Origin of the sequence: Chromatocurvus halotolerans (assembly GCF_004340525.1) — a bacterium.
Taxonomy (GTDB): domain Bacteria; phylum Pseudomonadota; class Gammaproteobacteria; order Pseudomonadales; family Halieaceae; genus Chromatocurvus; species Chromatocurvus halotolerans.
This window is the reverse complement of record NZ_SLWX01000012.1, coordinates 1-56,899: the sequence shown is the minus strand read 5'-3', so window position 1 is coordinate 56,899 and position 56,899 is coordinate 1. Positions and strand designations below refer to the sequence as shown.

Here is a 56,899-nt window from a genome sequence, read left to right as displayed (position 1 = left end):
CCCTGGACGCAGAACTGCTGGAATTCGACGACAGTGCCCAGATCCAGGTAGCGCCAAAGGTCGCCTTCTGAAGCGGCGTTCCCCGTGAGCCAGACAGCGCAGGCAATTCCGTAGGGCATGGATTTCTTCGCACGACAGGACCTGGCGCGACGCAACACGCGCCTCCTGGTCATTCTCTTCAGCCTGGCAGTCGTGGCGCTCATTGTCCTTGCCAACCTGCTTCTGGGCGGGTTTTTCTGGCTGTCGGACGATGGCCGCGGCTATTCAGGGAGTGGCGGCGGACTGGGTGGACTCGCAGACCAGCTCAGCTGGGAGCGTTTCGGGTGGGTCAGCCTCCTGGTCCTGGGCAGCGTGGGCCTGGTATCCCTGGTGACCTGGATCCGTCTCGCCTCCGGCGGCAAGCACATTGCCGAGAGCCTGGGCGGGGCCCGAGTCCTGCCACAGACCGACGATCCCGACGAGCGGCGCTGCCTGAACATTGTCGAGGAGATCGCCCTCGCCGCCGGCATGCCCGTGCCCGACCTCTACGTGCTGCATGAGGAGCGGGGCATCAACGCCTTCGCCGCCGGCGTCGGTCCGGCAGATGCGGTGGTAGCAGTCACCGCCGGCACGCTGCACCATCTCAACCGCGACGAGCTGCAGGGGGTTATCGCGCACGAGTTCAGCCACATTCTGAATGGCGACATGCGCCTGAACATACGCCTCGCGGCGCTGCTGAAAGGGATTACCTTTCTCGGCGATGTCGGGTACTTCTTTCTGCGCAGCGGCGCCCACCGGCAGTTTCGCAGCGGGCGCGGCCAGCAGCAGAACAACGGGCTGCCGCTGTTGGGAGTCGGCCTGGTGGCCATCGGCTGGATCGGTGGTCTCGCCGCCGGCATGATCAAATCGGCCATCAGCCGGCAGAAAGAGTTTCTCGCCGATGCCAGCGCCGTGCAGTTCACGCGTAACCCGGACGGTATCGCCGGCGCCCTGAAGGTGATCGGCGGCTATCTGCCGGGCACCCTGGTGCACGCCGGACGGGCACCCGAGATGTCGCACCTGTTCTTTGGCGCCGTCACCCATCGACTGTTCCAGCCCTTTTCCACGCATCCGCCACTCGCCACCCGCATCCGCCGCATCGATCCGGGCTGGAACGGCGAGTACATCAAGCGGCAGGTGCGGCACTACACCAATACCCCACTGCGACGCGACAGCGTTGCCCGCAGCGAGGATCCCACGCTGGTGCTGACCGCAGCCCTGGCAACGGGCGTGCTGAGGGAAACCACCGTCGACGGGCCCGCCGGGAATATGCAGGCGACCTTCGACGCTGACGCATCGACAAGCGTCCCCGAACCAGCAGCGCCCATACCCGTTGCGCTGCTGCGGCACGCACACGAACCCCTGGGCGCCAGCGCCATCACACTGGCATTCCTGCTGGCGGAGGATGAGGATACCCGTCGCCACCAGCTGGACCTGGTGGAAGAACACGGTGTGGCCGGGCTCGCCACGCTAACAAATACCCTGCAGAGCGCGGTTGCCGATCTGCCCGCCGGCGCCAGACTGACGCTGGTGAACACCTGTCTGCCGGCACTTCGGGCAATGTCGTCGCCACAGTACCGGGAATTCAAGCAGACGCTGCTACAGCTGATTCAGGCAGACGGTCGCACCAGCCTGTTCGAGTGGTGTATCTACCAGCTGGTGCGGCACTACCTGGATCCGGAGTTTCTGCAGGTACGCACGGCAACGCCGCGCTTTCGCCGCATGACGCAGGTGAAGAGCCAGCTGCAGCGCGTGCTCTCCATGCTAGCCCACGCCGGCAGCGGGGATGCCGGGGATGCCTTTGCCGCGGCCCGGGACAGCCTGCAAATGCCATCACTGCAGCTGCTGCCGATAGCCGATTGCTCGTTAGCCGGGTTCAGCCGCAGCGTCCACGAACTTGCCGACTGCTTTCCCCTGCTGAAACCGCGCCTCCTGAAAGCCATGGAGCAGGCAGCCGGGGCTGACGGTGAGGCCTGCGCCGTTGAGCGGGAGCTGATTGCCGCCATTGCCGCGGTGATCGACTGCCCGCTACCGCCCTCACTGCAATCACCGGTGACTTCATCGCTGGCGTACTGACGCCACCCGCTCCCCTTCGGTCTTTTCAGGGCAATGGCAGCTGACGGCTGGCCAAACCGCAGCCGTTTGCTATCTTTATTCAACGCACCGACGCAGGAGTTGCGCATCGCCAAGGATGGTGGATGCAGCGTCGGCGCGCACAATCCGTAAACCACATCCAGGACAAGGAGGTCAGGTTATGGAGCTATCACCGGCTGTATCACGCACGGCGGTCGAGTTCCCCCAGGCGGCGCTGGACAAGCCCCGGCACCATGCGCTCTCGCGCACCACAGACCAGGTTCTGCGCATTCTGCTGCGCGGAGATCTGTCCCGCCTGCGGGCAGACGCGGTAGCCGAGACCCTCGGCATCAGCGGGACGACGCTAAGGCGTCGACTGCGCGCAGATCACACCAGCTACCAGTTCCTGCTCGATCGGGCGCGGCAGTATCGCTGTGAGCGTCGGCTGCGGGAGCAATGGGTACCCGGCAAGTGCCTGGCGGATGAACTCGGCTACAACGAAGTGAACAGTTTCTATCGCGCTTTTCGCCGCTGGACCGGGCTCGGCTTCAACGACTACAAGCAACGTCACAGCGCGCAGATGTGCGCTGCAGCCGAGCAGAGACCGCCGTATTCCCCCCAGTAGCGGGGGAAAACTCAGTCGAAGGGATGTCTGAGTACGATGGTCTCGAGGCGATCGGGTCCGGTCGAGATGATGTCGATAGGGGCACCCACCAGTTCCTCAAGCCGCTTGATATAACTGCGTGCGGCGACCGGCAGCGCCTGCAGGTCGCGCACGCCCACGGTGCTTTCCTGCCAGCCGGGAACGCTCTTGTAGACCGGAACGATATCGGCGTAATCGTCCGCGTCCACCGGGTTGGGGACCGGGTTGCCGTTGCGGTCGGTGTAGGCGGTGCAGATACGGATTTCATCGAGGCCGTCGAGCACGTCCATTTTTGTCAGGCACAGCCCACTGACCGAGTTGATATTGACGGCACTGCGCAACGCCACGGCATCGAACCAGCCGCAGCGTCGCGGACGGCCGGTCGTGGCACCGAACTCGTTGCCGCGCTTGGCAAGCTGGGCGCCCACGGCGTCAAACAGCTCCGTGGGAAAGGGTCCGGAGCCAACCCGTGTGGTGTATGCCTTGGTGATCCCGAGGACATAGTCGAGATACAGCGGACCGAATCCGGTACCTGTCGCCGTGCCACCCGCGGTGGTGTTCGAGCTGGTGACGTAGGGGTAGGTGCCGTGATCGATATCCAGTAACGAGCCCTGTGCCCCCTCAAACATGATGCGGGCACCGCTGCGACGATAGTCGTGCAGGATGGTGGTCACATCCGCGAGCATGGGCAGCAGCTGCTCACCCATCGCAAGCGTGGCGTCCGCCGTCGCGTCGACATCCTCGGCCTCCACGCCATAGTAATGTACGAGCTGGGCATTGTGGTATTCCATCACCTCGGCGAGTCGGCTGCGAAAGCGCGCCGGGTAGCGCAGATCGCCGACGCGCAGTCCACGACGTGCCACCTTGTCTTCATAGGCGGGGCCAATGCCGCGCCCCGTGGTACCAATCTTGGCATCACCGCGTCGCGCCTCGCGCGCTGCGTCCAGCGCAACATGGTAGGGCAGAATCAGCGGACAGGCGGGGGAAATGCGCAGCCGCTGTCGCACAGGCACCCCCTTTGCCTCGAGGGTGGCGATTTCCGTCAACAGCGCCTCGGGCGACAGCACCACACCGTTTCCGATCAGGCACTGCACGTCTGCGCGCAGAATGCCCGAGGGAATCAGGTGAAGCACGGTTTTTTCGCCGTCACAGACCAGCGTGTGACCGGCGTTATGCCCCCCCTGGAAGCGCACAACGGCATCCGCCTGATCCGTCAGAAGGTCCACGATCTTGCCCTTGCCCTCGTCGCCCCACTGGGTGCCGAGAACAACTACGTTCTTGCTCATGCTAATCCGTCCGGTGATTCGACGCTGTCTCCAGCGCCTGTACTGTCCATTCTCCATCACGCTGCACCAGCTCGCGGCTGCAGCGAGGGTCCTTTTCTCCGGTCAGGGAGGTAATCACGATTTCTCCGGCGTCACGCAGCCCGCAAACCGCGGCAGCGAGCGCCGGATCTGTGGACACTGGCGCGTGAATGCAGGAAACCGGCGCCGGACCTGCCACCTGAAGCTGCACCAGCGTCTTCAGATCTGTGGCAAACCCCGTCGCCGGGCGAGCGCGGCCATAGGCCCGTCCGACATTGTCATAGCGCCCCCCGTTGGCCACTGCCTCACCATATCCCGGCACATAGGCGGCGAACACAATGCCTGTGTGGTAGTGGTAACCGCGCAGCTCGGCAAGGTCGAAATAAATATTCACCTCCGGGTGTGCCGCCGCAATCTGGGCGGAAACCTCACGGAGCGTGCGCAGTGCCTCATCGATGCCGGGCGCAACCGGCGACAACAGGGCTTCAGCGCGCTCCAGGGCGTCGTTTCCGCCGTGCATGCCGATCAGAGCCAGCAATGCCTCACGGGGCTCGCTGGCAACACCGGACAGTGCCTGCAGCAGGTCCGGTCGCGACTTGCGCTGCAATGCATCGAACACGGCAGCTTCCCGGGGGTCATCCAGGGCAAGACTCTGCAACAGCCTGCCACACACGTCGCCATGGCCAAGGTCGAGCGTCATGTCCCGATCGCTGATCCCCGCAGCACGCAGCGTGGCGAGCATGAGATGGATCACCTCGATATCCGCGGCCAGCGCCGCCTCACCGAAGATCTCCGCGCCCGCCTGCACCGGCGACCGGGAGGCGAGCAGCGACTTCTGCCGGGCATGCAGCGTGGAACCCGTGTAGCACAGCCGGCTGACACCCTCATCCGCAAGACTGTGTGCATCGATGCGGGCGACCTGCGGAGTAATGTCCGCGCGCACGCCCAACGTGCGTCCGCTGGGCTGGTCGGGCATCTTGAACGTCAGTGTGTCGAGGTCGGCACCGACACCCTCCAGCAGGGAATCCGTAAACTCCATCAGCGGGGGAATGACCAGTTGATAGCCCCAGCCACGGTAGAGATCGAGCAGGCGGCGTCGCAGCGCCTCCAGCGCCGCCGCCCTGTCGGGCAGCAGTTCATCGACGCCATCGGGCAGCTGCCAGCGATCAGTGCTAGTTTCGTGACCCATGCGTAACTCTCAATTGATCAGGTATAACAGCCCGAGCCCGAACAGCATGCTGCCGAGACCGAAACGTCGGATTGTCGCGTCGTCCAGGAGGGCTACCGTGGCCAGCATGCTCCGCCAGCGGGAGGGGCTCAGAAACGGCAGCACTCCCTCGATCACGAACACCAGAGCGACGGCAACGGGAAATACCTGCCAGAAATCCATGGGTAACCACCGCTAGAACGCCATAAAAAACCGCGAGGCCGGGTACCTGCAACGAGGCCCGATCTCACGGTTTGCGCATATTATCACAGAGGCGGGGGCTGACGCCCCCGCCGACCGGCCTAATTCACCGCGTCGGCAGGCTCCTTGAGCGCCCCGCTGGAATCCTTGAGATAGCGGAAGAACTCGCTGTCAGGCTTGACGAGTATCATGTCGCCGGAGCTCTGGAACGATTCCTGATAGGCGCGAAGGCTGCGCGTGAACGAATAGAACTCGGGGTCCTGTCCGAAGGCATCGGCGTAGATGCGTGTTGCCTCGGCATCCCCCTCACCGCGGATCTCCTGGGCATCACGGTAAGCGTTGGCCTCGATCACCGTCACCTCCCGGTCAGCGGCAGCGCGGATACCCTCGGCGAGCTCCTGACCCTGGGCCCGCAGCTCGCGCGCTTCCTTCTCACGCTCTGCGTTCATGCGTCGATACACTGACTCGGAAACCTCCTGCGGCAGATCAATCTGCTTGACCCGCACGTCGATCATCTCCACGCCCAGTTCTGTCCGAGCCACAACATCCAGCTCGCGGTTGATGGCCGCCATGAGCTGATCGCGCTCGCCCGATACCACTTCCTGAATGCTGCGTGCTGCTACCTGATTCCGCAAACCATCGTTGATGCGCTGAGACAGCAACGCCGACGCGCGAGTCTCGTCACCGTTGGTGGCGGTGTAGTATTTCGCGGTATCGATAACCCGGAATTTGGCATACGAATCGACGATCAGGGCCTTCTGCTCCTGGGTGAAGAACCGCTCCGGGGTAGAGTCGACCGTCAGCACGCGACCGTCGAACTTGCGCACGTTGTTGACGAACGGAACCTTCACGTGCAGACCGGGCTCCAGGTTGGGGGTGACCACCTGACCAAAGCGCAACAGAACACCACGCTCGGTTTCCTTGATGATGAACAATGCATTGCTCGCGATAAACAATACCAGAACCGCGAGCAGCGAAACTGTCATACTGCGTCCAGACATAATTAGCGTACTCCCCCGCGGCGGTTCTGTTCCATCGCGGCATCGCGACGCAACTGTTCTGTAACGGCATCCGTCAGTTCGCGCAGGCGCGCGGCATCCGACTGCATGCTACGCCCTCCCTGACTGCCACTGCTGGCAGAGCGCTCGGCAAGCTTGTCGAGCGGCAGATACATGATGTTGTTTCCACCCTCCACGTCGACCATCACCTTGTTGGTCTTGCTCATGACATTCTGGACCGCGTCGATGTAAAGACGCTCCCGCGTCACGTCCGGCGCCATGTTGTAAGCAGTCAAGAGCTGGTTAAAACGGCTGGCTTCACCCGTGGCGCTGGCCACAACCTGCTCGCGATAGGCGCTCGCCTCCTCGATCTGTCGCTGCGCGCGACCGCGGGCCTCGGGCACAACGGAATTCGCATAGCCCTGCGCCTCGCTCTTGACCCTTTCCTCGTCTTCTCGTGCCTTGATCACATCATCGAAGGCTCCCTGGACCTGCGTCGGCGGCCTGGACTCGTCCACGTTGACGGTGCTGATGCGAATACCGGTACCGTAAGCGGACGTATATGCCTGCAGGCGCTCCTGCATCTCCGATGCAACCCGTGCCCGGCCTTCGGTAAGCACCAGGTCCATTGTCATGCCACCGACGACGTGACGCAGGGCGCTTTGTGCGGCCTGTTCCAGCGACGACTCGGGTGAGCGAACGTCGAGAACAAAACTCTCGACATCATCAATCACGTACTGCACGGACGCCTGAACCTCAACGATGTTCTCGTCCTGGGTGAGCATGATCTCGCGGAAATTCTTTGCCCGCACTTTGGTCGTGTTGACCTTGATCACCTCGTCAATCAGCGGTGCATTCCACTGCAGGCCCGGCATCGCCACGCGGTTGAATTCGCCGAACCGCAGCACAACACCGCGTTCCTGCTCGTCGACCTGATAAAAACCCATCAGACCCCAGACAACGACGGCGCCGGCAAGCACCAGCCCGAGCACGGTGCCGCTGATCTTGCCACCGCCGCCGGATCCGCCGCGCCCACCGCCGCTGCCTCCAAACAGACCGCCGAGTCGCTGCTGCAGCTTCTTGAGCGCTTCGTCGAGGTCGGGTGGGCCCTGATCACCGCCGCCCCAGGGGTCCTTTGGCTTGTTGCCGCCGCCACCCGGTTCATTCCAGGCCATACGTTTCTCCTGATGTTCGAAAGGTTCTAGTTTAGCAAAAAAGAAGGGTGCCCTGTTGCCGCACTACCGTCTATGCGATAACAGACACGCCATGTTTTTCAGTGATGATGCTCCGACGCCAGCAGTCGATCCCATTCAACCCGCGGCAGACGCACGTGCAGGTGCGAAACGCCGTCGTCGCCGAACTCCTCCGAGGCCACCGCACCCAGCTGGTAGAGCGCCGCCCGCAGGCGGGACTGCCCGGGATCGAGATCCAGATTCTCATCCACCATGTCGTCGGCCACGCGCTCGGCAATGGCCTGCAGCAGCAGGTCGATCCCTTCACCGGTGGATGCACTCAGCCACACACGGACGGGCCTGCCCTCGTCGTCGCGGTCAAGCCGCGGGCCCATTTCCAGGCAGTCGATCTTGTTGTACACCTCAATCTGGGGCACATCGGTAGCGCCGATCTCGTCGAGCACTTCCTGCACGTGAAAACGGTGCTGATCGCGTTCGCCGCTCGCCGCGTCAACGACATTGAGAAGCAGATCGGCACTGCGTGTTTCCTCGAGCGTTGCCTTGAAGGCCTCTACCAGTCGGTGCGGCAGATGCGAGATGAAACCCACTGTGTCGGCCAGAATCACCGCACCCGCGTGCTCGAGCTCCAGGCGTCTCAGCGTGGGATCCAGCGTGGCAAACAGCTGATCAGCAGCAAACACACCAGAGGCCGTGAGCCGGTTGAACAGGGTCGACTTGCCGGCGTTGGTGTAACCCACCAGCGCCACCGTGGGCACCTCCGCACGCCGCCGGGACCGACGGCCCTGCTCGCGTTGACGGCGCACCTTGTCGAGCCGTCCGAGAATCGCCTTGATGCGCGCGCGCAGGAGCCGGCGGTCGGTTTCGAGCTGGGTTTCACCCGGGCCGCGCAGGCCGATACCGCCCTTCTGCCGCTCGAGGTGGGTCCAGCCGCGCACCAGCCGGGTGCTCATGTGCTCGAGCTGCGCCAGCTCCACCTGCAGCTTGCCCTCATGGGTTCGCGCCCGCTGCGCAAAAATGTCAAGAATAAGACCGGTGCGGTCGAGCACACGGCACTTGAACTCGCGTTCGAGGTTACGCTCCTGGCTTGGACTCAGGGTGTGGTTGAATATGACAATCTGGGCACCGTGTTCCTCGACGGTCTGCGCAATTTCCGCCACCTTACCGGAGCCGACAAAGGTGCGGGAATCCGGCGCCTGCCGTGAGGCCATAATGAAGGCCACCGGGTCGCCGCCCGCGGACAGCACCAGCTCTTCGAACTCGCGCGGATCCTCCGTTTCACTGCCCCGACCGAAGTCGATGTGTACGAGTACAGCAATCTCTCCCGACTCGGGACGCTCAAAAAACACGACAATAACCTCGCGGGGCAGGCGGAACAGACACGCGGCGCTGTTCAGCCGCCGCAGGAAACTCAGCTTTCGTCATCGTCCTCGGGTGGATTCTGCATGGGCAGGCGTACGACGCGGCCCGGAACGACTGTCGAGATGGCATGCTTGTACACCATCTGGCTGACCGTATTCTTCAGCAGTACGACAAACTGGTCAAAAGATTCGATCTGGCCCTGCAGCTTGATGCCGTTGACCAGATAAATGGATACCGGAACACGCTCCTTGCGCAGAATGTTCAGGTAAGGGTCTTGTAGCGTATGCCCTTTTGACATGCTTTTCTCCTTGTGGACCCAACCCGGGCCAAAAAAAACGGTAAGCGGTGACTGCCGCAACAGGATACTACATGGGGTTGTACGCAAGATAGTTCAAGAGCAGATCGGATGCCGCCGCGTTTTCTTTATTGGCCATAGCGACGGGAAACGTGTGTGTTTCGGGCATTCCCGCCGCATTTGTGTGAATCCAGTGCAGGTCTGGCCATTTGCGCAGCCAGGTCAGCTGGCGTTTGGCCAGCTGACGCGTCGCGGCGATGGCGCGATCCCTGGCCGTCGCAAGATCGCAGTCGCCATCCAGGTACTGCCAGATCTGCCGATAGCCGACGCTGCGCATTGACGGCAGGTGAAGATCCAGGTCACCGCGGGCGCGTAGCGCGGCCACCTCGTCCACCAGGCCGGCGTCGAGCATGGCATCGAAGCGCGCGGCAATGCGCGCATGCAGCCACTCGCGCCGCAGCGGGCAGATGGCCACCTGTACCACCCGGTAACCCGCCGCCAGGGGCGGTTTACCGGGCACCGCATGCCAGTCGCTGAGAGGGACGCCGGAACTGCGGTACACCTCCAGCGCCCGGGAAAGACGCTGCGAGTGCTGCGGGTGGATTCGCGCCGCGGCCTGCGGATCCACCCGCGCCAGCTCCGCATGCATCGCGGGCCACCCGCGCCTGGCGGCATCGGCTGCTATCGTCTCGCGCTGCGCGGGGTCCGCAGGCGGCATGCTCGACAGACCCTGCAGGAAAGCGCGGAAATACAGCATGCTGCCACCCACCAGAATCGGCACCCGGCCGCGATCACGCATGCCGTCGAGCAGCGGGGCAAGGTCGTCGAGAAACCGCGCCGCGGAATAGGGCTCGGCGGGGCTGCAGATATCCACCAGGTGGTGCGGCGACTGTGGCCTTGCAGCGCCAATATCGAGCCCGCGATAGACTAGCGTCGCATCAACGCTGATCAGTTCGCCGGACAGCTTCTGTACCAGACCCTCGGCCAGCGCGGTCTTTCCGGCAGCGGTGGGCCCCATGATGCACAACAGCAGCGGCCGCTCTTCAGCCACGCGTCACCGACCGCGCAAAAAGAGTCGATCGAGCTCTACCAGCGACAGACGCGTCCAGGTGGGACGACCATGGTTGCACTGGCCGGACCGCTCGGTAGCCTCCATGTCCCGAAGCAGCGCATTCATTTCCGGAATGCCCAGCCGGCGATTCGCGCGCACGGACCCATGACAGGCCATGGTGGACAGAATATCGTCCTCGTGCGCGGTCACCCGGTCCGATGTGCCATGCTCGGCAAGGTCACTGAGCACGTCCCGCAGCAGCTGCTCGACATCCGCATCGCGCAGGCTGGCGGGAACGTCGCGGATTACCAGTGACTCGCTACCGGCGCGCTCGACGCGGAAGCCGAAGCGGGCGAAGAAATCTCCGGAGGCCGCCGCGAGATCGGCCTCGCGGCTACTCACCGCAACGCTGCGCGGCACCAGCAGCGGCTGGCTGCGGATGCCATCGGCGTCGCGGGCGCTCTTCAGGCGCTCGTAGGTAATGCGCTCATGGGCGGCATGCATATCGACCAGAACCAGTCCGTCCGCATTCTCCGCCAGGATATAGATGCCCTTAAGCTGCGCGAGGGCATAGCCGAGCGGCGGTATCTCACCCTCGGCCTGATCCCCCGGCGCAGGTTCTTCAATCCCCGATGGTGGCGGCGATCCGTAAAGGCGCGACAGGCTACGGCGCTGGGCCTCGCTCTGCGGCCTGCCCGCGAACGTCCGCGGCGAACCCGCAAAAGCGCCCGCGACACTGCCTGCCGGCGCCTGCGCCAGCCCGAGGCTGCCTTGATCCATGAGGGAAGCGGAGGCCGCCGGCGAGGTCTCGGCAGCCCCCTGAAGCGCGGCCCCGGATGCCGGCATCGAAGCGGTGCCGGGGCGCACATCCGACAGGGCCTTGTGCAGGGTGCTGAACAGGAAGTTGTGTACGTCACGCCCCTGCCGGAAGCGTACCTCGTGCTTGGTCGGGTGCACGTTGACATCGACCTGCGCCGGATCCATATCGAGATAGAGCACAAAAGCCGGGTGCCGGCCATGGTACAGCACGTCGCGGTAGGCCTGTCGCACCGCATGCGCGACCAGTCGGTCACGGATAATCCGCCCGTTGACATAGAAATACTGGAGATCCGCCTGGCTGCGGGAAAAGGTGGGCAGCCCCACCCAGCCACGAACGCTCAGGCCGGGCACCTCGCGCTGAATGGCCACCGTCTGCTCCATGAAGGCGGGCCCGCAGACTCCGGCCACGCGACGGGCCTGCTCCATGCCGGCACTCGCGGGGCGCAGGCTGTGTATCGTCCTGCCGTTGTGGCGCAGCTGGAAAGCGACATCAAAGCGCGACAGTGCGACCCGCTTGACCACCTCATCGACATGAGCGAACTCGGTCTTGTCGGTGCGCAGGAACTTGCGACGCGCCGGCGTGTTGAAGAACAGATCGCGCACCTCAACGGTCGTCCCCCGGGGGTGCGCTGCGGGCTTGACCGTCACTTGCATGTCGCGCCCTTCGGTGAAGGCGCAGACGCCCGCCCCCTCGTCCGCCGAATTGCTGGTGAGCGTCAAGCGCGATACCGAGCCGATGCTCGCCAGCGCCTCACCGCGAAAGCCCAGCGTGGCGACCGCCTCAAGATCATCCAGCTCGGCAATCTTGCTGGTGGCGTGGCGGGCCAGCGCCAGCGGCAGGTCGTCCGCCGTCATGCCCGAGCCGTTGTCGCGAACCCGTATCAGTCGCGACCCGGCGCCTTCAATCTCTATCTCAATGCGGTCGGCCCCGGCATCCAGGCTGTTCTCAAGCAACTCCTTGACGACAGACGCCGGTCGCTCCACCACCTCGCCGGCGGCGATCTGATTGGCGAGGCGTGGTGACAGGCGCTTGATCAACGACATGGCGACCCTGCTTTCGGCACTAACAGCCACGGTGACAGCATCAGAGTGCCGGTATCTTCAGCGTCTGACCCACCAGAATGCGGTTGTCAGCCAGCTGGTTGAAACTCTTGAGATCGCTCACTGACACATTGAAGCGCGCCGCGATGCCCGACAGCGTATCGCCGCGGGCAATCCGGTATTCACGACCGCCGCGACGCTTCTCAAAGGCCAGCATCGTGCCGGGTGGTGGGTGGCTGATAAACCAGCTGCGTATACCCCGGTGGATCGCCTGGGCCATGCGCTTGCGGTAGGCGGGATCGGCCAGTTTACGCGCCTCCCCGGGATTGGAAATAAAGCCCGTCTCTACCAGTATTGAAGGAATATCCGGCGACTTGAGCACCACAAAGGCGGCCTGCTCCACCTGCCGCTTGTGCAGGCGCGCCACGCCGCTCATCTCGCCGAGCACCGATCCGCCCATGTTCAGGCTGGCATCGAGGGTTGAGGTCATCGACAGATCGGCGAGCACGCCGGCAAGCATCTCATCCTTGTCACCGAGGCGCACGCCACCCACCAGGTCCGCGGCGTTCTCCCGCTGCGCCAGGTAGCTTGCTGTGGTGCTCGTGGCACCCCGGGTCGACAGGGCATAGACGGAAGCTCCATTCGCCTCCTTGCGATTGAAGGCATCGGCGTGGATGGAGACAAACAGGTCCGCCTGCCGCTCGCGGGCGAGATCCCGACGCCCTTTCAGGCTCACGTAGTAGTCACCGCTGCGAATCAGCGTCGGCGCAAACCCGCGATCACGCTCGAACAGGGCCGCCAGCTCCTTCGCTATCGCCAGGACGACGTCCTTCTCGCGCAGTCTTCCCGGCCCGAGAGCACCGGGGTCCTCGCCACCGTGGCCGGCGTCAATAGCGATGATGATATCGCGGCGATCATCGTCACTGACGGATCGGGAGACCGCCGGCGTCCCGGACGGGCGCGGCGCCTCGTCATGCAGGTCAAGGACCAGACGATCGCCGGCCTGGGCATTGGCCTCGATGGCGAAGCTGCGCGGCGTCACGACAGCCCGCATATCAAAGACCATGCGCAGATCGGTGCCGTTGCGAACGCCGGAGCGAATGCGCGCAATCGGGGTGTCATCCAGACTCAGATCAGCGAGTGCGCCCTGCAGGGTCGCATCACTCACGTCGAGCACGATACGGTCCGGGTTCTGCAGGACCAGCAAGCGATGCTCCGCCGCCGCACTCATGTCGAGAACAATCCGGGTATGGTCGGGCGCGCGCCACAGACGCACATCGTTAACGGTGGCGGCAAGCAGCGGTGCCGCCAGCAGGCATAACAGCAGCGGAGCCATCTGCGACAACCGCAAACGTCGACTAACGCCAATCATCCGGTAGGTACCACTATGTCACTGCTCCAGACAGGCGGTCATCCAGTGCCGCAAGAGCGCGTCTTGCACGCAGACTGACAGCCTTCAGATCGGCCTGGCGGCCGGCTCCCACCTGCGTGATGGTAATGATTAAGTCGGCCGGGGGCAAAACACCGTCGCCGCGCCCGGGCCACTCCACCAGGCAGAGATGTTCACTGTCGAGGTAATCCCGCAGGCCTATCGCGTCGAGCTCAGCGGGATCGCCCAGACGGTAGAGATCGAAATGATAGACCGGCGGCACCGTGTTGTCGTAGGGCTCCACCAGCGTGTAGGTGGGGCTCTTGACCGCACCACGGTGACCCAGCCCGCGAACAAGACCACGGCAGAGCGTGGTCTTGCCCGCACCGAGGTCACCCTGGAGAAACACCAGCATGCCGGGGGTCAGCACCGCGGCAAGCCGCGATCCCAGCGCCACGGTGTCTGCCTCGTCGCGCAGCGTCAACTGTCGATACAGCGCACTCATCCCAGCAGGCGCCGCAGCAACGGCAGCAGGTCTGACGCCAGCAGACCGCGCTGACCGTCCCCAGCGGCGGCATCCGCCGCCGCGCCATGGACACAGGCACCCAGGCGGGCGGCGGCGGTAGCGGTCAACCCCTGGGCCATGAGCGCCGCAATGACACCGCCGAGCACGTCACCCATACCGCCGCTGGCCATGCCCGGATTGCCATAGCAACACAGGCTGTTATCACCCTCGGGCCCCACCACCAGGCTGCCGTTTCCCTTCAGCAGCACCGACACCGCGAAACGCGCACTCAAGGCCTCGGCGGCGGCAAAGCGATCCGCCTGCACGCGGGCACTGTCGCCACCCAGCAGGCGGCCCGCCTCGCCCGGATGCGGCGTGATGACGCAGCCTGCAGGCAGCCTTGAAGTGAGTTCGGCGTCTGCGGACAGCAGGTTGAGGGCGTCGGCATCAAGCACCAGCGGCTTGCCGCTGTCGAGCGCGGTCAACAGCAGTTGCTGAGCCCAGGGCCCGGTGCCCATCCCCGGCCCGACCAGAACCACCGAAGACGCCTCCAGCAGCGGAACCAGCTCATGCACCGTGTCCACGCCGGCAGCCATCGCCTCGGGCGTGCGCGCCAGAACGGCACCGAGATGGGCGGGGCGTGTCGCCACACGCACCAGTCCAGCGCCGCTGCGCAAGGCCGCTTCCGCCGCCAGTATGGCGGCGCCGCCCATACCGTGATCACCACCCACCACCAGAACCTGACCGAAGCGTCCCTTGTGTGACGCCGCCGCGCGGGGGGCCAGGCCTTCGAGCTCCGTGTCCAGATCCAGACACTGCCAGCAATGCGCGGACGGTACGCGGCCAAGGACACTGGCGGGCACATCGAGGTCATCGAACAGACGCTCGCCAGCGCAGTCGGGGCCATCGAGGGTATACAAACCGCGCTTGCGACCGATGAAGGAAAGCGTGACGTCCGCAACCACCGATGCGCCCAGTCGCCGGCCGCTATCCGCGCACAGACCAGAGGGAACATCCACCGCCAGCACCGGCAGCCCGCTGGCGTTGATGTCGGCAATCGCCGCCGCGGCATCACCGCGCACCTCGCCGCCAAGACCGGTACCGAGCATCGCATCCACGATGAGGCCTGTGGCGTTGTGCAGACACCCCGCGCGCCACGGCAGAGACGGCACACCGCTGTCCAGGGCCATCTGCCGCGCGCGCAGCGCATCTCCCCGGATGCGGTCGGGATCGCCCAGCTGGTAGACTGTCACTCTGCCGCCGCGCCGCCACACGCGCTCGGCCAGGAGCCAGCCATCGCCACCATTATTACCGGTACCGACAATGACGTGCACGCTGTCTGCCTCCGGCCAGCGCTGAACAAGGCAGCGGTGCAGGGCGGCTGCGGCGCGGGACATCAGCACACGGCCGGGGATGCCCGCGTTCTCGATGGCGGACGCGTCGAGCAGCCGGGTCTGTTCGGCGGTGTACAGCAGGTCCGTTGGCATGGCAATCCTCGTCGTTGCCGCCACCCCGGAAAGTGGGCGGCTGACCTTCGGATTATACGCAACTCGGGAGCAGCTTTGGGATGATCCGGTGACACAGACAATGGTGGCAGCACAGTCGGCGGCGCTCGCCGGGCGCATTCGCGAATGGGCCCGGGAGCTCGGTTTCCAGCAGCTCGGCATCAGCGACATCGACCTCTCTGCACACGAGGCCTACCTGCAGAAGTGGCTGGATGCCGGCTATCACGGGGAAATGCAGTGGATGGCCAGTCACGGCAGCAAGCGCTCGCGGCCGCAAGAGCTGGTTCCGGGCACCTGCCGGGTGCTGTCCGTGCGCATGGACTATCTGCCCGGGGGCACAGACCCGGAACAGGTGCTGGCGTCGACCGACCGGGCCTACATCTCCCGCTACACCCTCGGCAGGGATTACCACAAGCTGCTGCGCAAGCGGCTGGCAACGCTGGCCAGACGCATCAGCGACGAGGCGGGTGGTGGCGCCTATCGGGCCTTTGTCGACAGCGCCCCGGTGCTGGAGCGGGCCCTCGCGGAGCGCGCCGGGCTGGGCTGGATCGCCAAGAACACCATGCTCATCAACGAACGCGTGGGCTCCTGGTTCTTCCTCGGCGAGATCTACACCGACCTGCCCCTGCCCACCGACGACGCGCGCACGGAAAAGCACTGCGGCAGCTGCCGCGCCTGCCTCGACGTCTGTCCGACGGATGCCTTCACCGGCCCTTTTCAGCTGGATGCGCGGCGCTGCATTTCCTACCTCACCATCGAACACAAAGGCAGTATCGACCCGGCTCTGCGCCCGCTGATGGGCAACCGCATCTTCGGCTGCGACGACTGCCAGCTGGTGTGCCCCTGGAACAAGTTCGCACAGCACACGGACGAGGCCGACTTCCAGCCGCGGCACGGGCTCGATGACATCGACCTGGTGTCACTGTTCCTGTGGGACGAGGCGACTTACGAAGCCCGCACCGAGGGATCGGCACTGCGCCGGATCGGGCACGAGCGCTGGCTGCGGAACATTGCCGTGGCGCTCGGCAATGCGCCCGGAAACCCGTCGATCCTGAATGCCCTGGAGCGTCGTCGCGGACACCCCTCAGGCCTGGTTCGCGAGCACGTGGAATGGGCAATCGCGCGCCACAGCTCCGGCTCCTGAGGCAGGGAAAGCGCCACTGCCAGAGCGCCCGCGGCCTGCGCGCTCGGGCGCCCAAGCGGCCCCGGATCAGCCTGGCAGCGGCGCCTCGAGCTGCAGAAAGGTATCCCGGTAAAAACGCAGCTCCGCGATCGAGTCGCGGATATCCTCCAGCGCAAGGTGCGCGGATTTCTTGTCCAGCGCCGCGTACAGATCGGGCCGCCAGCGCTGCGCGAGGATCTTCAGGCTACTGACATCCAGATTGCGGTAGTGAAAGAACGCCTCAAGTGACGGCATGTGCCGCGCCATGAAACGCCGGTCCTGGCAGATGGAGTTGCCACACATCGGCGACACTCCCTCGCCTACCCACTCGGCGAGAAAGTTGAGGGTGGCGCGTGCCGCAGCCGCCTCATCCATCTCACTGGCGCGCACGCGGTCGACCAGGCCGGAGCGCGTATGGTGCGTGGTATTCCAGTCATCCATACCGGCGAGTACCGCATCGCACTGGTGTATGGCAATCACCGGCCCCTCGGCCAGGATATTGAGACTGCCGTCGGTGACGATGCTCGCAATCTCGATCACGCGATCGTGATCGGGGTCCAGCCCCGTCATCTCCATGTCCACCCATACCAGATGACTGTCGTCACGCATCATCCATTTTCCCTTTGAAAAAGCCGGAAGCTTAGCACGCGGCCACATCCGAGCTCGACTTGGCCGGGGGGTCGATCAATAATGCCCGCCATGGCAAAACGCAAACTCAGCCGGCAGCAGGCCTGGCGCATCGAGAAGATCCGCGCCGAACGGGCCCGCCGGGCCGCGAGATCCCTGTGGGGTCAGGTCCCATCGGGACCTGACCCCACAGGGGATATCCCGGCAACGGAAGAGCGCGAGGGCGTGATCACCGCCCACTATGGCACGCAGGTCGAGGTTGAGACGGACACCGGGGGCGGGCAGAGACAGAGTGCACGCTGCCATCTGCGCGCCAATCTGGATGGCATGGTCACCGGCGATCGCGTGGTGTTCTGCCCCGGCGAGCCCATGGGGGTGGTCGTCGCGCAGCTGCCCCGGACCACGGAACTGCGCCGTCCGGATGCCTATGGCAAACTGAAAGCGATTGCCGCGAACATCGACCAGATCGCCGTCGTCATCGCGCCGCTGCCGACCCCCCACGCCAACCTGCTCGACCGCTACCTGGTGGCGGCGCAGGAAACCGGTGCGCGACCGCTGATCGTGGTCAACAAGTGCGATCTGCTGGCGGATCCGGCCCTTGCCGCGCCACTTGAGGACATGCTGAAAGTCTATCCGCCGCTGGGCTATCCGGTCATACGCTGCTCGATACACAGCGGCCTTGCCGAGCTCGAGGATGCCCTGCGCGCCTGCACCAGCGTGTTTGTCGGCCAGTCAGGCGTGGGCAAGACCTCGCTGCTGAACGCCCTTCTGCCCGGGGCTGCACCTCAGCGCACCGGCGCGCTTTCCGAGGGCTCAGGGAAAGGCACACACACCACAACCACATCGGGGCTGTTCCACCTGCCCGGTGGTGGGCACCTGATAGACTCACCGGGGATTCGCGAGTTCGGCCTTGGCCATCTTACGCGGCATGCGGTGGAGTCAGGCTTTCGGGAATTTCATCCCTACCTGGGCCGATGTCGCTTCCGCGATTGCCGGCACCAGAGTGAACCCGGCTGCGCGCTGCTGGCGGCGGTCGCGGACGGACTGATTCCGGCACAGCGACTCGCGAGCTACCGTCACATTATCGGATCACTGGACGCGTCATAGGCGCCGTCGTAGGCACCCATGGCGTCGCCGATACGGGCTGATGCACTCGGTGTCAGCGCCGCATTGAAAACCGGCGCGCCGGGCGGGAACAGCAGAATCACCGTTGAGGCGAGCAGGAAACGCCCCATCTCATCGCCCCGCTCGAGGCTGATCGGAGCCGGAAGCGCTGCATAATCCAGGGTCATCACCCGGCGAGGTGGTGGTGCGACCTGCCCTGACCACACGGTCTCGATGCCGGCGACAATCATGGCCCCCACCAGCACCATCGCAAAGGGCCCCCGCGGACCTTCGAAATAGCACACCAGGCGCTCATTGCGGGCAAACAGCCTGTCCACGCCCTCTGCCGTTACCGCATTCACCGAAAACAGCCGCCCGGGGACATAGCAGGTGGCGGTCAGACGGCCCGCCATGGGCATGTGCACCCGGTGATAATCCCGGGGCGAGAGGTAAATGGTGGCAAAAGCGCCATCCCTGAAGACCGACGACCGCGCGCTGTCGCCTCCCAGCAACTCGTCCAGCGAAAAGTGACGTCCCTTGGCCTGGAAAACCCGATCACCGTGTATTGCACCACACTGGCTGACCACGCCATCGGCCGGGCAAACCAGATCGGCATCGGCAACCGGTCGCGCACCGGGCTTCAGCGGCCGGGTGAAGAACGCGTTGAAGGACGGATAATCCGCGGCATCGGTGCCCTGCGCCTCCGCAAGATTCACGTCATAGTGCGCGACGAAACGGCGAATAACCCAGGTAACCAGCCAGCGGGGCTGGCGTGCGTGCGCCAGAGCGCCTACGATCCTTGAAAGCAGGTGCTGCGGCAGGCAGTACTGAAGCCAGATGAAGAGTGTCGACATGCGCAGCAGTTTACCGGCAAAGAAGCCCCGGGTCAGGCATTTTGCGCTGTCCGTCGCGCTGTGTCTGTTTTTTGCAGAGGGTTTTGCCGACGACTCCCTGCGCGGCTGGACAGCGCCGGTGCCTGGAACCGGGGACGCGCAGGAAACCGAAGAAAACTGGGTCGATTCCAGCCACGCCTATGTCACCGACAGCGCACAGGCGCTGACTGAGTGGATGGACCAGTTCTTTGGCGACGAAACCTACAATCTGGAGCAGGCAGAATCGCTGCTGCGGCTGCAGCTGATCAACGACTGGGACTCTGCTGAGGGTTACGATGCCAAGCCTCGACTGCGCGGCAAGCTGCAGCTGCCGCGCGTCTCGCGCCGTCTCGACCTGGTGTTCAGCGATCAGGCACAGGATGATGAAGACCTGGACGATGACCGGCTGGATGACCGCGTGGGGCTGCAGTATCTGCTGCGCGAGGGCGGCCGCTCGCGCTTCGATACGACGCTGGGCCTTACCGCCAGCGGACTCAAGCCGGGTGTGCGGTACCGCAATCAGGGCGGCATCATCGATGAAGTCAGTTACCGCTTCATCCAGCGGATACAGCACGAGAGCGATGAGGGCGTTTATGGCACGACCCAGCTGGACATCAACTACAAACAGAACAACAGCACCGTCTGGCGCTGGAGCCAGCGCGGTATCTGGGGAGAAAAAAGCGAAGGCGTGGAATGGCGCTCTCGCCTGGCGCTGCGCCAGCGCCACCTGACCGACACAGAGCGGCCACTGGCAGTGGAGCACTTCCTGCTGGTCAATGGCGTTACTCGCCCGGACGCATTCGTGCGCAGCTATCGGCTGGGCACCGTATTCAGGCGCCAGGTATACCGTCCTTACATGTTTGTGGAGTTCGAGCCCAGCTACAGCCTCCGCCAGCTGCAGGCCGACAGCGGTCGCAGCGGCGAGTGGGGCGTCATCCTGCGGCTGGAGTTTGCCCTGCAGCGCGACCTGGCTCGACGCGGCAGCGATTCCGACAACGATTCATGAGCGTCCACGCGCAGTACCGGGCCTACAGCTGCTCCTCGGCAAAGGCGGCAAGTCGCGAGCGCACAATGCCACCGATGTGCATGATGCCCGCATGCTGGTACGACTTGCTCTTCTCTACCAGATAGGTCAGTCCCGACGTCAGCGGCGAAATGTACTTGTTGTCTATCTGCGCCAGGTTGCCGAGCACGACAATCCGCGAGCCCTCACCCACCCGCGAGATCACCGACTTGAGCTGGAACTGGGTCAGCCCCTGGGCCTCGTCAATGATGATGTAGGCGTTGTTGAACGAGCGTCCGCGCATGAAGTTGAGTGACTTGAACTGTATGTTGGCCCGCTCCTTCACGTAATCGATACTGCCAATGCAGGACTCGTCGGCGCCGTGGAGAATCTCCAGGTTGTCATCGAAGGCCGCCAGCCAGGGCGCCATCTTTTCCTCCTCGGTCCCCGGGAGGAAGCCGATATCCTCGGCGATCGGTGGCGTCGAGCGCGCCACGATCAGCTTGCCGAAACGCCCCTCCTCAAGGATGGCATGCAGTCCATAGGCCAGCGCCAGCAGCGTCTTGCCGGATCCCGCAGGTCCGGTCATCACCGTCATGTCCACCGAGTCGTCACCGAGCAGCGACATGGCCATGGCCTGCTCCAGATTGCGCGGCGACAGCCCCCAGAAACGTCGCTTCATCAGATTGTCGCGACTGTCACAGCGCAGGTAGATATGGCTCGCATCAAGGCGCACCACGAAGGCAAAAAAGGCATTGTCGTCATGCACAAACAGGTTGGGATAAGCCTCCGGCAGTGCGGCGCGCGGCACGCGGTGCAGGGTCTGCTCGCCCTCGCGCACCGTATCCACCTCTGACACTGTGCTCCAGAAGTCTCCCTCGATGCGCTGGTAGCCGCGGGCCAGCAGGTCGATGTCGTCCAGCACGCGGTCACGCCGGTAGTCCTCCACGTGCATCAGGCCGGACCCCTTGGCCTTGATGCGCATGTTGATGTCCTTGGTCACCAGGCAGACAAAGCTGTCGGGGTTTTCCGCCTGCAGCCGGATGGCCACGTTGATGATGCGGTTGTCGTTCGCCTGGTCCTGGGTGGCATCAAGATAGGGCACCTGGCTGTCATCGCTGATCAGCTGGTCCGGGTAAATCGCCAGCGTTCCCAGCCGGCCCTCAAGCGTGCTCCCCGGCAGCTCCACCCCGGCCTGGATTTCCTGCGGTGTGGCTGCATCCACCACCTTGTCGATCAGCTGGATCGCAATCCGCGCCTCACGGCTCACCGTCTTGTCGTGACGATCCTTGATGTGGTCCAGCTCCTCGAGCACCGTCATGGGAATCACCACATGATGCTCGGAGAACCCGCTGAGGGCCGTTGGATCGTGCAGCAGAACGTTGGTATCCAGCACATAGGTCTTGGTCTGTGACGGCAGCGCCTCGAACATGCCGGCGTTCAGCGCGGGACTGGAATCCATAATGAGCTCCTGGGCCTTGGGTGCGGTAAATAGAGTGCTGCAGTGGGCATCGCGACGCCCGGGCAGCGGCGCCGGGCGGGCTGCCTGCTGCGGGAGATAGGAGCCGAAAGGGCGCTACGTCTGATACGAGTGGCCTGCTGTTTTTTACGTCTCCGACATCGATTATTGGCAACAATCCGCGGCGGTGTCAATCGTATTGCGGCCTTGCCTGCCGCGCTCACCGCCACTCGCTGCACGGGCAATGCACACTGACACCCGTGCCCTTTTCCGCTACGATAGCCGATTCATCGACACACAGGCCGCACAGACGCCACTATGCTGAACAGCGACGCCCTTTCACAGCTCAAGGGCCTGAAAAACCAGTTGGAATCCGTCAAGGAGCGCGCCGAAGCCGTGGTCAAGGGCACCCAGGCCCGCTATGGCTTTGCGGTTCTCGACGATGGCCGCGAGGTGTTTATTCCCCCGGACGAGATGCTCAAGACCTTTCCGGACGACCGGATTCGAGTCTGCATACGCCCGGGTGCCGACAAGCGCAGCGTTGCCGAGGTCGAAAAGCTCATCGACAGCCCCCTTGGCGAGTTCACCGGGGAGTGCGTGCGCAAGGGCAAGGCCCTGTTCGTGCGTCCGGATCTCAGCAACCTGCAGCGCTGGCTGTTCATTCCGCCGCACGCCCGCAACGGCGTACGCGAGGGTGATCTCATCCGCTGTGCCGTACTGCGCCACCCCATTCGCGATGGCAGACCCCAGGCCAAGGTGCTGAAAGTCATCGGCAACGCCGACACACCGGGCATTGAAAACCGCTATAGCATGGAGAAGTTCGACCTGCAGCCGGAATGGCCAGCCGCCAAGCTGCAGCAGGTTGACGCGGCGCTCGACCAGTCCGCATCCGCCGAGAACCTGCAGCGGCTGGACCTCACGGACCTCGACTTCATCTCTATCGACGCGGCCAAGACGCTGGACATCGACGATGCCCTGTATGCCGATACCAGCAGTGACGGCTGGACGCTGTACATCGCCATCGCCGACCCGACGGCCTTCGTGCCTGCCGACTCGCCGCTGGAGGCTGACATCGCGCGGCGCGCAACCTCTGTGTACTTCCACGGGGATGTCGTGCCCATGCTGCCGGAGAGCATGTCCCAGGGCACCTGTGCATTGTCCGCCGGCAACGACCGCCCCGCGCTGGTGTGCAAGATCGACGTCGGCGACAACGGCGTCATCCGCCACTACGATTTCCTTGAGGCCACCATCCGCTCCCGGGCCAAACTGTCGTATTTTGCCGTCGACAAATACCTGTCCGGCGAGCAGGACAGCCTGATGAGCCACGCCAGCCCGCTGGAGGCCCTCTACCAGGTGTTCCGCGCGCTGCATGCCGAGCGCGAGGCCAACGGGCTGCTCATGGAGGATCGCCGCGAGTTCCGCTGGATTCTGAACGACCAGAAGCAGATTGACAGCATCGAACCTTTCGAGAAGATGGCGTCCCAGAAACTGGTGGAAGAGTGTATGGTAGCGGCTAACCGCTGCGCCGCCGATTTTCTGTCACGCCATGCCATCGGCGGCCCCTTCATCCGCCATAACGGCTTCCGCAGCGACCGCCTGGACGAGCTGCGCAAATTTCTCGAGCTGCACCTGCCGCAGGCCACCGAAATCGACGTGACAGACGTGGCCGGCTACCGGGACCTGATCCGCCTGCTGAGTGATCCGGCGCACCCCCTGCCGTTGCGCAACATGGTGAACCGGCTGCTGACACGTGCCGAGCTGTCGCCAGAACCCGGGCCACACATGGGCATGGCGCTGCCCCAGTACACAAACTGCACCTCACCGCTGCGCAAGTACGTCGACTTCCTGGTTCAGCGCCAGATCAAGGCGGCGCTGCATGGCCGAGAGCCGGTGGCGATTGACGAAGAGACGCTGGCGTCGCTCGCGGCCAGGCTGCAGAACGCCCGCGCCGCGAGTCAGGCGGCGGAACGCTGGCTGGCGGCAAACTACCTGCAGCGCCTGCAGGCATCGGCACCGGGCCCCTGGCCTGCACATATCTCCCACATCAACAGCGGCGGATTCACCGCCCGGCTGGACGACAGCGGTCTGGAAGGCCAGGTAGACCTGCGCAAGGATCCCGAAAAGTTCAGCTACGACAAATGGCAGGCCAGCCTGACCAGCACCACGCGTCGCTTCCAGCTCAACCAGCCTGTGCGCGTGCTGCTCGACAGCATTGACGTCGGCGCGAACCACCAGTGCCTGTTTCGCCTCGCACCGGACTGCGGCCTGAAAACACCGGGCTGAGCGCCGCGCGGGGGAGAACGCGACACTCGACATCCGACGCGGCACCAGCCGCGGAACCCCTCGCCCAGCGCGTGGCGCCCCGGCCCGTCAGAAGTGCGCATTACCCGGGGTGCGGGGAAACGGAATGGCGTCGCGCACGTTTTCCATGCCCGTGACGTAGTTCAGCAGACGCTCGAAACCCAGGCCAAAGCCTGCATGGGGCACCGTGCCGTAGCGACGAAGATCGCGATACCACCACAGCTCGTCGCGCAGCGCCGGATCCATGCGCGCGTCGAGCACGTCGAGACGTTCTTCGCGCTGACTGCCGCCAATGATCTCGCCGATCCCCGGCGCCAGCACGTCCATGGCCGCGACGGTTTTTTCGTCATCGTTCAGCCGCATGTAGAAGGCCTTGATGTCCCGCGGATAATTCATCAGCACCACCGGCCGCCCGACGTGCTTTTCACACAGGTAGCGCTCGTGTTCAGACGCGAGATCCGTTCCCCAGGCGACGGGAAACTCGAAGGACTCGCCGCAGTTCTGCAGAATGCGCACCGCTTCGCCATACTCCATACGCTCGAAGCGGTTCTCCATGACACCACGCAGGCGCTCCAGCAGCGTGGCGTCGATGCGTTGCTGGAAAAAGGCGATATCGCTCTCGCACTCGGCCAGAACACGGCCGAACACATGCTGCAGGAGGGACTCTGCGAGATCCGCGAGGTCGCCGAGATCGGCAAAGGCAATTTCCGGCTCTACCATCCAGAACTCCGCCAGATGGCGACTGGTGTTGGAGTTTTCCGCCCGGAAAGTCGGGCCGAAGGTGTACACCTTGCTCATGGCCAGACAGTAGGACTCTACCTCAAGCTGGCCGCTGACGGTGAGAAAGGCCTCGCCGTCGAAAAAGTCCTGCTCGAAATCCACACTGCCGTCGGCACGCCGCGGAAGATTCGCGAAGTCCAGGGTGCTCACCCGGAACAGCTCGCCAGCGCCCTCACAGTCACTGCCCGTGATGATGGGCGTATTCACCCAGCAGAACCCGTTGTCGTGGAAGTAGTTGTGGATGGCGTTGGCCAGGGTATTGCGCACACGGGTCATGGCGCCGAAGGTATTGGTTCTCGGGCGCAGGTGGGCCTGGGTGCGCAGATACTCGAAGGTGTGGCGCTTCTTGGCAATGGGGTAGGTTTCCGGGTCGTCCACCCAGCCCACCACCTTCACCGAGTCTGCCTGGATCTCGACCTGCTGTCCCTTGCCCGCGGACTCAACCAGCTCTCCGCTGACAATCACTGCACAGCCTGTGCTGAGGTGCAGCACTTCGTCGCGGTAATTTGTCAGCGTATCGGGGACCACCGCCTGGATCGCTTCAAAATGTGAACCGTCATGTACCGCGAGAAAGGAAATACCGGCCTTGGAGTCGCGCTTGCTGCGCAGCCAGCCGCGCACGCTTACCCGGGTTCCGAGCGCGGCGCTGCCCGCCAGAAGCGACTTGACCTGATACGTGTCTGCCATGCATTGCCTCCCGGCCCTGTCGAAAAGAGCGCGGAGAATACCCAATCACCCGCGGGGATACCACTCCCGGCGCGCGGCGAGGGTTCAGGCAGCGGCCTCGAACTGGTGTCGCCGGAACACCTCCAGCAGGGCCTCGACAAAGACCACGTCCGCCGCGCTGAAGCGACCGGTGCGCGGACTGTCGATGTCCAGCACGCCAACGACACGGCCGCCGTCCCGCAGCGGCACCACCAGCTCGGAGCGCGAGCGGATATCACAGGCGATATGACCCGGAAAGGCGTGCACGTCGTCGACCACCTGCGTCGTATTCTCCGACACGGCGGTGCCGCAGACACCGCGCCCGGTCGGGATTCGCACGCAGGCGGGCTGCCCCTGGAAAGGCCCCAGCACCAGCGTGTCCCCCTGGAGAAAATAGAAACCCACCCAGTTGATGTCCGCGAGCTGCTGTGCCAGAAAAGCCGACACATTGGCGCTGTTGGCGATCAGGTCGGACTCGCCGGCGAGCAGGCCGGCGAGTTGTGCACAGGCCTCTTCAAGAGGGAGAGGCAGGCCTGAAGTACTGTTGATCATGCTTGGGACACCCGTAATCGTGAGGCTGCGGTCGTGCGGAAGCGACGGGGCAGCGGCAGGCAATGTTCATGGCGCCGGGTCGGGATCAGCGCCGCTTGCGACCCTTCTTGAGCCCGCGCTCCAGTTCCTGCTGCAGGGCCAGGTACTGGCCGGTGAGCTTGTGGCCCGGCGCCAGATCCACCAGCGGCCGGTGCGTGTAGTGCGACTCTTTCATCTTTACCGAGGTGTTGAGGTAGGTCTGCAGGACCGGATAGCCCTCCTCCTCAAGCTCCGCAACCAGCTCGCCCGGCAGCCTGGCCTGCGAATTGAACTGATTGATGACGATACCTTCGACCACGAGATCAGGGTTGTGATCCTCCTGCAGCTCGGCGATGTTGTCCATGAGCGCGTACAGGCTCTGGCGTGCAAAGCTGTCGCAATCGAAGGGGATCAACAGGGCATCGGCGGCGATCAGCGCCGATTTACTGTAAAAATTGAAATTCGGCGGCGTGTCGATGTAGATCCGGTCGTATTCGTCGGCCAGCTTGGCGAGCGCGTCGCGCAGCTTGTAGATCTTGTAACGCGATTCAAGCTCCTTCTCCAGCTGGGACAGCACGGGGCTGGAGGGCATCAGGTAGAGGTCGGGATATGGCGTTTCCCAGACAAAGGAGTCCGGATTCTGGCGCATGCGCTTGGAGCCCACCGTCTGCCGGAACAGGCCGGCAACGCCCTGAGCCTCCGCCGGAAACGCTTCGGCATCGATTTCGCCGACCAGGTAATGCGTGGTGTTGCCCTGAACGTCCAGATCAATGACCAGTGTCCGGTAACCGACCTGCGCGTCAATCGCCGCCAGATTGCAGGTGATGCTGGTCTTGCCAACGCCGCCTTTCTGGTTGAATACCACCCGCTTCATGCGATTCTCTCCTTTTCAGGGCCTGCTGGGGCGCCAGAGTGTAAACAAGCCTTCGCCCCACGGTAAGCCCCCGCGACACATCATGCCCACCGAATTGCGGGGGTCCTCCCCGGATTGCAGCCAACGGCACCCACTACCGGCGGCTGGCTGTCTGTATAGTACAGCCACCTCCATTGAACTGCAGGCTACGACATGAGCACCCGTACACCGCGCATCCAGATGCTTCTCACCGGCAGCGAGCTGATGAGTGGCGACACTGTCGATTCGAACTCGGCCATGGTCGGGCAGCGTCTCGGCGAGCTTGGCATCACCCTCGAGCGCAAGATCACCCTCGACGACGACCTGGACGCGCTCACGGCCGCCATCCGCGAGATCAGTACCTACGCCGACATTCTTATTGTCAACGGCGGCCTCGGCCCCACCGTTGACGACCTGACGGCGGCCGCACTTGCCGCCGCAGCGGGGGTGGCGCTGGGCGAGAACCCACGGGCCCTCGCCCACATCGAAAGCTGGTGCGAGCAGCGACAGATTCCCATGGACGCAGCGAACCGCAAGCAGGCACAGCTGCCGGCAGGCAGCGACATTCTGCCGAACATCACCGGCAGCGCCGTGGGTATCGCCATGACGCTCGGGGACTGCCGGGTGCTGTGCACGCCGGGCGTCCCGGGTGAACTGCGCAACATGCTGGATTCCATTATCGATGATATCCGGCATCGTCACCCCGACCTGCAGCCGAGGCATATTCTGCGGCTGCAGACCTTTGGACTGGGCGAGTCCGCCGCCCAGCAGTGCGTGGCAGATGCGCTGCCGGACTGGCCACAGCAGGTATCACTGGGCTTCAGGGCGGGAGCGCCGCAGATGGAGATCAAGCTCACGGCAGCCAGTGATGCAGACCCCGGCCTGCAGGCAGGGTGCCGTGAGCAGCTGGAGTCGCTGTTCGGCGACCACATTATCGGCGAGGGCAACGCGACCCTGGCTGCGCGCGTGCTGCAGCTGTTGTCCGACCGCGGCAGACAGATCACGACGGCCGAGTCCTGCACTGGCGGTCTCATTGCGTCGATGCTCACCCGTGTCCCCGGGTCCAGCGCCGCTTTCGAAGCGGGCTTTGTGACCTACTCGAACCGGATGAAACGCGATCTCCTCGCTGTGCCGGAAGCCCTGCTGGAGGCACACGGCGCGGTCAGTGAGCCGGTGGTCCGGGCCATGGCTGAAGGCGCCCTGGCGCGCAGCGGTGCGGATATGGCGATCGCCGTCTCCGGAATTGCCGGCCCTGATGGCGGCAGCGCAGAAAAGCCGGTGGGGACCGTGTGGATCGCCTGGGGCAGCGCCGCTGACCTGCACAGCTGCGGACTGTGCTGGCCGGTGGAACGAAGTCTGTTTCAGACCATGGTCGCTGCCGCCGGGCTGGATCTCATACGGCGACAGCTGCTGGCACTGCCGCCCCTGTCGTGGCAGGCCGAGCGGCGGCGCATTGATGCAACGCGTTAGCCACTGCCACCCTCGGCGGCGGACAGACGATGCCACACCAGGGAATGCAGCCTGACCACGCCATCTGCCGTATCCCGGCCGCTCAGCACCAGGGTGTGTCCATCCAGTTCCGCATGTCGCAGTTGTTCGCTGCCGACAAAATTGGGATTCAGGCTCTGGGTGACGTAATGGATCACGTCGCCCTCGACCACGCGATAGCGACCGGCGTAGTGAAAGTAGGACAGGTAGGCCCGGGCCAGTTTCTCCTCGGGAATCTTGCGGAAACTGATATCGTCCGGCAGGGTCTGGCGGTCGCTGCGCCCGATAGAGGCGCTCATCCAGTCATCCTCGGTATACAGGAGAAGCCCTTTCGGATCCTCACCAAAGGGGCTTGTGTACTCCTCCCGGTCGGAATATCCCACTGACCAGGACTCCAGCTGCCACGTCCCTACCAGATCTTGCTTGCTGATCATCGACTCTCTCCCGCTGTGACTGATACCACGCCGGCACGGGTCCGGCCTGGAACTGCTGCAGCAAGGATACACTGGAGCGCGGGGTGGACGTAACGGGGTGGCAGCTGCCAGCGGGCCACGCCCAGGCAGATCACGGCTGCAGCTGCTCCACCTCCCAGCTCTCGTCATCGATACGGGTGTAGACAAAGCGGTCGTGGAGCCGATGCTCGCCGCCCTGCCAGAACTCGACCCGCTGCGGCACAACACGAAAGCCACCCCAGAAATCGGGCACGGGAACCTCGCCCGCGGCAAACTGCGCCTTCAGACGCGACATTTCCGCCTCCAGCGCCGCTCGGGCAGGCACGGGTCGACTCTGGCGCGACGCCCAGGCGGCAATCTGACTCTCTCGAGGTCGCGACAGAAAATACCGGGCCGATTCAGTCATGGACATTTTCTCGGCAACGCCGGCGACGATCACCTGACGGTCCAGCTCGTTCCAGGGAAACAGCAGAGACACCCGGGGATCTGCCGCGATCGCCTTTGCCTTGTTGCTGCGGTAGTTGGTGTAGAAGACAAAGCCGCCGTTGGAGATACCCTTGAGCAGGACGATACGCTGCCAGAGGCTGCCGTCCGCATCTCGCGTCGCCAGCGACATCGCCGTGGGATCACTGAGGCCTGCATTGACTGCCTGCTCCAGCCACTGTTCGAACTGTCGCAGAGGCGAGGCGTCCAGCGCGTCCCGGGTCAATCCACCCGCCGTGTATTCCCGCCTGTAGGATTCAAATTTCACCGCAATTTCTGCCTGTAGTCCCGTCGTTGACCGCCATTATATTCAATCATGGCCGCCCCGATGTACTGGTGCCCGGCGCATGAAAAACGGAATTTCCGGAAAGGGGTGGCAACACGGCCAGTCGGCGCCGAGATCATCCTCCAGTGATCTGTCCAGAGACTGCCGGTAGGCATCCGCCATCGCCTGCTGCAGCTCGTCGGCGCTGCGCACGCCCAGAAGCACCAGGGTCTCCATCATGCCCTCGGTGCGCCAGCGTAGACCCGGCGGGATATCGTCGCCCGCCGCGACGGCCGCCAGCATGTCCTGCCAGCGCTTTGCCACCTCCGCGTCGAGCCTGCTCGCGTCTGTCATGCCTTCCCCCTATGTCGCCGTACCGGCAAAACCGGTAGAGTCACGTTTTACATGTCTGCGGGAGAGGCCAGTGTACGCGAAAACCCGGATCGGCCGTTGGCTTGCCACGGCAATAGCTGCGTTCCTGCTTGTACCGGCGACCGTGGCCCAGGAGGTCAGCGCCGACGCCCCAATCATCGACTTCCAGACGCGCTTCCTTCCCACGGTGGCAAAAAACGGCATGGTAGTCGCGCCAGAGCGTCTGGCGGCGGAAATTGGCGTCAGCATTCTCAAGCGCGGCGGCAATGCGGTGGATGCCGCCGTGGCGACCGGCTTTGCGCTGGCTGTCACCTACCCACGGGCCGGCAATATCGGCGGCGGCGGCTTCATGCTGATCCACCTCGCCGAGGAGGATCGCCAGACGCTGATCGACTATCGCGAGACAGCACCCGCCGCTGCCACCGCCGACCTCTACCTCGATGATGCCGGCGAGGTGGATCGCCAGCGGGAATTTTTCAGCCATCAGGCCGCCGGCGTCCCAGGCACGGTTGCCGGCATGCTTTACGCGCTGGAGAACTATGGCTCCCTGTCACTGGCGGAGGTCCTGGAACCCGCCATTGGCCTGGCCGCCGAAGGCATTCCGGTGAGCTTCGCACTGAATGCCGAAATCACCAGTCGCGCAGAGCGCCTGCAGAGAAATCCAGAAGCGGCGCGCCTGTTCCTCGACGCCAGCGGTAACGCACCGGCACCCGGCAGCCTGTGGCGCCAGCCCGACCTCGCCGACACGCTGCGGCAGATCGCCGGGCAGGGTCGCGACGGGTTCTACAGCGGAGTTGTCGCCAGCCATATCGCTGACGACATGGCGAATAACGGCGGTCTTATCACCCGGCAGGACCTTGCCGACTATCGGGCCCTGGAGCGTACGCCGATCCGCGGCAGCTATCGCGATTTCACGATCGTGTCCACGCCGCCCCCCTCCTCTGGCGGGATTCACATTCTGCAGATGCTGAATATTCTCGAGGGCTATGATCTTGCGTCTCTCGGCCATAACAGCGCCGCCTACCTTCACCGGCTTATCGAGAGCATGAAGCTGGCCTACGCCGACCGCAGTCGCTATCTGGCAGACCCGGACTATGTCGAGGTCCCGGTGGCGGAACTTGTCGACAAGGACTATGCCGCGCGACTGCGGGCGCGGATACAGCCAGATACGGCCACGCCCTCAGCCAGCATTGCCCCTGGTGCCTCGCTCCCCGGAGAGAGCACCGACACCACCCACTACACGGTGGCAGACGCTTCCGGGAACGTCGTCAGCAACACCTATACCCTCAACTTCAGTTTCGGGTCCCACATCGCGGTACCCGGCACGGGCATGCTGCTCAACAACGAAATGGCAGACTTCAGCGCGAGTCCCGGCGAAGCGAACGCCTTCGGGCTGGTGCAGGGGGAAGCCAACCGCATCGAGGGCGGAAAACGCCCGCTGTCTTCCATGAGCCCGACCCTAGTCTTTCGCGACGGCCAGCCCTGGCTGGCCACCGGCAGTCCCGGCGGCAGTGTCATCATCACTACGATTCTGCAAACGCTGCTCAACGCCATGGACTTCGACCTGAATATCGCCAGCGCTGCGGCAGCGCCACGCGTTCATCACCAGTGGCTGCCGGACAGGGTGAGAGTGGAAGACGGCATCAGCCCGGACACTATCCGCCTTCTCGAAAACCTCGGTCACAACGTGGAAAGCTCGCGCCGGACGCTGGGAAGAACGCAATCGATACTGCTCGACAAGGGCTGGCTGTATGGCGCGACAGATACCCGAAGACCGGGAGGCTGGGTGGCGGGCTACTGAGCCCCGTCAGGGACACGCACCAGCGCCGTCTGTCGGCTGCGTGCAGCGAGAGCGGTCTCACTGCCCCGGTATGCCCCACCTTCCTCCACCGCGCCGCGGGTGAGAAACCGGGAGTCAGGACGCGCCCACAGCGGAGTGACCCCGGTGACCACGGTTTCCTGCGCAAAGTGACCCATAACCCCGGCTCCTGACCCAGCGATTAAGCCGCCTGTGGCCTTTCACCGTATTGTGTTTGTAACGTTATGGCGTGTATATACTCAAAGACTCCTGCGCAAGGCGCAAGAACAGGTAGTGAGGCCACGTAGATGAAACACTGGCTGTGCAAGATGGCAATCACCGGGCTGATCCTCGTGCTACCCGCACTCGTCGCAGCGGCATCGACGCCAGTCGCTCAGACTTCCCCCACAGCGGAACCCGAAGAGCCGGGAACGCTGCAGACGAACAGGACGCAAGCCATCAGTCGCTACCGCGATGTCATCACCCGCCTCGAGGACGAAGGCGGCGCCTACAATCCTGCTTTGACCGAGCCGCTGCTTGAGCTTGGCATGGCGCTGCAGCAGTCGGGGATGCACGCCGAGGCCATCGATCTGCTCAAGCGCGGCGTGCACCTGGCTCGGATCAACAACGGTCTGTACAGCGAGATTCAACTCGCCCTGCTTGAATCCGAGATAAAAAGCCATCTCGCCCTCGGGCAGTTCGAAGAAGCCGACGACCGCCACCGCTACCTGTACCGGGTACAGCAACGCACGCTGACCGACGCCGGTCGCGGCTTTGCCTTCATGCAGCAGGCAAAATGGCAGCGACGTGCCTATGAGCTGGAGCTTGATGAAAATGGCTTCAACCGGCTGATCAATATGTGGAACCTGCACCGCATGGCGCTGACGGAATTCGCGGAAGCCGATGGCGATGGCTCGCCTACATTGCTCCCGCCACTGCATGGCATGCTGCGGGCGCAATACCTGATGAGCGGCTCTATGGGTGAAAACAGTGCGGGCCGGTTCCAGCGTGCGGGCTTCAGGATCCGGGGCGACGACGAGGGCCGTCTGTATGCCTATCGCGGCCAGAGTTACAAGCAGGGAGACTCCGTGATCCGCGCCATTTTCGACGTGCGTGCCGCACAGGCGGACAGCACCCCTCTGGCCCGTGCTGAAGTGCTGGCCATGATGGGTGACTGGCGCCTCTGGCACGGCCGCTACACGGAAGCGCTGGATGCCTACGCCGAGGCGATCATTGAACTTGCCTCCGTGGACGGTGCCGAAGAAGGACTGCAGACGCTGTTTGGGGCGCCGGTTGCGCTGCCGGCCCTCGAGGGTATCCGACCCCTGCCCGAGCCGGCTTCCCCGGACACAGCCGATTTGCTGCTAGAATTCACCGTGGATGAACGCGGCAGGGTCCGCGATCTGACCCGCCTCGATGACAGCGAGGCCAGTGTGGGCATTGTGAACCGTATTATGCGAACACTGCGGGCCACGCCTTTCAGGCCCCGGTTCGACACCGGAGAGCCGGTGGCAACAACAGGGATACAATGGGCGTATGACACGGATCAATGGCAATAACAGGACGGTGTTGGCGGGCAGGCTCGCCTCGGGCCTTGCTATAGCACTTTGCTATAGCCTTCTGACCGGCTGCCCCAGTGCGAGCAACCCTACATCGCCGCAAATGCCGCAGCCACCGACACCGCCTGCGCAATCGCCGAGCAGTCAGAGCCAGAGTTCCAGCCAGAGCCAGAGTTCCAGCCAGAGCCAGAGTTCCAGCCAGAGCCAGAGTTCCAGCCAGAGCCAGAGTTCCAGCCAGAGCCAGAGCCAGGCCTCCAGTCAGCGTCAAAACCCTGCGCAAGGCCCGGGCCAGTCACAGGCATCGGCACAGGGCGGTGATCCGTCTGCGGGCAGACAGCCTCCCGGCAGCGCCTCGTCCTCTGCTGCAGGCTCTGCCGGCGCCGATGCCGCTGGAGAAACCGCGTCGGCAGCGGGCAGCGAGATGGGTGACGCCGGCGCTGACAGCGGCCTCGGCGATTTTCCCGGCGCCGGGGGCAACATGCCCGACGCGTCAGGAGGTATCGCGGATGCTGGCGAGGCGGCTGAAGGCGCGGAGAACGGAGCAGAGAACGGAGCAGAGAACGGAGCAGAGAGTGGAATTGCCGGCGGAGACGGCAGCGAGTCCTCCGCTGATCCCGGATTCGGCGACAGCGGCGACAGCCTGCCCAGCATGAATGACGATTCGCCCCAGGCCGGCGGCGGGCGTGTCGCGCAGTCGTCCGACGGTCAGGGCGATGGCTCGGCCGCGGGAAGCGCGGGACGGACTGCTGGCGATACCGCTGGAGGTACAGCGGGTACGGGCACAGCGGGAACCGCCGGCATGCCCACTGGAAGTGAATCCGGAGACGCGGGCGATGGCCAAGGCACGCAGCCAGGCAGAGGACTTCCAGCCGGCATGCCTGGCGGCAGCAGCTCCGGCGGCGTGCCGGGCGGTATCGCCGCTGGCATTCCCGGTGGAATGCCGGGAGGCCAGGGTACACTGACCCGGGCGGAGCAGGTCGCCATCCTTGACGCAGAGCTTGAGCGCGGCGCCGGCGAGTTCGACAGCATGATCCTGGAAGAGCAGACCGCCGCACGCGAATCGGCCCGCGAGCAGGGTGATTCCCGGAGCAGTCAGGGCGCCGGCAGCAGTGGCGGTGGCGGGGAAAGCGCCGGGGAGCAGGGCAGCTACGGTGGCGGCATGGCCAGCTCAGGTGGATACGGTGCGGGCGGTGGCATGGGCGGCGGATCGCGGCGCGACCAGATCCCCGAGAACACTGCAAAATACCCGGCCCCGGACGATATTCCGGACGGCAAGAACGACGACGTCGTGGCGCGACAGCTACGCGAAGCGGCCATGCGCGAACCAGACCCTGCCGTGCGTGAACGCCTGTGGGCGGAATACCGCAAGTACAAGGGGATTGACCAGCCATGACGCGCGTGCGCGCAGTCTCGGCCCTCCTGATTCTGCTGGCATCTGCAGTCCTTGCGGGATGCGTGAGCCAGACCGTCAAGAGCACCTCCGTGCCACCGCTGCAGCGTCCGGCGGAACCGATTGCGGAGGCGGAGCTGCTGGATGTCGGAATCGCCATTTTCGACCCGGGCCTTGAAGAGTATGACGAGGAGGATCAGGTCTACCCGGAGGTGCGGCGTGCCGAGGCGCGCTTCATGCCGCAGTTGCTGGCAGAAGCCATGCAGCAAAGTGGTGCCTGGGGGGCTGTGCGGGTCCTGCCGGACAATGACCGCATTACCGATCTGCGTATTGATGGAGAAATCATTCACTCCGATGGTGAGCGGGTCGAGCTGGCGATTCTGGCAACGGACTCCCAGGGCAATACCTGGCTGGACAATACCTACAGCGCCCGAACCAGCCGCTACGCCTATCGAAGTGCCACGCGACGCCAGTACGACCCCTTCCAGGCCTTGTACCACCGCATTGCCAACGATTTGATGCAGAAGCAGGCCGGCATGAGCAGCAAGAGCCTGCAGACCGTGAGAACCATTACCGAGCTGCGCTTTGCCCGCGATTTTGCCAGCGGCTCCTTCGAGGGCTACCTCGAACAGAACCGCAACGGCAAGTACCGGATAGCAAGACTGCCGGCGGAGGGCGACCCGATGCTCGAGCGGGTGCGCGCTATCCGCAAGCGGGATCACCTTTTCGTCGATACGCTGCAGGAATACTACCGGGACTTCAGCGGTGCGATGTATGAGCCCTATCAGGAATGGCGCAAGATGAGTTACGAGGAAGCGGTCGCCCTGCAGGAACTGCGCGCCCAGAGCCGCCGTCAGCTCATTGCCGGCGGCGCCGCCATTCTCGCGGGTATCGCTGCCTCGGGCAGCAATGACCGCTCGGCCCGGACAGCCGGTTACGTCGCCATGATGGGCGGCGGAAGCCTGCTGAAAAGCGGCCTGGAAACGCGCAACGAGGCGCAGATACACGTTCAGGCGCTGGAAGAGCTCGGCATGTCGCTGGAAGCCGAAATCACGCCTCGGGTCATCGAACTGGATGACCGTACCGTCATGCTCAGCGGCAATGTCGAGGACCAGTACAATCAGTGGCGCGAGATACTGGAAGAGATTTACCGCAACGAAGTGGGCAATCTTGATGCCGCTGCCAGCGACGGCAGCGCGATCGACAGTCGCTCCTAACCCACCGTCCCCAGCCGTAGCGAGTCCATGTCCATCGAAAGAGAACGCGTTGAACCGGCGCCCTTTGAAACCGTCAAGCCCGCCCAGAAGCCCACAGAAGAACGCGACCCACCCGGATCGGGGCCATCTCGCTGGACACTTCCGGCGCTGATCGTTCTTGTCGCGCTGGCTGTTGCCGTCGTGTTCTGGCTGCCCTCAGTGCTGGAAGACGCGGAGACCGACACGCCAGTGCAAGGGCCGGCGGGCCCCGGTCAGGGAAGCGGGGACACCAGCGCACCTGCACAGCCGCGCGCCGCACCTGGAAATGCCGAGGCGGGAACGCCCTTCGCCGATGCGGAAGCCGCGCGCTTGCGCGCCGAGGCGCAGGAAATTCTCAACACACTGCTCGACCTGCGCGACTCGCTGACTCGCCGGGGCGCCGATATCTGGGCCAGTGAGGATCTGGATACGGTGGTTGCCACAGCTAACGAGGGTGACGAGCAATATCGGCAGCGGAAGTTCAGCGCCGCGATCGAACACTACCAGGCGGCACTGGAACAGGCACAGGCGATCGAGGCGCGGATCCCCGATGAACGGGAAACGCGCCTCGCAGCAGCGGAAGCGGCATTACAGGCCGGTGAGGCGGGGGTCGCCGCGGAAGCACTCGCCGTTGTCGACAAACTCGAACCGGACCTGCCGCAGGCCGCTCGGCTGCGCGAGCGACTCGAGGCGTTGCCCGAGGTTCTGGCGCAACTCGAAAAAGCAGCGGCTGCAGAAAGCGAGGGCGACCTGGCGAACGCAAAAACCGCGCTGGAAGCAGCCGTTTCTGCAGATGGCAAGCATCGCCGGGCAACACAGGAGCTGTCCCGTGTCAGCGCCGCGCTGATGGCACAGCGCTTTGCAGAGGCCATGTCTGCGGGCTACGCCGCCCTCGAACAGCGGCGCTTTGATGCGGCACGCGCCGCGTTCGAGCGCGCCGGCACGCTGCGCGAGGGCAGCGCGGAAGTCGCCGCCGCCAGGGAGGAAGTCCGGGTGGCAGAGACGGCCAGTGAGCTGCGCCAGCTGCAGCGCAGCGCCGAGTCCAGCATCGCCGAGGAGGAATGGTCTGACGCCGTCAGCGCTTTCGAGGCGGCCCTGAAAATCGACAACAGCGTGCTTTTTGCCCGACGCGGGATAGAACAGGCGCGCACCCGGACCGAGCTGGACAAGCGGCTTCGTGCCATTCTCGATGACCCGGATCGACTCAGCGACACGAGCGTTGCCGACAACGCCGCAGAGCTGCTTGACTATGCGAGAAACGTCGAGCCGCGGGGTCCGCGGCTGCAGGAGCAGCTTCGCACGCTGCATAAACAGCTCGCACTGGCGAACACCCCGATCGCGGTAACGCTGTTGTCTGACAACAGCACGGATGTCACGCTCTACAAGGTATCCCACCTCGGCCAGTTCGAGCGCGAAGAACTCATGCTGCGCCCGGGAGAATATACCGTCGTCGGGACCCGACGCGGCTATCGCGATGTGCGCCGGACCTTCCGCGTCAGCCACGACGGCCGCCCTCCAACCGTCACCGTTGTCTGCACGGAGAGCATCTGATGAACCGCGATGACAGGGCCGCCGACGTCAGCCGCGAGCGCATCGCCGCGAGCGATTTTCAACCGCTAGCCGAAAGCGCCGGGCGCCCCGCCGGCTCGCGCCGCGGCCCGCTGCGTGCCGTCGCCATTGCCGGCACGGCGATTGTCGTGCTGCTGGTGCTGGGTTTTCTCTTCACCGCGCGCTCGGTACAGATCGCCGTGGACTCGGAAGCTCCCGCCAGCATCGACATCGATGGCCTGGCGGTGCCACTCGGTGAGCGCTTCATGATTCGCAGCGGCGAGTACGATCTGCACATCAGCGCCCCGGGTTATGTTGACTACGCAGGGACACTGACGGTATCGGGCGAGGCCAGTCAGCGGCTGGATGTGGTGCTTTCCCCCCTCCCGGGACGAGTGACCTTCGCCGGGATCCCGGAGGGCGCGAGCATTGAGATAGATGGCGAGGATGCCGGGCGCGCGCCGTACCAGGGGCAGCTGCTGGACGCGGGAGATCACAGCGTCAGTATTACTGCGGAACGCTACCTGCCCGAGACGCGCACCATTGCCGTGACCGGTCGCGATATCCAGCAGACCTTCGAATTTTCACTGCAGCCGGCCTGGGCTGACGTCAGCATCGACAGCAAGCCATCGGGAGCGACCGTATTCGTTGATGAAGAAGCCGTCGGCAGCACGCCGCTCACCGCGGAGATTCTTCGCGGTGAACGTGAGCTCAGGCTGCAGGCCGCGGGCTATGCGGACCTGGTGCGCACGCTGGAACTCTCCGCCGGCGAGACGACGGACCTGGGCATATTGCCCCTGATACCCGCCGCCGGTCTGCTGAGCCTGGAGAGTCGTCCCCCCGGGGCCAACGTCACCGTCGGCGGCGAATATCGCGGCCAGACACCGCTGACCGTCGAGCTGTCCCCCGGGACAGAGCATCGCATACAGCTGTCGCGCCCGGGCTATCGTCGCTTCAGTCGCTCCCTTGCCCTCGAAGCCGGCGAGAAATCGTCACTGACCGCGAACCTGGAGGCACAGCTGGGCGACGTGGTATTCGACATTCAGCCGAGCGAAGCACAAATCACGCTGAATGGCGAAGCTGTCGGCCGGGGGCCGCAGACGCTGTCCCTGCCCGCCTACGAACACCGGGTGGAAATCACCCTGCCCGGGCACAAGACGGAACGCCGCCGGGTGACGCCGCGGGAAGGACTGCAACAGCTCGTGCAGGTCACACTGCAGACCGAAGAAGAGGCGCGCATGGCGCGGCTGCAGCCTGAAATCACCACGGCGCTGGGCCAGACCCTGAAACTGTTCAATCCAGAGACGGCTGCGCGCAGCGAATTCGACATGGGTTCCTCCCGCCGTGACCCGGGCCGACGGGCCAACGAGGTCCTGCATCCGGTGCGCCTGGAGCGACTTTTCTACCTCCAGACCACGGAAGTCACCAACGCCCAGTTCCGTCAGTTTCAGGAGAGCCACAACTCGGGACAGGAAAAGGGCAACAGCCTCAACCGTGAACACCAGCCCGCCGTGCAGGTAAGCTGGCAGCAGGCGGCCGCCTTCTGCAACTGGCTCAGCAACCGGGAAGGCCTGCCGCCGTTCTACACCGAGCGCCAGGGCATCATTACAGGCTTCAACCCCGCAGCTACCGGCTACCGGCTGCCGACCGAGGCCGAATGGGCCTGGGTCAGCCGTGTCAACGGCGACTCGCTGCAGACGTTCAGCTGGGGCGATGACTTTCCCCCGGAAGACGAGGTGGAGAACATCGCGGACGCCAGCTCCGCCTATGTTACCGGCCGGGTACTCAACAATTACAACGATGGCCATGTGGTCAGCGCCCCCGTCGCCTCCTTCAAACCCAACCATAACGGCCTGTACGATATCGGTGGTAATGTGGCGGAGTGGATGCACAACGTCTACGCCATACCCGCCGCCACGGGCATCGTGCAGACCGACCCGCTGGGCGCCGAGAGCGGTGACAACTATGTCCTTCGCGGTGCCAGCTGGGCGCTCGGCAACCTTACGGAGCTGCGCCTGACCTATCGCGATTACGGGCAGGCAGGGCGGGATGACGTGGGTTTTCGTATCGCCCGCTACGCTGAATAGACAGGAGGCACCATGCGCGGCACAACAGGCACTTTCGGCTCAGTGAAAATAGCATCGGCAATCCTTCTGTCGGCGCTGCTGGTGACGGTAATGGCGCTGGCGCAGCCGGCTGAGGATCGCGACAGGCCTGACGCCACAGCGCCGCCAACCGAGACGGCGACAGCCAGCGCCGAGCCGCAAAGCAGCGACGACACGGCGGCAAGTGAAGAAGGCATCGTGCTCTCACCCTTCGATTACGAAGCTTCGGAATCCATCTCGGAGGACGCCTCGGTCTCCTTCCCTGTGGATATTTAAGGAAATCTCCCGAATGAAGAACCGGATGTCCTCAGAATTCATCTTCCAGGCCTTTGCCCTGCTCATTGCCGTCATCGTGGTGCACGGGGCCTATGTCGGCGTCATACGCCCCAGCGCCGAAGCCCAGCTCGAAACCCAGATGGCACGCCAGGCCGCCGGCGAGGACTTTGTCCCCGAGCGCACGATCGCCGTTGTCATTCGCGATTTCGAGCAGGAGGCGTGCTTTATCCTGCTGATATGGGCACTTTCGATCATGGCCTACAAAGCACGCCAGACCCTGCGTGAGCAGTCGATGCTGGAAGGCGACCTGGTGGACATTCCCGAGGGAACCAGCGTACTTCCCGCGGACGCCAGGGAGTACAGCCGGGCACTGGAGGACCTGCCGCAGCGGCAGCAGGACCTCCTGCTGCCGCGCACGCTGCTGGCGGCGCTGCAGCGCTTCGCCACCACGGGCAGCATCCAGGCGGTATCCGACACCATCAAGGAGTCCTGCGAGATCGAGTCAGACCGCCTGGATTCCGAGTTGTCGATGGTACGGTACATTGCCTGGGCAATTCCCTCCATCGGCTTTATTGGCACGGTGCGCGGTATCGGTGATGCGCTTGGACAGGCCTACAAGGCGGTCGAGGGGGATATCTCGGGCGTCACTGTCAGTCTGGGCGTGGCCTTCAACAGTACCTTCGTGGCACTCGTGCTGAGCATCATCATCATGTTCTGCCTGCACCAGCTGCAGCAGGCGCAGGAGCGCCTGGTGATGGACTGCCAGCGCTACGCGGACAAGCGCCTGCTGCGCTTTCTGGTGGCCGATCACTGATGGCGACCGCACTCCTCGACATTCTCGACAGCGACCTGTGCCTTCACCACGATGGCAGACAGGTGTGCAGCCCGGGCTATGCGCTGCTGGAGGGCGATAGCTATCGCTTCGGCGAGACCGCCCGCGGCAGTGCCAGGCGCCAGCCACGCTATATCAACACGCGCTTCTGGTGGCAGCTGGGCACGCAGCCCCTGCAGCCGACGCTCGGACCGGCCAGGCACACTGCCGACCTTGTCCACGCGCATCTGCTGGAAGTGCACAGGGCCGCCGGTGAGCCCGGCGACGTGGTCCTTGCGGTACCCGACAGCATGGGTCGCGACCAGCTCGCGCTGCTGCTCGGGATCGCGCAGACCTGTCCGTTCCGCGTTGTCGGACTGATCAACCGCAGCGTTCTTGCGGCCGAAGCGCACACCGACACCGGGAATCTGTTCCACCTGGAGCTGCAGCTGCATCAGGCGCTGCTGACCCAGCTCTCGGTCGCTGATGGGCAGATTCGACTGGTGCGCAGCCACGCGCTGCCGGGCTCGGGCCTGCTGGCGCTGCAGGAGGCCATTGTCGAGCGCGTGGCGCGTTCGTTCATACAGAACACGCGGTTCGACCCCCGGCGCAAGGCGGATACCGAACAGACGCTCTATGACGGGTTGTTCAACTCCCTCCAGGGTCTGCAGGGGTCGGGCGAAGTGCCGGTGGACATCAACGGCTACAGCACCCGCATCACCGTCGAGGAACTGGCCTCCGTCGCCGACCGCCTGCACGACGCCGTCAGGCAGGAAACGGGCAATGTGCCCGGGCATGCGCTCCTGCTCGATCCCCAGGCCTGCCTGATACCCGGCTTTGCCTCGCGCTTCAGCGAGGCCCGGGCAGTAGAGAAAGAAGCGTTGCCCGAGGCGCTGGCGCGTCATCACGAGCATATCCTGCAACCACCGGACGACCTCCACCTGCTCAAGGGCCTGCCTTCAGGCACGGCGCCGCGACGACAGACAACAGCAGCATCGACACCCACGCCATCCACGGCACCCCGCCGCGCGGAGGCACCGCCAACGCACATTCTGCACAATGCCCGTGCCCGCCCGCTTGGCGGCAGGGATATCGTGCTGACCGACCATTGCCGGCTCAGCCGCGAGGGCGTCGACTGCTGGGTCATCGCCGGGGATCCAGAGGTCCGCGTGAATGGAGCCGCCTACCGCGGCGCGACCCTCGAGACCGGCGACGAGATCCGTGCCGACGGCAAGTCCTGGCTGCTGATAGAGGTCGAGGAAACGGCATAACATGGCCAGGCGCAAGCGCAGCTTCACCGCGTTCAACCTCAGCTTTCTGGACATCATGTCCTGCGGCTTCGGGGCAGTTGTCCTGGTTTTCCTGATTATCGACCACGCCATCGAGGAGGAGACCCGCGACCTCAACCGCGACCTGCTGTCCGAAGTCAGCCTGCTGGAAGAGGACATCCGTGACGGCGAGGCCGGCCTGGTCAGGCTGCGCAACGACCTGGGAGAGACCGATGCCGAGATAGTCGAGGCCCAGGGCCGGGCCACACGCGTCACGGAGGAGCTGGATCGCTACGAGGCGCTGATCGCGGCGGCACAGGACGATGGCTTTACCGACACAGACGCCGTGGAGCGACTCAAGGCCGAAGTGCAGTCGCTGGAGGAGGAGGTCAAGAAACTGCGGGAAGCATCGGCATCGGAAAGTGGCAAAAGCGCACGGGACTTCACCGGTGACGGTCAACGCCAGTACCTGACCGGCCTCAACCTCGGCGGACAGCGCATCGCCATCCTGGTCGATACCTCGGCGAGCATGCTCGACGAACGGCTGGTGAATATCATCCGCCTGCGCAACATGAGCGAGCAGGTACAGCGGGAGGCGGCAAAGTGGGTGCGGACCCTGAAAACCGTGGACTGGCTGACCGCACAGCTGCCGATCGGCAGCGACTACCAGCTCATTGCCTTCAACACCGAGGCACGCCCCGTCCTGCCGGAAACCGAGGGCCAGTGGCTGGAAGTCGCCAATCAGGAACAGATCACAGCCGCGTCGAGCGCCCTGCGCAGGATACTGCCCGGTGGGGGAACCAGTCTGCTGAACGCATTTACCGCACTACAGAAGCTGTCGCCGGCACCGGACAACATCTTTCTGATCACCGACGGCCTGCCAACCCAGGGCGCCAACCCGCCCCGGGGCAGCACCGTCAGCGGTCCCGAGCGCCAGCGTCTGTATCGAGAAGCGATACGCAGTCTGCCGGGCAATATTCCGATTAATATTATACTGTTTCCCATGGAGGGCGACCCGATGGCCGCCTCGGAGTTCTGGCAACTGGCCCAGGCCACTCGAGGCAGCTTCATGAGCCCCTCCAGGGATTGGCCTTGATGGCAGCGTGTCCCCGGTTTGCCGGGGCAACCTGAGGCGGGATCATGCGCAAACGACGCGAGTCAGCCGAATTCTCGATGTCCTTTCTGGACGTGATCTGCTGTGGCTTCGGCGCCGTCATCCTGCTGCTCATGATCACCAAGACAGTGCAGCCACAGATCATCGAGGCCTCCACCGAAAAGCTGGAGGGCCGGATTGCGAAACTGCAGGAGGAGCTGTTTGAGCTCCGCGGCGAGACCACCATTCTCAATCGCGACCTGAACGCCAGGCGCGAGCAGCTGTCAGAGTACAGAGAGAGGATCGCGCGTCTCACCGGCGCCCTTGCGAGTGCGAGATCGCGATATGACAGCATACAGGTGGAGGACAGCAGCAATGAGGTCATTGTTGACCGACTGGCCATCGCGCGGCAATCCCTGACCCGTGAAATGGAGCGTCTGCTGGCAGGCCAGGAGATCACCAACCAGCTGATCGGCGGCATCCCCGTCGACAGCGAGTACCTCATCTTTGTTATCGATACGTCGGGGTCCATGTTTTCCTACGCCTGGCAGCGAATGATGAACGAGATGGAATCCATTCTCAGCATCTACCCCAATGTGAAGGGGGTGCAGATACTCAACGATATGGGCAACTACATGTTCAGCCGCTACCGGGGCCAGTGGATACCGGACACGCCGGGCCGCCGCACCGCCATCATGCAGAACCTGCGCAACTGGAACGTGTTCAGCAACTCGAGCCCGGTGGAAGGTATTACCCAGGCCATCAGCACCTTCTCCGGCGACGGCAAGAAGATCAGCGTTTACGTGTTCGGCGACGACTTCACCGGCAACTCCCTCAATGAAGTGCTCAACGTCGTTGACCGTATCAACGCCAGGGACAACCGCGGCGACAGGCTGGTACGCATCCATGCCGTGGGCTTCCCCGTATTGTATCAGCAGGCCCCCGCGCAGCAGGGCTCCGTGCACCGCTTCGCGGCATTGATGCGAGAGTTGACCTACAGGAATGGAGGCACCTTTGTCGGGCTCAATGACTTCAGACCCTAGACACGCTACTGCCCCGACTGCCGCACGCTGGCTGGTTGCGGCCTCGCTGCTTTTGCTCAGCGCCTGCGGCGCCAAGCAGGTCGTGGTGCAGGGGAAGTTTCCGCAGCCCTTGATGTCCAGGCAGCCAGTGACCCTTGGTGTTTTCTACCCGGAGGAATTCCGCAATCACGAATTCTTCGACGAGGCCAAGGGACGCAACGATTCGGACTGGCTGGTAAAGACCGGCGAGGCCCAGGTTGCCATGTGGAATACCCTGTTGGACGGCATGTTTGCGGACGTGGTATTTCTGGAGGCGGCGCCGGACGCGACCACGGAGATACCCGACGTGGATGCCATCCTGATACCCCGGGTGGACGAGCTTCAATACGCCATACCGACCCATACCAACATCAAGGTCTACGAGATCTGGATGCGCTATGCCTTTGACCTCAACGCACCGGACGGCACGGCGATTGCCCAATGGACCATGACAGCCTATGGCAAGACGCCGACCGCCTTTCTGCAGTCGGATGAAGCGGCGGTAAACCTCGCCGCAGTCGTGGCGCTGCGCGATGCCGGCGCCCATTTTGCCACGCTGTTCCCGACCGTACCGGATATTGCCGACTGGCTGCAGTCGCGCAATCAGACCCTTGCCGCGGGGAACACGCCATGAAAAAGCACCTGCTGGTTTCCTTGACCCTGGCAGCCACCGGGCTTCTCGGCGGCTGCGTCACTTCCACGGTTGATGAAATGGTCTTCAACACACCCACGCTGGAGAACATGGAAGACGCCTCCGTGGTGATTCTCGGGCGGCGACACGCCAGTGACTATGAAACAGAACCCGATTTCATCAAGTGTGTCGGCGACCACGTCAGGCGCGGGAACGGCAGCGTCGAGATCATCGGTGAGCTCGAGTTCATGAATGCCCTCTACCCCTGGTTCGAACCCCGCACAGCGCCGCTGCGGCCGGCGGATATCGACCGCCTGCTGCTGCAGCCGCCGGTTGCCGACAAGCTCGCCGAACTGAAAACCGAATACATGATATGGATTGATGGCAGCACGGTGCAGACCAACGCGTCCGGCTCCATGAGCTGCGGCGTTGGCCCCGGGGGCGCTGGCTGCTTTGGCTTTGGCACCTGGGGCAATGACTCCGATTACGAGGCCACCATCTGGGATTTTACCGACAAGGCCGAAGTGGGCCGCGTCAGCACGTCCACCAGCGGGCAGTCCTACATGCCGGCCGTGGTCGTCCCCATCCCGATCATCGCGCCAGTGAAAGGCACTGCCTGCGACAGCCTGGGCGACCAACTCCTGCAGTTCCTGTCCAGCGGCTACTGACATGATAGTACGCCTGATCGCCACGCTTCTCGCCTGCTGCGCCCTGCTGCAGCAGGGCTGTGCCGTCAATCCGGCCACCGGCGGCGCCAATATGGTGGTGTCCAGCCAGGCCGGCGAGATCAAGCAGGGCCGCGAAATGCACGAGGAGATGATGTCCAAGGGCGCCGCCTACGACGACCCGGAACTGCAGGACTACGTCAACCGAATCGGCCAGCGGCTGGCGAAACACAGCGACATGCCTGACCTTGAGTGGACGTTCACCGTGATAGACGCACCGGATCTGAACGCCTTTGCCCTGCCCGGCGGCTTCATTTACGTCAATCGCGGTCTGCTCGCCTATCTCGACAGCGAGGCCCAGCTTGCCGGTGTCATTGGCCACGAGATTGCCCACGTCACCGCCAGGCACCATGCCCGCCGCAAATCCGCCGGCGTCACCAGCAAGGTGCTGTCCACCACCGCCTATATCTTTACCGGCAGCCGCGACGTCTACGCTGCCTCAAGCATGTATGGTGCCGAAATCATGAGTGGCTTCGGTCGCGACATGGAGCTCGAGGCCGACGGCTTTGGCGCCGAATATATGCACCGCGCCGGGTACGAGCCCGAAGCGCTGCTGGACGTGGTCGGCGTGCTCAAGAACCAGGAGCTGTTCCAGCGCGTCAAGGCCAGGAACAGCGGCCAGCCGGTCGGCACCTACCACGGGGTCTATGCCACGCACCCGCGCAATGACAAGCGCCTGCAGGCCGTCATACAGGCGGCAGCGAAACTGGATGACGGCGCCTATATCGAAAGCCCGGAAAAGCCCGGGGAATTCCGGCGCCACATGGACGGGCTGGTGTGGGGGCGAAGCGCACAGGGACAGCGCGACCGGCAGCGCTACTACCACAACAAGCTCGGTTTCACGATTGAAAAGCCCGAGGGCTGGGATGTTGAGGCCGGCGCACAGGCCGTGGTCGCGCGGGGGCCTGGCGAGGCGGCATCAGTGCGCATCACGCTGATGCGGCGCGATCCGTCGACATCACCCGAGCAGGTGATGCGCGACAGCGCCAGCGGCGAACTGAGCGCAGGGACAGCACTCGAGCAGGCTGGCCTTCAGGGCTACATGGCGGTTGCCAGCGCTGGCGACAGGCGCAAGCGCCTGGCGGTGATCGACTTCAACAACCTGACCTATCGCTTCGAGGGAACGGCCGCCGACTTCGCCGCGGATGACGACGCGCTGCGATCCGTCATTGAAAGTTTCCGGCCGATTCATCCCCAGGAGCGACAGACCGGACAGGCACAACACCTGCACTACATACAGGTACCCCGCGGTGCAACCCTGGAGAGTCTGGCAGCAAGCCTGCGCATACCGGATGCCGAGGCACAGCTACGCCTGATCAACGGTTTCTACCCCCGCGGTGAGCCGCGCACCGGCGACTGGATCAAGATCATTCGGTAGACAGATCCGTGTCCGGTGTTTCGCCGACGTTCTGCACCAGCACCCAGGGCGGCGCCACCACAGCCCAGAGGTGGGCATTCTCCCGCGCCAGCTGACCCGCGACCGTATCTGACAGCAGTGCCACGGCGCCGCTTGCCGTCCACGCCTCAAAGCGCGCCACGTTATCCAGACCAAGCTGTACCGCGACCTCCACCAGGTCGAGCTCGTCCGCCACATGAATCACCTTGCCCGCCGCAAAGTGCGGTGCCAGCTCCGACCAGGCTATGCGCGCAGTCTGGCCGTGGTACTCACGCCGCAGCAGCGCCTCGCGCTCCAGATCATCAGCCATAGCGGGCGTCGGCCACGAAGGGATTGGTCTGGCGCTCCTGACCCAGGGTAGAGGTGGGCCCGTGACCGGGGATGAAGGTGACGGCGTCCCCCAGCTTGAACAGCTTTTCGCGGATGCTTCGAATAAGCTGATCGTGATTGCCGCGGGGAAAATCCGTGCGCCCGATGGATCCCTGGAAAATCACGTCGCCTACCCAGGCGAGCTGCTGCGCGCGATGAAACAGCACCACGTGACCCGGAGTATGCCCGGGACAGTGCAGCACCTCCAGGGTCTGCGCACCCACCTGCACCGTGTCACCATCGTCAAGCCAGCGGTCGGGTTCGAACGCGTCAGCGTGCGGAAAGCCCGCCATCTGGCACCACTCCGGCAGCTTGCCAATCCAGAAGTCGTCCTCGCGCTGCGGGCCCTCGATGGGGATCTCCAGCTGCTGGCGCAGGATATCCGAGGCCGCACAGTGGTCCATGTGGCCGTGGGTGAGGATGATCTTCTCCAGCGTGACATCCATCTGCCGCACCGCCTCGAGAATGCGCTCGACATCGCCGCCCGGATCGAATACCGCACCGCGCCCGGTCTCTTCGCACTTGAGAATGGAGCAGTTCTGCTGGTACGCGGTGACCGGAACAATGCTCACCCTGATGCTCATGCTGGCTCCCGTCCCGGAATGCGGCTGTCATCCTCGTCTGCCTCGGGGTTCCGGTCCGCATCGGGGTTGAGATACACCTGCTCGTCAAACTGCTGCTCGCTGCGCGCCACAATGACCGCCACAGTGGCATCGCCGGTAACGTTCACCACGGTACGTACCATGTCGAGCAGGCGGTCAACGCCGATGATCAGGGCAATCCCCTCAACCGGAAGACCCGCCTGGCCGAGCACCATCGCCAGCGTGATGAGGCCGACACCGGGCACCGCCGCCGTGCCGATGGAGGCCAGGGTGGCCGTCAGGATCACCGTAAGATAGGACGTCAGGCTGAGATCAAAACCGTACACCTGCGCGATAAAGACGGTGGCGACACCCTGCATGACCGCCGTGCCGTCCATGTTCACCGTTGCCCCGAGGGGTACCGTAAAACCGGCCACCGAGTTGTTCACGCCCAGACGCTTCTCGACCGTACGCAGGGTGATGGGCAGCGTCGCTCCTGAAGAGGCCGTGCTGAAAGCAAAGGCCCAGACGGAACGCATCTTGCGCATCATGATGCGCGGCGACTGTTTCGCCAGCACCTGCAGCAGCACGCTGTAGGTGAACAGGCCGTGGAACAGCAGCACGCCGAGGACGGTCAGGAAGTACACGCCAAGGTCCATGATCGCACTCACGCCCATCTCGGCAAACAGCTTTGCCAGCAGCGCGAAAACACCATACGGCGCCAGCGACATCAGGATTGCCACCATGCGCATGACCACTTTTTCCACATCGGTGAAAAACGAGGCAATGCGCCGCCCCGCCTCACCGGCGTGGGATATGGCGTAGCCGAACAGCAGCGCGAAGACGATGATCTGCAGCATCTCGCCCTCCGCCATCGCCTGCACCGGGTTGGACGGGAAGATATTGATCAGCACTTCTTTCAGTGGCGGCGGCGAGGTGGCCTCGAAGACCGCATTGGTCTCCAGGGACACGTGCGTGCCCGGGCCGATGATCACCGCGGCAAACAGCGCCACCGTCACAGCGATGGCCGTGGTCATGAGGTAAAGCAGTAGGGTTTTCCCGGCGATAGGCCCCATGCGCGCGCTGTCGCCGAGTGAGCTGGCGCCACAGATGAGCGAGACCAGCACCAGCGGTACCACCAGCAGCTTCAGTGATGCGATGAAGATCTGCCCGACCACATCGAACACACCGCCAATCAGCATATCCTGGATACCGGCGCGCAGAGTCTCCGAAATGCCGCTGCCGCTGACCATGAGGTTCAGCAGGGAGCCGACCAGAATACCGCCAACCATGGCAATAAGGATTCGCGTTGTGAGTGTCATTCGCAGGCCCCCTCGCGATAGGCAACAACGCGGTCATCCGCGCAGGCATTGCAGGGAGAGCTATACTGTGTCTGCGACATCTCACCCGCCAGCGTCGCGCAGACCGGCGCATAGATCATGGTGCAGACCTCCGGCCGCGGCGGCGCGCACGCGACCGGCGCATCCGGATCGCTTGGGGCCCGCACCTCCGCAGGCGGCGACTCGGGAGGCGGTGACGGCGGTGCGGCACAGGCGAACAGCGTGGCCACAGCAAGCATTAACGCCCCTCGATGCATCTGGCTTCCCCTTACGCTCAAAAGGCGTAAGGATATCACCTTCATCCTGCAGAGTTCAGGTGCCGAAATTTCCGCTCTGATAATCGCGCAAGGCCTGCTCGATTTCCGCCGGCGTGTTCATCACGAACGGGCCATAGTTGGCAACCGGCTCGCGCAGCGGCGTGCCACGCAGCAGCAGCAACCCCACGCCCGCCTCCCCGGCCCGCAGTTCCCACGCATCCCCCTCGCCGGTGATCGCGAGGTGCCGCGCCGCAATGCTACCGCGCGGGTCAGCCAGGCTGCCGTCGTACACATAGGCGATCAGGGTCTGGTCGGCGCCGCTGTCGACCATCAGGCGATCGCCTGCTGCCAGCGTCAGGTCGAGCATGTCCGCCTGGGGCACGAGCTCGACCAGCGGACCGCTGATCGTCGCATCATCCAGCGCCCAGTCGCCCGCAATGGCAACGGCCCGACGCCCTTTGCTGTCATGCACCGCGAGGTCGGCTGCGGGAATATCCCGGTAGCGCGGCGCCAGCATCTTTTCCGCCGCCGGCAGGTTGAACCACAGCTGAAACCCGTGCAGGCCCTGGCTGTCCTGTGTCGGCATCTCCGAATGGATAATGCCGCGGCCGGCAGACATCCACTGCGCCCCACCGCCACGGATCTCACCGCGATTGCCCTGGTTATCCTCGTGGATGATGCCGCCATGCTTCATGTAGGTCAGCGTCTGCATGCCCCGGTGGGGGTGTGGCGGAAAGCCTGCCGCAAAATCATCGCGCTGCTCTGACCGCAGCTCATCGATCATCAATACCGGATCCATACCGCTGTGGCGCATGCCGGCGATACGCTGGATGGCCACACCCGCTCCATCCTGGCTGGCCCTCGCTCGCTGAACCTCGATTACCTGTCTCGCCTTCATCCTCATTGCCTCTGCTGTCGCCACACGGTCCACCACAGATTAAGGTCGTATTTATCAAAAGAAAATCGCATAATATTGCTGTATTTTTTCGAATATTTCGAACTGTAGCCGCGGGCAATCGACATGGCGAAAACCACCCTCGAGCAGTGGCGCATGCTCCTTGCTGTCGTCACACACGGCGGCTTTGCGCAGGCCGCTGCCGCCACCCACAAAAGCCAGTCCAGCATCAACCATGCGGTGCACAAGCTGCAGGACCAGCTCGGACTCCAATTACTTGAGGTCGTCGGCCGCAAGGCGCAGCTGACCGAGAGTGGATCCCTGATGCTGCGCCGCGCCAGCCAGCTGCTCGACCAGGCGAACCAGCTTGAAGATCTCGCCAGCGGCCTTGCCGAGGGCATCGAGGCCGAAATTCGCGTGGCGCTGGACGAAGTGCTGCCCCCGACCCGTATTGCGGCGACCCTGGAAACGCTGGCGGCCGAATTTCCGCATACCAGGGTCGAGCTTATTGAAACGGTTCTCTGGGGCGGACCGGAAACGCTGATGGCCGGCAAAGCGGACCTGCTGGTGGCGGACACCGTGCCACAGGGGTTTCTGGGGACGCCCCTGCTGACCACCACATTTGTCGCCGTCGCGGCTCCGGGCCATGTCCTGCACACGCTGCACGGCCCCCTGAACATGCAGGACCTGGCGCAGCACCGACAGATCGTGGTGCGCGATTCCTCCGTGCACCGGCGCACCGATGCCGGCTGGCTCGGTGCCGAGCAGCGCTGGACCGTCACCCATGTCAGCACCTCCATCGACATGGTCTGCCGGGGACTGGGGTTCGCCTGGCTGCCCATGACACGCATCAGCAAGCTGCTCGATGACGGCCTGCTCCGCAAGCTGCCGCTCGAGCGCGGGGGGTACCGCCCATCGACACTGTATCTCACCCTGGCGGATACCGCGGGCAGCGGACCGGCGACGCTGCGCCTGTCGACCTTGCTGGCGGAGGCCCTGTTTGACGGCGAATAAATTCGATTATATCGATAGGTAAGTCCGTTAATTTGGGCTTTTTATCCTCATTTGTCGAATATAAGCTGGGGTCAATGGACGCTGCCTTAGCGCAGGAAACCGAGTCTTCCACCTGCCGCCACCCACTGGCAGCGTCACGCACACGAACCACAGCGACAGGAAAACACCATGGGTATGCTTGTAGACGGAACCTGGCAGGACGTCTGGTATGACACCGACAAATCCGAGGGCCGCTTTCAGCGCGAGAACGCGCGTTTTCGCGACTGGCTCTCGACAGACAGCGACGACCGCTTCGCGGCCGAGCCCGGCCGCTATCATCTTTACGTCTCATTGGCCTGCCCCTGGGCGCATCGCACCCTGATCATGCGCGAACTGAAGGGACTCACCGGCGCTATCGGCGTCTCCGTAGTGAGTCCGCTCATGCTGGAGAATGGCTGGACCTTCAAGCGCAATGAAGGCAGTACGGGCGATCAGCTGGCCGACCGGAACTTCATGCACCAGGTCTACACCGCCGCGGCCCCTGACTATACCGGTCGCGTAACCGTTCCGGTGCTGTGGGACACGCACCACGACACCATCGTCAGCAACGAATCTGCGGATATCCTGCGCATGCTGAATAGCGCCTTCAACGACATCACCGGCAACCACACCGACTACTACCCGGCCGCGCTGAAAGACCGCATCGATGCCTGGAATGACAGGATCTACCCCGCCATCAACAATGGCGTGTACCGCGCGGGCTTCGCGACAACGCAGGAGGCCTATGAAGAGGCGTATGACGAGGTTTTCGCCGAACTCGATCACATCGACGGGCACCTGGCCAGCCACCGCTACCTGGCCGGCGACACGCTCACCGAAGCCGACCTCCGCCTCTTCACCACGCTGATCCGCTTTGATGCCGTCTACCACGGCCACTTCAAGTGCAACCGACAGCGACTTGCGGAATACCGCCGCATTCCTGGCTATATCCGGGACATCTACCAGCTTCCCGGCGTCGCCGGCACGGTGAATTTCGATCATATAAAGACGCATTACTACGCATCACATACAATGATCAATCCGACCGGCGTGGTCCCCAAGGGGCCGGCCACGGATTTCAACGCGCCCCACCACCGCGAGTCGATCGGACGCTGATCAACGCGGCGCGGGGGCGCCCTGCTCAGATGCACTGAATCAAGGAAGCCGCACCGCCGTGAACAGTATCGCCCCCCGCATTGCCGAGGAACTCTCCGTCCGCGAGGCACAGGTTACCGCCACACTGAACCTGCTCGCCGACGGCGCCACCGTCCCCTTCATCGCCCGCTACCGCAAGGAAGTCACCGGCGGCCTGGACGACACCCAGCTGCGCAACCTGGAAGAGCGCTACCTTTATCTGACCGAGCTGGAATCGCGGCGCCAGACCATCCTCGACAGCATTGGCGAACAAGGCAAGCTCACCGAAGCACTGAAAGGCGAGATTCTCGGCGCCGACACCAAGGGTCGCCTGGAAGACCTGTACCTGCCCTACCGCCCGAAGCGGCGCACCAAGGCCCAGATTGCACGGGAGGCGGGCCTCGAGCCCCTGGCGGATGCCATTCTCGCGGATCCCGGACAGGCACCGGAGACCCTCGCAGCCGGCTACCTGAACCCCGAGGCCGGCGTTGAGGACTCCGCGGCCGCACTCGATGGCGCAAGGCAGATCCTTATGGAGCGCTTCGCCGAGAATGCGGACCTGCTCGCGCGGCTGCGGACCTTCCTGTCGGAAAATGCGCTGCTGCGCTCCAGCGTGGAGACGGGCAAGGCAGCGGAGGCGGCCAAGTTCAGCGATTATTTCGAGCATCATGAACCACTGGCGAAGGTGCCGTCACACCGCGCGCTGGCCATGTTCCGCGGCCGCAAGGAGGGCTTCCTGCAGCTGGCGCTGGTGATGGATCCCGAGGAGAAGCCCGGCGACCCCCACCCCTGCGAAGCCATGATTGCCAGTCACTGGCAGATCAGGGATCAGGGAAGACCGGCCGACACCTGGCTGGGTACCACCGTGCGCTGGACCTGGCGGGTCAAGCTGCTCACCATGCTGCAGACCGACCTGCTGAACACCCTGCGCGAATCGGCCGAGAAGGAGGCGATTGCCGTCTTCGCACGCAACCTCAAGGACCTGCTTCTGGCGGCACCGGCGGGCATGCGCCCCACGATCGGACTCGATCCGGGATTGCGCACCGGCGTCAAGGTCGCCGTGGTCGATGGCACCGGCAAGCTGGTCGATCACGCCACGGTCTTTCCCACGGCACCACAGAAGCGCACCCGGGAGGCTGCCGCGGTACTTGCGGATTTCGCGCGACGCCACGCTGTGGAACTGATAGCCATCGGCAACGGCACGGCGAGCCGCGAAACGGACGCCTTCGTGGCGGAGTTCCTGGCAGACAATCCGGATATTGCCGCCGTCAAGGTCATGGTCTCCGAGGCCGGGGCCTCGGTTTACTCCGCTTCCGCCACAGCCGCCGCCGAATTCCCAGACCTGGATGTCACCTTCCGCGGCGCGGTATCCATCGCGCGACGCCTGCAGGACCCGCTGGCCGAACTGGTCAAGATCGAGCCGCGGTCCATCGGCGTCGGCCAGTACCAGCACGATGTCAGCCAGGCTGATCTGTCACGACAGCTCGACACTGTGGTTGAGGATTGCGTCAACGGGGTCGGCGTGGATGTGAATACGGCGTCGGCCGCCCTTCTCAGCCGCGTCGCGGGGCTCAACAGCAGCCTTGCGGGCAACATTGTGGCGCACCGCGACAACGAGGGCCGCTTTCACAATCGCAAGGCACTGCTCAAGGTCTCGCGCTTCGGCCCAAAAAGCTTCGAGCAGGCGGCGGGGTTTCTGCGTGTCAGCAACGGCGACAACCCGCTGGATGCCTCCGCGGTCCATCCGGAATCCTATCCCCTCGCCGAGGCCATTGCCGAGCGCAACGGTCGCAGCATTCGCAGCCTGATCGGCGACAGCCGCTTTCTGAAAACGCTGAATGCCGCGGACTATGTCACCGAGGACAGCGGTGTCTACACCGTGCGCGATATTCTGGCGGAACTGGACAAGCCGGGCCGGGATCCGCGGCCCGAGTTCAAGGTGGCGCAGCTGCGGGACGACGTCCACACGATGAAGGACCTGCAGCCCGATATGGTGCTGGAGGGGACAGTGACGAACGTGACCAACTTCGGCGCCTTCGTCGATGTCGGCGTGCACCAGGACGGTCTCGTTCACATTTCGGCACTCTCGGATACCTTCGTCAAGGATCCGCACAGCGTCGTCAAGGCCGGGGATATCGTCAAGGTCAAGGTGATGCAGGTGGACGCCGAACGCAAGCGCATCGCGCTCAGCATGCGCCTCACCGACAGCGCCGCGGACTATGCCGAGGGCAGCCCGCGGGGACGGCGTGGTGACAGTGCGACGCGCTCTCCGGGCAAGGGCCGCTCACACCGGCCGCAACAGCGTGATGCCGGCAAGGCACGTCAGCCGGAAGGCGCCATGGCATCGGCCTTCGCCAATGCGCTCAAGCGAGATTGACGGCAGCGCGGTAATGCGCGACGAGAATCCCGGCTGCTTCGTCTTCATCGGCAACCAGACGCAGGAAGTCCAGGTCTCCTGGCGCGATATAGGCGTGTGCCGCCATCTCGCGGGTCATCCAGTCGTGCAGGCCTGACCAGTAGCTCCTGCCAACCAGTACGATCGGGCAGGGCTTGAGCTTTTCCGTCTGCATCAGGGTGAGCAGTTCAAACAGCTCATCGGCGGTGCCGAACCCGCCCGGATAAATGGCGAAACCGATGCCGTAGCGGATGAGCATGAATTTGCGGGTGAAAAAGTAGCGGAAGGCGACGTCGATATCCAGATAGGAATTCGCCAGCTGCTCGCGCGGCAGGGTGATGTTCAGCCCCACCGACTTGCCGCGACCGCCCTTGGCGCCGCGGTTTCCCGCCTCCATGATGCCCGGCCCACCGCCCGTAATGACCGAGATTCCAGCCTCCGTCAGCAGACCACCCAGACGCATGGCACTCCGGTATTCAGCGCTTTCATTCTCGGCACGCGCACTGCCGAAAATACTCACGGCGGGACCAATGGCGGAGAGACTCTCGATGCCGTGACGCAGTTCATCGGAGATACGATCGAGGCGCGCTTTCTCCTCGTCACTGAGTCCCGAGGGTACTGCAGGTGCGCGTTCGGTCAGCGGCAACGTCGGGCCTCCAGAGCAGCATTAATGAGCGTGCAGGATAGCATGAGAGCCTCGCCTGCCCATCGATAACGTCGACCGCCTGTCGCTGCAGTTACCCGGACCCGCCGCAGGTGCGTATACTGGCGTCACCGATACACGGCGGTTGCGGTAAGAGGATGTGTGCAGAGCGCGCGGAGGCTGACACTACAATTGTTCCCGTCCTGGCTGGCGGGGGCGGCAGGCTGTCTGCGCATATCGGCGTGCTGGACGCCATCGCGGAACTCGGTCTGAACTACTCCACGCTGGTTGGCGTGTCCGGCGGCAGCATTGTCGGTGCACTCGCGGTTACCGGCCACAGTCTCGAAGAAATCCACGATATCGCCCTCGCGACCGAGTTTTCGCGCTTTTCCTCACAGAACCTTTTTTCCCTGTTGCGCACGGGTGGCTTCTCCAATGGCGACGCGTTTCAACGCTGGATGGACACCCTGCTCGCCGGGAGAACCTTCTCTGACCTCGATGTGGATTTTTACGTTGTTGCGACGGATGTTCGCACGGGAAAGCCGGTGATTTTCTCCAGAGCCACTCACCCGGACACACCGATCTCGCTCGCCGTGCGGTTCTCCATCTCGGTACCCATACTCTTCAGCTTCAAGGAATACGGTGAGCACCTGCTAGTGGACGGCAGCATTCTTTCCGAGGACGCGCTGCAGAGAAACTGGGCCGGCAACACCCCCGTGGTGGTGTTCAAGCTTCGCAGCAATAATCATCGCACGGCCAAAAAAGCGTCGATGATGCCGCTGCGGAGCTATCTCGAGATGCTGGTGCACACCTTCATGACGACCATGTCGCGGGAGTACATCAATGACAAATTCTGGTTATCCACCATCATCATCGACACTGGCGACATATCCCCCGTAGACCTGCACCTGACATCAGCCGAGAAACAGAACCTCTACGTAACGGGTTACGATACGACGATGGCGATACTGCCCGGGAAACTCAAACGTAGCGGCGTCATCCGCGCGGCGGCTCATGGATAGGGAAGCCAGCCAGAAGGGGCATTCTTCGCAGCGTGAGGAATCGCCAGTCTCACGCGGATCTGAGCATGACTGGCATCACACAATGTGCTGGTGTTTATTGCCGAGACCAGTGACTGAGGTAAGATGAAGTGGTCCAATGGATGTGACCAACCCAGTTAAGGATAATATCCTGAACTGGAGGCGGTACAACATGAACACGAGAAAGAAGTATTCGAAGGA

The 56,899-nt window shown here is 63.9% G+C and carries 54 protein-coding genes (1 of these 54 cut by a window edge); 26 read left to right on the top strand and 28 right to left on the bottom strand.

Features of this window, described 5'->3' with window-relative positions; translation table 11 throughout:
• From EV688_RS12870 to EV688_RS12860, 3 genes are all read left to right on the top strand, one after another.
• Positions 1–71: the 3' portion of a LemA family protein gene (locus tag EV688_RS12870; RefSeq protein WP_117318737.1), read on the top strand. Its footprint begins 523 nt before the window's first position; the window shows 71 of its 594 coding nt (coding positions 524–594); its start codon lies off the left edge, out of view; it ends in the stop codon at positions 69–71.
• Between the two features lie 46 nt (positions 72–117).
• On the top strand, positions 118–2,094 hold the full coding sequence (locus EV688_RS12865; RefSeq protein ID WP_117318735.1) for a M48 family metallopeptidase: 1,977 nt from the start codon (positions 118–120) through the stop codon (positions 2,092–2,094).
• 178 nt (positions 2,095–2,272) lie between these two features.
• Positions 2,273–2,716, top strand: a complete 444-nt coding sequence (locus EV688_RS12860; protein WP_117318733.1) for a helix-turn-helix domain-containing protein — start codon at positions 2,273–2,275, stop codon at positions 2,714–2,716.
• 11 nt (positions 2,717–2,727) lie between these two features.
• Here the strand turns inward: EV688_RS12860 and EV688_RS12855 are convergent, their stop codons facing one another.
• The 12 genes from EV688_RS12855 to EV688_RS12800 form a co-directional block, all read right to left on the bottom strand.
• Complete coding sequence (locus EV688_RS12855) at positions 2,728–4,020, bottom strand: adenylosuccinate synthase (RefSeq protein ID WP_117318731.1); 1,293 nt, start codon at positions 4,018–4,020, stop codon at positions 2,728–2,730.
• Between the two features lies 1 nt (position 4,021).
• Positions 4,022–5,227, bottom strand: coding sequence for an ATP phosphoribosyltransferase regulatory subunit (locus tag EV688_RS12850; RefSeq protein ID WP_117318729.1), 1,206 nt, complete (start codon positions 5,225–5,227; stop codon positions 4,022–4,024).
• Between the two features lie 9 nt (positions 5,228–5,236).
• A complete protein-coding gene (locus tag EV688_RS12845; RefSeq protein WP_117318727.1) occupies positions 5,237–5,428 on the bottom strand; it encodes a DUF2065 domain-containing protein in 192 nt (63 codons plus the stop codon).
• A 119-nt stretch (positions 5,429–5,547) separates the two neighbouring features.
• Positions 5,548–6,447, bottom strand: coding sequence for a protease modulator HflC (gene hflC, locus EV688_RS12840; protein ID WP_117318725.1), 900 nt, complete (start codon positions 6,445–6,447; stop codon positions 5,548–5,550).
• Positions 6,448–6,449: 2 nt separating this feature from the next.
• Positions 6,450–7,619, bottom strand: coding sequence for an FtsH protease activity modulator HflK (gene hflK / locus EV688_RS12835; RefSeq protein ID WP_117318723.1), 1,170 nt, complete (start codon positions 7,617–7,619; stop codon positions 6,450–6,452).
• 98 nt (positions 7,620–7,717) lie between these two features.
• Positions 7,718–8,983, bottom strand: a complete 1,266-nt coding sequence (hflX, locus tag EV688_RS12830) for a ribosome rescue GTPase HflX (RefSeq protein ID WP_117318722.1) — start codon at positions 8,981–8,983, stop codon at positions 7,718–7,720.
• A 62-nt stretch (positions 8,984–9,045) separates the two neighbouring features.
• The gene (hfq, locus tag EV688_RS12825) at positions 9,046–9,294 is read right to left on the bottom strand and encodes an RNA chaperone Hfq (protein ID WP_117318720.1); all 249 of its coding nucleotides are present in this window, start codon (positions 9,292–9,294) and stop codon (positions 9,046–9,048) included.
• A gap of 67 nt (positions 9,295–9,361) precedes the next feature.
• Complete coding sequence (miaA, locus tag EV688_RS12820; protein WP_117318718.1) at positions 9,362–10,342, bottom strand: tRNA (adenosine(37)-N6)-dimethylallyltransferase MiaA; 981 nt, start codon at positions 10,340–10,342, stop codon at positions 9,362–9,364.
• Between the two features lie 3 nt (positions 10,343–10,345).
• Entirely contained in the window at positions 10,346–12,205 is a 1,860-nt protein-coding gene (gene mutL / locus EV688_RS12815; RefSeq protein WP_117318716.1) for a DNA mismatch repair endonuclease MutL, read from the bottom strand.
• Between the two features lie 40 nt (positions 12,206–12,245).
• On the bottom strand, positions 12,246–13,538 hold the full coding sequence (locus EV688_RS12810; RefSeq protein WP_117318714.1) for an N-acetylmuramoyl-L-alanine amidase: 1,293 nt from the start codon (positions 13,536–13,538) through the stop codon (positions 12,246–12,248).
• Between the two features lie 49 nt (positions 13,539–13,587).
• Complete coding sequence (gene tsaE / locus EV688_RS12805) at positions 13,588–14,076, bottom strand: tRNA (adenosine(37)-N6)-threonylcarbamoyltransferase complex ATPase subunit type 1 TsaE (RefSeq protein WP_117318711.1); 489 nt, start codon at positions 14,074–14,076, stop codon at positions 13,588–13,590.
• Positions 14,073–15,563 (bottom strand): NAD(P)H-hydrate dehydratase, encoded by a 1,491-nt coding sequence (locus EV688_RS12800; protein ID WP_117318709.1) that lies wholly within the window; start codon positions 15,561–15,563, stop codon positions 14,073–14,075. Before EV688_RS12800 ends, tsaE begins: the two co-directional genes overlap by 4 nt.
• A 100-nt stretch (positions 15,564–15,663) precedes the next feature.
• Between EV688_RS12800 and queG the strand changes: the two genes are divergently transcribed.
• Complete coding sequence (gene queG / locus EV688_RS12795) at positions 15,664–16,725, top strand: tRNA epoxyqueuosine(34) reductase QueG (RefSeq protein ID WP_117318864.1); 1,062 nt, start codon at positions 15,664–15,666, stop codon at positions 16,723–16,725.
• A gap of 66 nt (positions 16,726–16,791) precedes the next feature.
• Here queG and orn read toward each other — a convergent pair whose 3' ends face one another.
• Positions 16,792–17,352, bottom strand: coding sequence for an oligoribonuclease (gene orn, locus EV688_RS12790; RefSeq protein ID WP_117318863.1), 561 nt, complete (start codon positions 17,350–17,352; stop codon positions 16,792–16,794).
• A 90-nt stretch (positions 17,353–17,442) separates the two neighbouring features.
• On the opposite strand from orn, the gene rsgA reads away from it, so the two are divergent.
• Entirely contained in the window at positions 17,443–18,477 is a 1,035-nt protein-coding gene (rsgA, locus tag EV688_RS12785; RefSeq protein WP_117318707.1) for a small ribosomal subunit biogenesis GTPase RsgA, read from the top strand.
• Here rsgA and asd read toward each other — a convergent pair.
• Entirely contained in the window at positions 18,447–19,328 is an 882-nt protein-coding gene (gene asd / locus EV688_RS12780) for an archaetidylserine decarboxylase (RefSeq protein ID WP_117318705.1), read from the bottom strand. The genes rsgA and asd overlap by 31 nt on opposite strands.
• Here asd and EV688_RS12775 point away from each other — a divergent pair.
• Positions 19,327–20,352, top strand: coding sequence for a hypothetical protein (locus tag EV688_RS12775; protein WP_117318703.1), 1,026 nt, complete (start codon positions 19,327–19,329; stop codon positions 20,350–20,352). The two genes, asd and EV688_RS12775, sit on opposite strands and share 2 nt — an antisense overlap.
• Before the next feature lie 22 nt (positions 20,353–20,374).
• Here the strand turns inward: EV688_RS12775 and EV688_RS12770 are convergent, their stop codons facing one another.
• Entirely contained in the window at positions 20,375–21,811 is a 1,437-nt protein-coding gene (locus tag EV688_RS12770) for a PhoH family protein (RefSeq protein WP_117318701.1), read from the bottom strand.
• Between the two features lie 315 nt (positions 21,812–22,126).
• Between EV688_RS12770 and EV688_RS12765 the strand changes: the two genes are divergently transcribed.
• The gene (locus EV688_RS12765; RefSeq protein ID WP_117318699.1) at positions 22,127–24,091 is read left to right on the top strand and encodes a ribonuclease R family protein; all 1,965 of its coding nucleotides are present in this window, start codon (positions 22,127–22,129) and stop codon (positions 24,089–24,091) included.
• Between the two features lie 87 nt (positions 24,092–24,178).
• Here EV688_RS12765 and asnS read toward each other — a convergent pair whose 3' ends face one another.
• From asnS to EV688_RS12750, 3 genes are all read right to left on the bottom strand, one after another.
• Positions 24,179–25,576, bottom strand: a complete 1,398-nt coding sequence (gene asnS / locus EV688_RS12760) for an asparagine--tRNA ligase (RefSeq protein ID WP_117318697.1) — start codon at positions 25,574–25,576, stop codon at positions 24,179–24,181.
• A gap of 84 nt (positions 25,577–25,660) precedes the next feature.
• Positions 25,661–26,146 carry a GAF domain-containing protein gene (locus EV688_RS12755; protein ID WP_117318695.1) on the bottom strand — a complete coding sequence of 162 codons (486 nt, stop codon included), beginning with the start codon at positions 26,144–26,146 and terminating at the stop codon, positions 25,661–25,663.
• Positions 26,147–26,231: 85 nt separating this feature from the next.
• Positions 26,232–27,038: a ParA family protein gene (locus EV688_RS12750; RefSeq protein WP_117318693.1), complete on the bottom strand. Its 807-nt coding sequence runs from the start codon at positions 27,036–27,038 to the stop codon at positions 26,232–26,234.
• Between the two features lie 192 nt (positions 27,039–27,230).
• On the opposite strand from EV688_RS12750, the gene EV688_RS12745 reads away from it, so the two are divergent.
• Positions 27,231–28,526 carry a CinA family nicotinamide mononucleotide deamidase-related protein gene (locus EV688_RS12745; protein WP_117318691.1) on the top strand — a complete coding sequence of 432 codons (1,296 nt, stop codon included), beginning with the start codon at positions 27,231–27,233 and terminating at the stop codon, positions 28,524–28,526.
• Here the strand turns inward: EV688_RS12745 and EV688_RS12740 are convergent.
• The 3 genes from EV688_RS12740 to EV688_RS12730 form a co-directional block, all read right to left on the bottom strand.
• Entirely contained in the window at positions 28,523–28,978 is a 456-nt protein-coding gene (locus tag EV688_RS12740) for a lipocalin-like domain-containing protein (RefSeq protein WP_205686672.1), read from the bottom strand. The two genes, EV688_RS12745 and EV688_RS12740, sit on opposite strands and share 4 nt — an antisense overlap.
• Before the next feature lie 130 nt (positions 28,979–29,108).
• Entirely contained in the window at positions 29,109–29,747 is a 639-nt protein-coding gene (pdxH, locus tag EV688_RS12735; RefSeq protein ID WP_205686671.1) for a pyridoxamine 5'-phosphate oxidase, read from the bottom strand.
• A gap of 42 nt (positions 29,748–29,789) precedes the next feature.
• Positions 29,790–30,098 (bottom strand): hypothetical protein, encoded by a 309-nt coding sequence (locus EV688_RS12730; protein ID WP_131917656.1) that lies wholly within the window; start codon positions 30,096–30,098, stop codon positions 29,790–29,792.
• 70 nt (positions 30,099–30,168) lie between these two features.
• Between EV688_RS12730 and ggt the strand changes: the two genes are divergently transcribed.
• Positions 30,169–31,917 carry a gamma-glutamyltransferase gene (gene ggt / locus EV688_RS12725; RefSeq protein WP_240624391.1) on the top strand — a complete coding sequence of 583 codons (1,749 nt, stop codon included), beginning with the start codon at positions 30,169–30,171 and terminating at the stop codon, positions 31,915–31,917.
• Here the strand turns inward: ggt and EV688_RS12720 are convergent.
• Positions 31,911–32,093, bottom strand: coding sequence for a hypothetical protein (locus EV688_RS12720; RefSeq protein WP_117318683.1), 183 nt, complete (start codon positions 32,091–32,093; stop codon positions 31,911–31,913). The two genes, ggt and EV688_RS12720, sit on opposite strands and share 7 nt — an antisense overlap.
• A 129-nt stretch (positions 32,094–32,222) precedes the next feature.
• On the opposite strand from EV688_RS12720, the gene EV688_RS12715 reads away from it, so the two are divergent.
• The 13 genes from EV688_RS12715 (at position 32,223) to EV688_RS12655 (ending at position 46,994) form a co-directional block, all read left to right on the top strand.
• On the top strand, positions 32,223–33,473 hold the full coding sequence (locus EV688_RS12715) for a tetratricopeptide repeat protein (protein ID WP_117318681.1): 1,251 nt from the start codon (positions 32,223–32,225) through the stop codon (positions 33,471–33,473).
• Complete coding sequence (locus EV688_RS12710) at positions 33,451–34,866, top strand: hypothetical protein (protein WP_131917654.1); 1,416 nt, start codon at positions 33,451–33,453, stop codon at positions 34,864–34,866. Before EV688_RS12715 ends, EV688_RS12710 begins: the two co-directional genes overlap by 23 nt.
• Positions 34,863–36,080, top strand: a complete 1,218-nt coding sequence (locus tag EV688_RS12705) for a hypothetical protein (protein ID WP_162883936.1) — start codon at positions 34,863–34,865, stop codon at positions 36,078–36,080. Before EV688_RS12710 ends, EV688_RS12705 begins: the two co-directional genes overlap by 4 nt.
• Positions 36,081–36,107: 27 nt before the next feature.
• Positions 36,108–37,649 (top strand): hypothetical protein, encoded by a 1,542-nt coding sequence (locus tag EV688_RS12700; protein WP_117318677.1) that lies wholly within the window; start codon positions 36,108–36,110, stop codon positions 37,647–37,649.
• Entirely contained in the window at positions 37,649–39,733 is a 2,085-nt protein-coding gene (locus tag EV688_RS12695; protein ID WP_117318675.1) for a PEGA domain-containing protein, read from the top strand. Before EV688_RS12700 ends, EV688_RS12695 begins: the two co-directional genes overlap by 1 nt.
• 12 nt (positions 39,734–39,745) lie before the next feature.
• Positions 39,746–40,027 (top strand): hypothetical protein, encoded by a 282-nt coding sequence (locus EV688_RS12690; protein ID WP_117318673.1) that lies wholly within the window; start codon positions 39,746–39,748, stop codon positions 40,025–40,027.
• A gap of 13 nt (positions 40,028–40,040) precedes the next feature.
• A complete protein-coding gene (locus tag EV688_RS12685; protein WP_117318671.1) occupies positions 40,041–40,841 on the top strand; it encodes a MotA/TolQ/ExbB proton channel family protein in 801 nt (266 codons plus the stop codon).
• The gene (locus EV688_RS12680) at positions 40,841–42,109 is read left to right on the top strand and encodes a hypothetical protein (RefSeq protein WP_117318669.1); all 1,269 of its coding nucleotides are present in this window, start codon (positions 40,841–40,843) and stop codon (positions 42,107–42,109) included. The genes EV688_RS12685 and EV688_RS12680 overlap by 1 nt, the downstream gene beginning before the upstream one ends.
• A 1-nt stretch (position 42,110) precedes the next feature.
• The gene (locus EV688_RS12675) at positions 42,111–43,202 is read left to right on the top strand and encodes a VWA domain-containing protein (protein ID WP_117318667.1); all 1,092 of its coding nucleotides are present in this window, start codon (positions 42,111–42,113) and stop codon (positions 43,200–43,202) included.
• Between the two features lie 44 nt (positions 43,203–43,246).
• Positions 43,247–44,242, top strand: coding sequence for a vWA domain-containing protein (locus tag EV688_RS12670; RefSeq protein ID WP_117318665.1), 996 nt, complete (start codon positions 43,247–43,249; stop codon positions 44,240–44,242).
• Between the two features lie 112 nt (positions 44,243–44,354).
• On the top strand, positions 44,355–44,894 hold the full coding sequence (locus EV688_RS12665) for a hypothetical protein (RefSeq protein WP_240624390.1): 540 nt from the start codon (positions 44,355–44,357) through the stop codon (positions 44,892–44,894).
• Entirely contained in the window at positions 44,891–45,559 is a 669-nt protein-coding gene (locus tag EV688_RS12660) for a hypothetical protein (RefSeq protein WP_117318660.1), read from the top strand. Before EV688_RS12665 ends, EV688_RS12660 begins: the two co-directional genes overlap by 4 nt.
• Before the next feature lies 1 nt (position 45,560).
• Entirely contained in the window at positions 45,561–46,994 is a 1,434-nt protein-coding gene (locus tag EV688_RS12655; protein ID WP_117318657.1) for a M48 family metalloprotease, read from the top strand.
• On the opposite strand, the gene EV688_RS12650 is transcribed toward EV688_RS12655, so the two are convergent.
• The 5 genes from EV688_RS12650 to EV688_RS12635 all read right to left on the bottom strand — a co-directional run bounded on the left by EV688_RS12650 (position 46,984) and on the right by EV688_RS12635 (position 50,457).
• Positions 46,984–47,322 (bottom strand): DUF2288 family protein, encoded by a 339-nt coding sequence (locus EV688_RS12650; protein WP_117318655.1) that lies wholly within the window; start codon positions 47,320–47,322, stop codon positions 46,984–46,986. The two genes, EV688_RS12655 and EV688_RS12650, sit on opposite strands and share 11 nt — an antisense overlap.
• Positions 47,315–47,965, bottom strand: coding sequence for an MBL fold metallo-hydrolase (locus EV688_RS12645; protein WP_117318653.1), 651 nt, complete (start codon positions 47,963–47,965; stop codon positions 47,315–47,317). Before EV688_RS12645 ends, EV688_RS12650 begins: the two co-directional genes overlap by 8 nt.
• Entirely contained in the window at positions 47,962–49,284 is a 1,323-nt protein-coding gene (locus EV688_RS12640) for a dicarboxylate/amino acid:cation symporter (protein WP_117318651.1), read from the bottom strand. Before EV688_RS12640 ends, EV688_RS12645 begins: the two co-directional genes overlap by 4 nt.
• The gene (locus EV688_RS17805) at positions 49,281–49,403 is read right to left on the bottom strand and encodes a hypothetical protein (RefSeq protein ID WP_276309884.1); all 123 of its coding nucleotides are present in this window, start codon (positions 49,401–49,403) and stop codon (positions 49,281–49,283) included. Before EV688_RS17805 ends, EV688_RS12640 begins: the two co-directional genes overlap by 4 nt.
• 211 nt (positions 49,404–49,614) lie before the next feature.
• Entirely contained in the window at positions 49,615–50,457 is an 843-nt protein-coding gene (locus EV688_RS12635) for a pirin family protein (protein WP_117318647.1), read from the bottom strand.
• 123 nt (positions 50,458–50,580) lie between these two features.
• Here EV688_RS12635 and EV688_RS12630 point away from each other — a divergent pair, with 123 nt between their 5' ends.
• The 3 genes from EV688_RS12630 (at position 50,581) to EV688_RS12620 (ending at position 54,997) form a co-directional block, all read left to right on the top strand.
• The gene (locus EV688_RS12630) at positions 50,581–51,468 is read left to right on the top strand and encodes a LysR substrate-binding domain-containing protein (RefSeq protein ID WP_117318645.1); all 888 of its coding nucleotides are present in this window, start codon (positions 50,581–50,583) and stop codon (positions 51,466–51,468) included.
• A gap of 168 nt (positions 51,469–51,636) precedes the next feature.
• Complete coding sequence (locus EV688_RS12625; protein ID WP_117318643.1) at positions 51,637–52,602, top strand: glutathione S-transferase family protein; 966 nt, start codon at positions 51,637–51,639, stop codon at positions 52,600–52,602.
• 58 nt (positions 52,603–52,660) lie between these two features.
• Entirely contained in the window at positions 52,661–54,997 is a 2,337-nt protein-coding gene (locus tag EV688_RS12620) for a Tex family protein (protein WP_117318641.1), read from the top strand.
• Here the strand turns inward: EV688_RS12620 and EV688_RS12615 are convergent.
• Positions 54,984–55,661, bottom strand: coding sequence for an LOG family protein (locus EV688_RS12615; RefSeq protein ID WP_240624389.1), 678 nt, complete (start codon positions 55,659–55,661; stop codon positions 54,984–54,986). The two genes, EV688_RS12620 and EV688_RS12615, sit on opposite strands and share 14 nt — an antisense overlap.
• A gap of 155 nt (positions 55,662–55,816) precedes the next feature.
• Here EV688_RS12615 and EV688_RS12610 point away from each other — a divergent pair, with 155 nt between their 5' ends.
• The gene (locus tag EV688_RS12610; RefSeq protein WP_117318639.1) at positions 55,817–56,680 is read left to right on the top strand and encodes a patatin-like phospholipase family protein; all 864 of its coding nucleotides are present in this window, start codon (positions 55,817–55,819) and stop codon (positions 56,678–56,680) included.
• Positions 56,681–56,899: the final 219 nt, after the last annotated feature.

Coding starts and splice junctions, on each gene's coding strand:
- EV688_RS12865 (WP_117318735.1), top strand. CDS start 118: ATGGATTTCTTCGCACGACAGGACCTGGCGCGACGCAACACGCGCCTC.
- EV688_RS12860 (WP_117318733.1), top strand. CDS start 2,273: ATGGAGCTATCACCGGCTGTATCACGCACGGCGGTCGAGTTCCCCCAG.
- EV688_RS12855 (WP_117318731.1), bottom strand. CDS start 4,020: ATGAGCAAGAACGTAGTTGTTCTCGGCACCCAGTGGGGCGACGAGGGC.
- EV688_RS12850 (WP_117318729.1), bottom strand. CDS start 5,227: ATGGGTCACGAAACTAGCACTGATCGCTGGCAGCTGCCCGATGGCGTC.
- EV688_RS12845 (WP_117318727.1), bottom strand. CDS start 5,428: ATGGATTTCTGGCAGGTATTTCCCGTTGCCGTCGCTCTGGTGTTCGTG.
- hflC (WP_117318725.1), bottom strand. CDS start 6,447: ATGTCTGGACGCAGTATGACAGTTTCGCTGCTCGCGGTTCTGGTATTG.
- hflK (WP_117318723.1), bottom strand. CDS start 7,619: ATGGCCTGGAATGAACCGGGTGGCGGCGGCAACAAGCCAAAGGACCCC.
- hfq (WP_117318720.1), bottom strand. CDS start 9,294: ATGTCAAAAGGGCATACGCTACAAGACCCTTACCTGAACATTCTGCGC.
- mutL (WP_117318716.1), bottom strand. CDS start 12,205: ATGTCGTTGATCAAGCGCCTGTCACCACGCCTCGCCAATCAGATCGCC.
- EV688_RS12810 (WP_117318714.1), bottom strand. CDS start 13,538: ATGGCTCCGCTGCTGTTATGCCTGCTGGCGGCACCGCTGCTTGCCGCC.
- tsaE (WP_117318711.1), bottom strand. CDS start 14,076: ATGAGTGCGCTGTATCGACAGTTGACGCTGCGCGACGAGGCAGACACC.
- EV688_RS12800 (WP_117318709.1), bottom strand. CDS start 15,563: ATGCCAACGGACCTGCTGTACACCGCCGAACAGACCCGGCTGCTCGAC.
- queG (WP_117318864.1), top strand. CDS start 15,664: ATGGTGGCAGCACAGTCGGCGGCGCTCGCCGGGCGCATTCGCGAATGG.
- orn (WP_117318863.1), bottom strand. CDS start 17,352: ATGCGTGACGACAGTCATCTGGTATGGGTGGACATGGAGATGACGGGG.
- rsgA (WP_117318707.1), top strand. CDS start 17,443: ATGGCAAAACGCAAACTCAGCCGGCAGCAGGCCTGGCGCATCGAGAAG.
- EV688_RS12775 (WP_117318703.1), top strand. CDS start 19,327: ATGCGCAGCAGTTTACCGGCAAAGAAGCCCCGGGTCAGGCATTTTGCG.
- asd (WP_117318705.1), bottom strand. CDS start 19,328: ATGTCGACACTCTTCATCTGGCTTCAGTACTGCCTGCCGCAGCACCTG.
- EV688_RS12770 (WP_117318701.1), bottom strand. CDS start 21,811: ATGGATTCCAGTCCCGCGCTGAACGCCGGCATGTTCGAGGCGCTGCCG.
- EV688_RS12765 (WP_117318699.1), top strand. CDS start 22,127: ATGCTGAACAGCGACGCCCTTTCACAGCTCAAGGGCCTGAAAAACCAG.
- asnS (WP_117318697.1), bottom strand. CDS start 25,576: ATGGCAGACACGTATCAGGTCAAGTCGCTTCTGGCGGGCAGCGCCGCG.
- EV688_RS12755 (WP_117318695.1), bottom strand. CDS start 26,146: ATGATCAACAGTACTTCAGGCCTGCCTCTCCCTCTTGAAGAGGCCTGT.
- EV688_RS12750 (WP_117318693.1), bottom strand. CDS start 27,038: ATGAAGCGGGTGGTATTCAACCAGAAAGGCGGCGTTGGCAAGACCAGC.
- EV688_RS12745 (WP_117318691.1), top strand. CDS start 27,231: ATGAGCACCCGTACACCGCGCATCCAGATGCTTCTCACCGGCAGCGAG.
- EV688_RS12740 (WP_205686672.1), bottom strand. CDS start 28,978: ATGATCAGCAAGCAAGATCTGGTAGGGACGTGGCAGCTGGAGTCCTGG.
- EV688_RS12730 (WP_131917656.1), bottom strand. CDS start 30,098: ATGACAGACGCGAGCAGGCTCGACGCGGAGGTGGCAAAGCGCTGGCAG.
- EV688_RS12720 (WP_117318683.1), bottom strand. CDS start 32,093: ATGGGTCACTTTGCGCAGGAAACCGTGGTCACCGGGGTCACTCCGCTG.
- EV688_RS12715 (WP_117318681.1), top strand. CDS start 32,223: ATGAAACACTGGCTGTGCAAGATGGCAATCACCGGGCTGATCCTCGTG.
- EV688_RS12710 (WP_131917654.1), top strand. CDS start 33,451: ATGACACGGATCAATGGCAATAACAGGACGGTGTTGGCGGGCAGGCTC.
- EV688_RS12705 (WP_162883936.1), top strand. CDS start 34,863: ATGACGCGCGTGCGCGCAGTCTCGGCCCTCCTGATTCTGCTGGCATCT.
- EV688_RS12700 (WP_117318677.1), top strand. CDS start 36,108: ATGTCCATCGAAAGAGAACGCGTTGAACCGGCGCCCTTTGAAACCGTC.
- EV688_RS12695 (WP_117318675.1), top strand. CDS start 37,649: ATGAACCGCGATGACAGGGCCGCCGACGTCAGCCGCGAGCGCATCGCC.
- EV688_RS12690 (WP_117318673.1), top strand. CDS start 39,746: ATGCGCGGCACAACAGGCACTTTCGGCTCAGTGAAAATAGCATCGGCA.
- EV688_RS12685 (WP_117318671.1), top strand. CDS start 40,041: ATGAAGAACCGGATGTCCTCAGAATTCATCTTCCAGGCCTTTGCCCTG.
- EV688_RS12680 (WP_117318669.1), top strand. CDS start 40,841: ATGGCGACCGCACTCCTCGACATTCTCGACAGCGACCTGTGCCTTCAC.
- EV688_RS12675 (WP_117318667.1), top strand. CDS start 42,111: ATGGCCAGGCGCAAGCGCAGCTTCACCGCGTTCAACCTCAGCTTTCTG.
- EV688_RS12670 (WP_117318665.1), top strand. CDS start 43,247: ATGCGCAAACGACGCGAGTCAGCCGAATTCTCGATGTCCTTTCTGGAC.
- EV688_RS12665 (WP_240624390.1), top strand. CDS start 44,355: ATGTCCAGGCAGCCAGTGACCCTTGGTGTTTTCTACCCGGAGGAATTC.
- EV688_RS12660 (WP_117318660.1), top strand. CDS start 44,891: ATGAAAAAGCACCTGCTGGTTTCCTTGACCCTGGCAGCCACCGGGCTT.
- EV688_RS12655 (WP_117318657.1), top strand. CDS start 45,561: ATGATAGTACGCCTGATCGCCACGCTTCTCGCCTGCTGCGCCCTGCTG.
- EV688_RS12650 (WP_117318655.1), bottom strand. CDS start 47,322: ATGGCTGATGATCTGGAGCGCGAGGCGCTGCTGCGGCGTGAGTACCAC.
- EV688_RS12645 (WP_117318653.1), bottom strand. CDS start 47,965: ATGAGCATCAGGGTGAGCATTGTTCCGGTCACCGCGTACCAGCAGAAC.
- EV688_RS12640 (WP_117318651.1), bottom strand. CDS start 49,284: ATGACACTCACAACGCGAATCCTTATTGCCATGGTTGGCGGTATTCTG.
- EV688_RS17805 (WP_276309884.1), bottom strand. CDS start 49,403: ATGATCTATGCGCCGGTCTGCGCGACGCTGGCGGGTGAGATGTCGCAG.
- EV688_RS12635 (WP_117318647.1), bottom strand. CDS start 50,457: ATGAAGGCGAGACAGGTAATCGAGGTTCAGCGAGCGAGGGCCAGCCAG.
- EV688_RS12630 (WP_117318645.1), top strand. CDS start 50,581: ATGGCGAAAACCACCCTCGAGCAGTGGCGCATGCTCCTTGCTGTCGTC.
- EV688_RS12625 (WP_117318643.1), top strand. CDS start 51,637: ATGGGTATGCTTGTAGACGGAACCTGGCAGGACGTCTGGTATGACACC.
- EV688_RS12610 (WP_117318639.1), top strand. CDS start 55,817: ATGTGTGCAGAGCGCGCGGAGGCTGACACTACAATTGTTCCCGTCCTG.